The sequence below is a fragment of the Algoriphagus confluentis genome (assembly GCF_036245625.1).
In the GTDB taxonomy this organism is placed as follows: Bacteria; Bacteroidota; Bacteroidia; order Cytophagales; family Cyclobacteriaceae; genus Algoriphagus; species Algoriphagus confluentis.
Genome location: NZ_BTPD01000017.1, coordinates 1 through 57,671, shown reverse-complemented (window position 1 = coordinate 57,671; position 57,671 = coordinate 1). Strand labels below are relative to the sequence as shown.

Annotated in this window: 52 protein-coding genes (1 of these 52 running past the window's edge); 18 read left to right on the top strand and 34 right to left on the bottom strand. The window is 45.6% G+C overall.

Going from position 1 to position 57,671, the window contains the following annotated elements:
- On the bottom strand, window positions 1–875 hold the 5' portion of the coding sequence (locus AAA943_RS19765; RefSeq protein ID WP_338226098.1) for an ATP-binding protein. 472 nt of this gene lie to the left of the window's left edge; only the first 875 of its 1,347 coding nucleotides appear in the window; the start codon lies at window positions 873–875; its stop codon lies off the left edge, out of view.
- 498 nt (window positions 876–1,373) lie between these two features.
- On the opposite strand from AAA943_RS19765, the gene AAA943_RS19760 reads away from it, so the two are divergent.
- Window positions 1,374–2,507, top strand: coding sequence for an ATP-binding protein (locus AAA943_RS19760; RefSeq protein WP_338226097.1), 1,134 nt, complete (start codon window positions 1,374–1,376; stop codon window positions 2,505–2,507).
- A 46-nt stretch (window positions 2,508–2,553) separates the two neighbouring features.
- Here AAA943_RS19760 and AAA943_RS19755 read toward each other — a convergent pair whose 3' ends face one another.
- The 6 genes from AAA943_RS19755 to lipB all read right to left on the bottom strand — a co-directional run bounded on the left by AAA943_RS19755 (window position 2,554) and on the right by lipB (window position 8,419).
- A complete protein-coding gene (locus AAA943_RS19755; protein ID WP_338226096.1) occupies window positions 2,554–3,183 on the bottom strand; it encodes a rhomboid family intramembrane serine protease in 630 nt (209 codons plus the stop codon).
- Window positions 3,184–3,186: 3 nt separating this feature from the next.
- Window positions 3,187–4,173 (bottom strand): polyprenyl synthetase family protein, encoded by a 987-nt coding sequence (locus AAA943_RS19750; protein WP_338226095.1) that lies wholly within the window; start codon window positions 4,171–4,173, stop codon window positions 3,187–3,189.
- Complete coding sequence (rnr, locus tag AAA943_RS19745; protein ID WP_338226094.1) at window positions 4,136–6,343, bottom strand: ribonuclease R; 2,208 nt, start codon at window positions 6,341–6,343, stop codon at window positions 4,136–4,138. Before rnr ends, AAA943_RS19750 begins: the two co-directional genes overlap by 38 nt.
- A gap of 48 nt (window positions 6,344–6,391) precedes the next feature.
- Window positions 6,392–7,141, bottom strand: coding sequence for a 3'-5' exonuclease (locus AAA943_RS19740; RefSeq protein ID WP_338226093.1), 750 nt, complete (start codon window positions 7,139–7,141; stop codon window positions 6,392–6,394).
- A 12-nt stretch (window positions 7,142–7,153) separates the two neighbouring features.
- Complete coding sequence (locus AAA943_RS19735) at window positions 7,154–7,555, bottom strand: hypothetical protein (RefSeq protein WP_338226092.1); 402 nt, start codon at window positions 7,553–7,555, stop codon at window positions 7,154–7,156.
- 138 nt (window positions 7,556–7,693) lie between these two features.
- On the bottom strand, window positions 7,694–8,419 hold the full coding sequence (lipB, locus tag AAA943_RS19730; protein WP_338226091.1) for a lipoyl(octanoyl) transferase LipB: 726 nt from the start codon (window positions 8,417–8,419) through the stop codon (window positions 7,694–7,696).
- Between the two features lie 84 nt (window positions 8,420–8,503).
- Here lipB and AAA943_RS19725 point away from each other — a divergent pair, with 84 nt between their 5' ends.
- Window positions 8,504–8,860: a YraN family protein gene (locus AAA943_RS19725; RefSeq protein WP_338226090.1), complete on the top strand. Its 357-nt coding sequence runs from the start codon at window positions 8,504–8,506 to the stop codon at window positions 8,858–8,860.
- Window positions 8,861–8,877: 17 nt separating this feature from the next.
- Window positions 8,878–9,405: a YSC84-related protein gene (locus tag AAA943_RS19720; protein WP_338226089.1), complete on the top strand. Its 528-nt coding sequence runs from the start codon at window positions 8,878–8,880 to the stop codon at window positions 9,403–9,405.
- Here AAA943_RS19720 and AAA943_RS19715 read toward each other — a convergent pair.
- The gene (locus tag AAA943_RS19715; RefSeq protein ID WP_338226088.1) at window positions 9,402–10,262 is read right to left on the bottom strand and encodes a toxin-antitoxin system YwqK family antitoxin; all 861 of its coding nucleotides are present in this window, start codon (window positions 10,260–10,262) and stop codon (window positions 9,402–9,404) included. The genes AAA943_RS19720 and AAA943_RS19715 overlap by 4 nt on opposite strands.
- 132 nt (window positions 10,263–10,394) lie before the next feature.
- Here AAA943_RS19715 and AAA943_RS19710 point away from each other — a divergent pair, with 132 nt between their 5' ends.
- Together AAA943_RS19710 and AAA943_RS19705 are read left to right on the top strand one after the other, a co-directional pair.
- Complete coding sequence (locus AAA943_RS19710) at window positions 10,395–11,597, top strand: pyridoxal phosphate-dependent aminotransferase (protein ID WP_338226087.1); 1,203 nt, start codon at window positions 10,395–10,397, stop codon at window positions 11,595–11,597.
- Between the two features lie 87 nt (window positions 11,598–11,684).
- On the top strand, window positions 11,685–12,395 hold the full coding sequence (locus tag AAA943_RS19705) for a glycosyltransferase family 2 protein (RefSeq protein WP_338226086.1): 711 nt from the start codon (window positions 11,685–11,687) through the stop codon (window positions 12,393–12,395).
- Here the strand turns inward: AAA943_RS19705 and AAA943_RS19700 are convergent, their stop codons facing one another.
- On the bottom strand, window positions 12,396–13,178 hold the full coding sequence (locus AAA943_RS19700; RefSeq protein ID WP_338226085.1) for a glycosyltransferase family A protein: 783 nt from the start codon (window positions 13,176–13,178) through the stop codon (window positions 12,396–12,398).
- Between the two features lie 271 nt (window positions 13,179–13,449).
- On the opposite strand from AAA943_RS19700, the gene AAA943_RS19695 reads away from it, so the two are divergent.
- Window positions 13,450–14,448, top strand: coding sequence for a DUF4421 domain-containing protein (locus AAA943_RS19695; protein WP_338226084.1), 999 nt, complete (start codon window positions 13,450–13,452; stop codon window positions 14,446–14,448).
- Between the two features lie 51 nt (window positions 14,449–14,499).
- Window positions 14,500–16,044, top strand: coding sequence for an L-piperidine-6-carboxylate dehydrogenase (amaB, locus tag AAA943_RS19690; protein WP_338226083.1), 1,545 nt, complete (start codon window positions 14,500–14,502; stop codon window positions 16,042–16,044).
- 215 nt (window positions 16,045–16,259) lie between these two features.
- Here the strand turns inward: amaB and AAA943_RS19685 are convergent, their stop codons facing one another.
- Window positions 16,260–17,201, bottom strand: a complete 942-nt coding sequence (locus tag AAA943_RS19685; RefSeq protein ID WP_338226082.1) for a polyphosphate kinase 2 family protein — start codon at window positions 17,199–17,201, stop codon at window positions 16,260–16,262.
- A gap of 190 nt (window positions 17,202–17,391) precedes the next feature.
- On the opposite strand from AAA943_RS19685, the gene AAA943_RS19680 reads away from it, so the two are divergent.
- Together AAA943_RS19680 and AAA943_RS19675 are read left to right on the top strand one after the other, a co-directional pair.
- Window positions 17,392–18,483, top strand: a complete 1,092-nt coding sequence (locus AAA943_RS19680) for a 6-phosphofructokinase (RefSeq protein WP_338226081.1) — start codon at window positions 17,392–17,394, stop codon at window positions 18,481–18,483.
- A gap of 190 nt (window positions 18,484–18,673) precedes the next feature.
- Window positions 18,674–19,993 carry an acetylxylan esterase gene (locus tag AAA943_RS19675; protein ID WP_338226080.1) on the top strand — a complete coding sequence of 440 codons (1,320 nt, stop codon included), beginning with the start codon at window positions 18,674–18,676 and terminating at the stop codon, window positions 19,991–19,993.
- Window positions 19,994–20,014: 21 nt separating this feature from the next.
- Here the strand turns inward: AAA943_RS19675 and AAA943_RS19670 are convergent, their stop codons facing one another.
- The gene (locus AAA943_RS19670) at window positions 20,015–20,422 is read right to left on the bottom strand and encodes a hypothetical protein (RefSeq protein ID WP_338226079.1); all 408 of its coding nucleotides are present in this window, start codon (window positions 20,420–20,422) and stop codon (window positions 20,015–20,017) included.
- Window positions 20,419–20,847, bottom strand: coding sequence for a hypothetical protein (locus AAA943_RS19665; RefSeq protein WP_338226078.1), 429 nt, complete (start codon window positions 20,845–20,847; stop codon window positions 20,419–20,421). Before AAA943_RS19665 ends, AAA943_RS19670 begins: the two co-directional genes overlap by 4 nt.
- A gap of 222 nt (window positions 20,848–21,069) precedes the next feature.
- Here AAA943_RS19665 and AAA943_RS19660 point away from each other — a divergent pair, with 222 nt between their 5' ends.
- Window positions 21,070–21,465, top strand: a complete 396-nt coding sequence (locus tag AAA943_RS19660; protein ID WP_338226077.1) for a PAS domain-containing protein — start codon at window positions 21,070–21,072, stop codon at window positions 21,463–21,465.
- A complete protein-coding gene (locus AAA943_RS19655; RefSeq protein WP_338226076.1) occupies window positions 21,462–22,295 on the top strand; it encodes an MBL fold metallo-hydrolase in 834 nt (277 codons plus the stop codon). The genes AAA943_RS19660 and AAA943_RS19655 overlap by 4 nt, the downstream gene beginning before the upstream one ends.
- Before the next feature lie 29 nt (window positions 22,296–22,324).
- Here the strand turns inward: AAA943_RS19655 and AAA943_RS19650 are convergent, their stop codons facing one another.
- From AAA943_RS19650 to AAA943_RS19620, 7 genes are all read right to left on the bottom strand, one after another.
- Window positions 22,325–25,180 carry a CHAT domain-containing protein gene (locus tag AAA943_RS19650; protein ID WP_338226075.1) on the bottom strand — a complete coding sequence of 952 codons (2,856 nt, stop codon included), beginning with the start codon at window positions 25,178–25,180 and terminating at the stop codon, window positions 22,325–22,327.
- An 11-nt stretch (window positions 25,181–25,191) separates the two neighbouring features.
- Window positions 25,192–26,667: a hypothetical protein gene (locus tag AAA943_RS19645; protein WP_338226074.1), complete on the bottom strand. Its 1,476-nt coding sequence runs from the start codon at window positions 26,665–26,667 to the stop codon at window positions 25,192–25,194.
- A 4-nt stretch (window positions 26,668–26,671) separates the two neighbouring features.
- Window positions 26,672–27,403: an MORN repeat-containing protein gene (locus tag AAA943_RS19640; RefSeq protein ID WP_338226073.1), complete on the bottom strand. Its 732-nt coding sequence runs from the start codon at window positions 27,401–27,403 to the stop codon at window positions 26,672–26,674.
- 140 nt (window positions 27,404–27,543) lie between these two features.
- Complete coding sequence (locus tag AAA943_RS19635) at window positions 27,544–29,760, bottom strand: carbohydrate binding family 9 domain-containing protein (protein ID WP_338226072.1); 2,217 nt, start codon at window positions 29,758–29,760, stop codon at window positions 27,544–27,546.
- Window positions 29,757–31,061 carry a hypothetical protein gene (locus AAA943_RS19630; RefSeq protein WP_338226071.1) on the bottom strand — a complete coding sequence of 435 codons (1,305 nt, stop codon included), beginning with the start codon at window positions 31,059–31,061 and terminating at the stop codon, window positions 29,757–29,759. Before AAA943_RS19630 ends, AAA943_RS19635 begins: the two co-directional genes overlap by 4 nt.
- Window positions 31,058–32,461, bottom strand: a complete 1,404-nt coding sequence (locus AAA943_RS19625; protein ID WP_338226070.1) for a DUF3526 domain-containing protein — start codon at window positions 32,459–32,461, stop codon at window positions 31,058–31,060. Before AAA943_RS19625 ends, AAA943_RS19630 begins: the two co-directional genes overlap by 4 nt.
- A 289-nt stretch (window positions 32,462–32,750) precedes the next feature.
- Window positions 32,751–33,449: an ABC transporter ATP-binding protein gene (locus AAA943_RS19620; RefSeq protein ID WP_338226069.1), complete on the bottom strand. Its 699-nt coding sequence runs from the start codon at window positions 33,447–33,449 to the stop codon at window positions 32,751–32,753.
- A gap of 104 nt (window positions 33,450–33,553) precedes the next feature.
- Here AAA943_RS19620 and AAA943_RS19615 point away from each other — a divergent pair, with 104 nt between their 5' ends.
- Both AAA943_RS19615 and AAA943_RS19610 read left to right on the top strand, forming a co-directional pair.
- A complete protein-coding gene (locus AAA943_RS19615) occupies window positions 33,554–34,003 on the top strand; it encodes a hypothetical protein (protein ID WP_338226068.1) in 450 nt (149 codons plus the stop codon).
- 6 nt (window positions 34,004–34,009) lie between these two features.
- Window positions 34,010–35,200, top strand: coding sequence for a GTP-binding protein (locus tag AAA943_RS19610; RefSeq protein ID WP_338226067.1), 1,191 nt, complete (start codon window positions 34,010–34,012; stop codon window positions 35,198–35,200).
- A 93-nt stretch (window positions 35,201–35,293) separates the two neighbouring features.
- Here AAA943_RS19610 and AAA943_RS19605 read toward each other — a convergent pair whose 3' ends face one another.
- Window positions 35,294–36,082 (bottom strand): DUF3050 domain-containing protein, encoded by a 789-nt coding sequence (locus AAA943_RS19605; protein WP_338226066.1) that lies wholly within the window; start codon window positions 36,080–36,082, stop codon window positions 35,294–35,296.
- A 239-nt stretch (window positions 36,083–36,321) separates the two neighbouring features.
- On the opposite strand from AAA943_RS19605, the gene AAA943_RS19600 reads away from it, so the two are divergent.
- The gene (locus tag AAA943_RS19600) at window positions 36,322–36,729 is read left to right on the top strand and encodes a DUF2784 domain-containing protein (RefSeq protein ID WP_338226065.1); all 408 of its coding nucleotides are present in this window, start codon (window positions 36,322–36,324) and stop codon (window positions 36,727–36,729) included.
- A gap of 107 nt (window positions 36,730–36,836) precedes the next feature.
- On the opposite strand, the gene AAA943_RS19595 is transcribed toward AAA943_RS19600, so the two are convergent.
- From AAA943_RS19595 to AAA943_RS19555, 9 genes are all read right to left on the bottom strand, one after another.
- Complete coding sequence (locus AAA943_RS19595) at window positions 36,837–37,580, bottom strand: MBL fold metallo-hydrolase (protein ID WP_338226064.1); 744 nt, start codon at window positions 37,578–37,580, stop codon at window positions 36,837–36,839.
- 49 nt (window positions 37,581–37,629) lie between these two features.
- Window positions 37,630–38,952, bottom strand: a complete 1,323-nt coding sequence (locus tag AAA943_RS19590; protein WP_338226062.1) for a Zn-dependent hydrolase — start codon at window positions 38,950–38,952, stop codon at window positions 37,630–37,632.
- 534 nt (window positions 38,953–39,486) lie between these two features.
- The gene (locus tag AAA943_RS19585; RefSeq protein ID WP_338221654.1) at window positions 39,487–40,356 is read right to left on the bottom strand and encodes a restriction endonuclease; all 870 of its coding nucleotides are present in this window, start codon (window positions 40,354–40,356) and stop codon (window positions 39,487–39,489) included.
- Between the two features lie 312 nt (window positions 40,357–40,668).
- Window positions 40,669–40,968, bottom strand: coding sequence for a GIY-YIG nuclease family protein (locus tag AAA943_RS19580; protein WP_338226061.1), 300 nt, complete (start codon window positions 40,966–40,968; stop codon window positions 40,669–40,671).
- A 230-nt stretch (window positions 40,969–41,198) separates the two neighbouring features.
- A complete protein-coding gene (tnpA, locus tag AAA943_RS19575; RefSeq protein ID WP_338226060.1) occupies window positions 41,199–41,687 on the bottom strand; it encodes an IS200/IS605 family transposase in 489 nt (162 codons plus the stop codon).
- Window positions 41,688–41,746: 59 nt separating this feature from the next.
- Window positions 41,747–43,285 carry a YifB family Mg chelatase-like AAA ATPase gene (locus AAA943_RS19570; RefSeq protein ID WP_338221657.1) on the bottom strand — a complete coding sequence of 513 codons (1,539 nt, stop codon included), beginning with the start codon at window positions 43,283–43,285 and terminating at the stop codon, window positions 41,747–41,749.
- A gap of 68 nt (window positions 43,286–43,353) precedes the next feature.
- On the bottom strand, window positions 43,354–43,722 hold the full coding sequence (locus tag AAA943_RS19565; protein WP_338221658.1) for a hypothetical protein: 369 nt from the start codon (window positions 43,720–43,722) through the stop codon (window positions 43,354–43,356).
- 28 nt (window positions 43,723–43,750) lie between these two features.
- Window positions 43,751–45,583 (bottom strand): ABC transporter ATP-binding protein, encoded by a 1,833-nt coding sequence (locus AAA943_RS19560; RefSeq protein ID WP_338226059.1) that lies wholly within the window; start codon window positions 45,581–45,583, stop codon window positions 43,751–43,753.
- 111 nt (window positions 45,584–45,694) lie between these two features.
- Window positions 45,695–47,398, bottom strand: a complete 1,704-nt coding sequence (locus tag AAA943_RS19555; protein WP_338226057.1) for a hypothetical protein — start codon at window positions 47,396–47,398, stop codon at window positions 45,695–45,697.
- Window positions 47,399–47,537: 139 nt separating this feature from the next.
- On the opposite strand from AAA943_RS19555, the gene pafA reads away from it, so the two are divergent.
- Window positions 47,538–49,184 carry an alkaline phosphatase PafA gene (gene pafA, locus AAA943_RS19550; protein ID WP_338226056.1) on the top strand — a complete coding sequence of 549 codons (1,647 nt, stop codon included), beginning with the start codon at window positions 47,538–47,540 and terminating at the stop codon, window positions 49,182–49,184.
- Window positions 49,185–49,404: 220 nt separating this feature from the next.
- Window positions 49,405–49,815: a transposase gene (locus AAA943_RS19545; RefSeq protein WP_338226055.1), complete on the top strand. Its 411-nt coding sequence runs from the start codon at window positions 49,405–49,407 to the stop codon at window positions 49,813–49,815.
- A gap of 37 nt (window positions 49,816–49,852) precedes the next feature.
- Here the strand turns inward: AAA943_RS19545 and AAA943_RS19540 are convergent, their stop codons facing one another.
- A complete protein-coding gene (locus AAA943_RS19540; RefSeq protein ID WP_338226054.1) occupies window positions 49,853–51,016 on the bottom strand; it encodes a homogentisate 1,2-dioxygenase in 1,164 nt (387 codons plus the stop codon).
- Window positions 51,017–51,084: 68 nt separating this feature from the next.
- On the opposite strand from AAA943_RS19540, the gene AAA943_RS19535 reads away from it, so the two are divergent.
- Window positions 51,085–51,951 (top strand): glycoside hydrolase family 16 protein, encoded by an 867-nt coding sequence (locus AAA943_RS19535; protein WP_338226053.1) that lies wholly within the window; start codon window positions 51,085–51,087, stop codon window positions 51,949–51,951.
- Between the two features lie 96 nt (window positions 51,952–52,047).
- Window positions 52,048–52,698, top strand: a complete 651-nt coding sequence (locus AAA943_RS19530) for an MCP four helix bundle domain-containing protein (RefSeq protein WP_338226052.1) — start codon at window positions 52,048–52,050, stop codon at window positions 52,696–52,698.
- A gap of 194 nt (window positions 52,699–52,892) precedes the next feature.
- Here the strand turns inward: AAA943_RS19530 and AAA943_RS19525 are convergent, their stop codons facing one another.
- From AAA943_RS19525 to AAA943_RS19510, 4 genes are read right to left on the bottom strand one after another with little or no spacing between them, the layout of a single operon-like run.
- Entirely contained in the window at window positions 52,893–53,447 is a 555-nt protein-coding gene (locus AAA943_RS19525; protein ID WP_338221666.1) for a gluconate 2-dehydrogenase subunit 3 family protein, read from the bottom strand.
- A gap of 21 nt (window positions 53,448–53,468) precedes the next feature.
- Window positions 53,469–55,148, bottom strand: a complete 1,680-nt coding sequence (locus AAA943_RS19520; RefSeq protein ID WP_338226051.1) for a GMC oxidoreductase — start codon at window positions 55,146–55,148, stop codon at window positions 53,469–53,471.
- A 28-nt stretch (window positions 55,149–55,176) separates the two neighbouring features.
- Window positions 55,177–56,049 carry a hydroxypyruvate isomerase family protein gene (locus AAA943_RS19515; RefSeq protein ID WP_338226050.1) on the bottom strand — a complete coding sequence of 291 codons (873 nt, stop codon included), beginning with the start codon at window positions 56,047–56,049 and terminating at the stop codon, window positions 55,177–55,179.
- A 2-nt stretch (window positions 56,050–56,051) separates the two neighbouring features.
- A complete protein-coding gene (locus AAA943_RS19510; protein ID WP_338226049.1) occupies window positions 56,052–57,287 on the bottom strand; it encodes a nucleoside permease in 1,236 nt (411 codons plus the stop codon).
- Window positions 57,288–57,671 lie beyond the last annotated feature (384 nt).

Below are 57,671 nucleotides of genomic sequence, written 5' to 3'. Positions count from 1 at the left end.
TGAATGGGGGGTGCAAGATAGGTGGTAGGGTAGATCAATCGTAGGATCTTTGCATCCTCCAATAGTCGGAACGATTCTCCAACCTCTCTCGAGCGGTAATTGGAATTTCCGAATCCTTGGAATTTGACACGCTTATCCAATTCCAATGGAGCAGAATTCATCAGGTGACGGATGATTTTTTGCTCAGTTGGGTTGGTGCTATATTTCTCTATATCGGACTTGTAAGTACTCCATAGACTTTCGTAGATAGGCGATAGTTCTGTGAGACTGTTTTTTTCCAAGTCTGTTTTTATTACCTCAGGCATGCCACCTACTATCGCATAGCGATGAAAGAGTTCTAGCATGATTTTGTGCGCATAGGGTTTGACTGGCACCTGATGGAGTTCCGCTAGTGCTGCTTCCTTCCCTTTGGCTTCTAAATATTCCGAAAAGTTCATGGGATGTAGGTATAAGAACTCGACCCTTCCAACCGGAAAATTAGCTACTGACTTCATGGCAAACTCCAATAAGGACCCAGCAGCGATGACTGGCAATTCGGGCAACTCTTCATAAAAATATCTAAGTAACTGGATTGCTTTTGGAGATTCCTGGATTTCATCCAGAAAAAGCAAAGTCTCAGATAGATAGCTAGTTGATAGGTTTTTGCTCAAAAAAAGTGCTTCGACGATCGTTTTTACGTCATCAAGATCTTCGAAGAAACTCCGATCACTTTTTTTTTCTAGATTAAGGATGATGGATTTGGTAAAAGTCTGAGCAAACTGCCTGACCAAGGTAGTTTTTCCCACCTGCCGGGCCCCTCTGAGGATCAGTGGCTTTCGAGCCGAATTGGATTTCCAAGTGGCTAGCAAAGAAAATAGCTGTCTGTTGAAACTCATTTGATCAGGAATTGCAGAAAGTCAAGGTAAAAATAATCAAATGATGTAATAAAGTAAGGGTAAAATTGGTTGCATTTTGTAATAAAGTAAAGGTAGTGTTGTTTTGAAAAGGCGCAAATGAGGCTATGCCTCGCAATGCTTGACAAAACCCTAGATCGAATCTTAATTCCAAAGCAGAGAAAGACTAGTACTTCCGGCAGCCCAGCTCAACTTCTAAAGGAAGAAAACATCTGCTAGGCATAGCAACTTTGACTAGAAGCAAAGTCAAAATTGAGAGCTACCGTCTTTTTTCAAAATAACCTAAACCCCTTAATCTGCTCCAAAAACATTCCCGCACTAGAGGGAGATAGAATTAAAATAAACGCAATCCTAAAAATTGCTCTGAATAAGTGGGCGCCTAGCTTCCTATCGATTCACCTTAGGTCCAATGACAGTTTAACTCACCAAAAAGTATAACTATTGGTGAATTGATTCACTAAAAAGAATTACTTTTAGTGAATGAGCGATAATAGGATCCAAAGAACACTTGAAGAAAAGCTTTCTGCAAAGCTATTTAAGGGGAAGACGATCGTACTGATCGGAGCAAGACAGGTAGGGAAGACTACCTTGGTCCGGGATATCCTTAAGGACCGAGAGTTTTTATTTTTGGACGGAGATGATCCACTGATTCGGCAGCAACTGACCACTCCCAATACAAAGCAAATCGAAACCCTGCTGGGAAGCTCCAAAATTGTTTTTATCGACGAAGCCCAACGAATCGAAAACATCGGAATCACAGCTAAAATTATTCATGATCAGTTCAAGCAAGTACAGTTGATTCTAAGTGGTTCTTCTGCTTTTGAACTCAGAAATACTACCCATGAACCACTTACCGGCAGGAAGTTTGAGTATTTTCTCTATCCCATTTCCTATGAGGAATATGAGCTTTCGGTCGGCTACTTGGATGGGATTCGCGATTTGGAAAATCGATTGATTTACGGCTTTTATCCAGACGTCATCAATCATCGGGGTGAGGAGCGAGCTATCCTTAACGAAATCACGCAGAGCTACCTCTTTAAGGATATTTTGGCTTTTGCCTCAGTCAAAAAGCCTGAGGTCTTGGAAAAAATCCTTCAAGCGCTCGCTTTCCAACTCGGTTCCGAGGTCAGCTACAATGAGTTAGCACAACTGACCGGAGTGGACAAAAATACGGTTGCGAGCTATATCCGGCTATTGGAGCTCGCCTGCATCATTTATCCACTCCATTCCTTTAGCCGCAATCTTCGAAATGAAATCAAGACCAACCGAAAAATCTATTTTTATGACAATGGCATTCGAAATGCCCTGATTCAAAACTTCAATCCCTTCGAGTTTCGAAATGATATCGGAGCGTTGTGGGAAAATTTTTTGATCACGGAGCGATTAAAGCGAAATCATTACCATCGGGCGTTTGCGAATACGTTTTTTTGGCGCACCAAGCAGCAGCAGGAAATCGATTATTTGGAGGAGGCAGATGGACGGATTTCGGCATTTGAATTTAAATGGAATCCTGCTGCGAAAGTCAAGAAGCCAGCTGTCTTTTTGGAAACCTATCCGGCTGATTTTAAGGTGATTTCCAAAGATAATTTTAGAGATTTTGTGGGGATGTTTTAGAAATCAGGAAGTATCAGAAAAAAGAGAATGGAATAATCTGTATTCTCTAAAACAACCTAAACCCTTTAATCTGCTCCAAAAACATCCCTGCACTAGAGGGAGAAAGAATCAGAATAAATGCAATTCCAAAAATCGCTCCGTATAGGTGCGCATCGTGGTTGATGCCGTCACTGTCCTGCTTGCCCTTGACATAAGAATAGATCAAAAACAAGCCCCCAAGGATAAAACCGGGAAGGCAGATAATTCCAAACAGGCAGATATCTGCTATTGGCATGATCACAATACTGGCAAATACCGTGGCTGCAGTACCTCCGGATGCTCCCAAAGCCCGATAGTAACTGTTGTCCAGATTTTTTAAATAGGTTGGGATATCCGAAATGATAATTCCCAAGAGGTAAAAGGCCACAAAAACGATTCCTCCCAAGCCCTGACCAAACTGGTACCTCAAAAATAGCTCCACCACACCTCCGAAGAAGTAGAAGGTAAACATGTTGAAGAGCAGGTGGATGTAGTCCTTGTGGATAAAACCCGAAAGGATAAACCGATCCCATTGGTTGCGGTGTTTGATCCGATAGGGGATAAACATCCATCGATCGAGCAGTTCAGGCCGGTTGAATCCCAAGATGCTGGTAATCGCCGTGATCCCAATGATCGCGGTGGTCAGAGTCAATTCCATGGCTTATTTCTCCCGGTGAATCAGGTCTTGGGTGATGGCATAAAGTGCCTGATAGTATTCCTCGTTTTGGAAGTGCAGTCCTTCAAATTGCTTAAAACCGGCCTCAAAGTAGGATTGCATCTTGGCTTCGGTCAGGCTGCGGATGCCGAGTTTTTCGTAAATCGATTTTACCGCATTTACCTTTTCGACTTTGTCAAATTCCTTCAAGGATAACCAATGATTCAAAGTCGCCAAATCTTCACCTTGGGCGAGTTCCAAGGCTTTGATCAAGAGGAAGGTCTTCTTGTTTGAAATGATATCTCCGCCTACTTGCTTGCCAAACTTGGCCTGATCTGCATAGACATCAAGCAGGTCGTCTTTCAGCTGAAACCCGACTCCGATATTCACCCCAAACTCATAGAGCTTTTGCACATCTTCTTTTTCCGCCCCCGCCAAAATGGCTCCTAGCTGTAGTGCAAAACCCAACAGCACAGCGGTTTTCAGCCTGATCATATTGATATAATCGGCCTCATGGACGGTATCGTAGGCTTCAAAGTTCATGTCAAACTGCTGTCCTTCGCAGACTTCGGCTGCCGTCTTGTTGAACAGACGGATCACTTCAGTTAGCAACTTTGGATCTGTACCCAAAAGCAAATCATAGGCCCGGACCAGCATCACATCTCCGGAAAGGATGGCAATGTTTGCATTCCACTTTTCATGAACTGTAGCCTTTCCTCTTCGCAGGGGAGCATTGTCCATGATGTCGTCATGCATCAGGGTGAAGTTGTGAAAGACCTCCACCGCAGCGGCCTGAGACAGGATTTCCTCCGGATTTTTCCCATAAATCCCATAGGCCAAGAGTGAAAGCAACGGACGGATCCGCTTGCCTCCCAGGCTTAGGATATAGGTGATCGGTTCGTAAAGTTCGGTGGGGGATTCTCCGAAAGAGTGGGTGCTGATGTGTTGTTCCAGCTTAGTTAAAAGCGCGTGGGCGAGACTTTTTTCTGTCATTTTCTGCAAATTCCAAATCGATGGTTCGACGGTCGATATCGGTATTAACTACCCGGACGACGACTTTGTCACCCAAAGTGATCATTTTTTTACTTCTCGTCCCAATCAGACGCATGTTTCTTTCGTCAAATTCATAGTAATCGTCGTCCATATCCTGTACCCGAATCATGCCTTCACACTTGGTTTCAGTGATTTCGACAAAAACTCCCCACTCGGTCACGCCGCTGACGATACCCTCGTAATCCTTTTGCTCGGCAAGGGACATGTACTCTACCTGCTTGTATTTGACGGAGGCGCGCTCGGCGTCTGCGGCACGCTTTTCCCGCTCGGAGGAATGCACACATTTTTGCTCCCAGGATTCCGCATCCGGGGATTTTCCTCCATCCAGGTAGTGCTCCAGCAGTCGATGCACCATCATATCCGGGTACCTTCGGATAGGAGAGGTGAAGTGGGTATAGTGTGGAAAAGCCAAGCCAAAGTGACCTTTGGGCTCGGTGGTGTATTTGGCTTTGGCCATACTTCGAATGGCAAGTTGCTCAAGGACGTTTTGCTCGGGTTTGCCCTGAATCTCATCCATCAATTTGTTCAGAGAGGCAGAGATTTTCTGCACATTGGTCACGTCCATCTGATGGCCAAACCGCTTCGCAAAACCTGAAAAGGTCTCCAATCGATCCAAATCCGGGCTGTCGTGCGTCCGGTAGACAAAGGTGTCGGCTCCCTGGTTTTTTCGGAAAATGAATTCAGCTACATACTTATTGGCCAAAAGCATAAACTCTTCTATGAGCTTGTGGATGTCCTTCCGCTCTTTGACAAAAAGCCCGAGTGGAGTTCCTTTTTCATCCAGCTTAAACTTCACCTCGACGGTCTCAAAGTTGACCGCGCCTTTTTCAAATCGCTGCTTCCGGATCTTTTTAGCCAACTCATTGAGCAGGGTCAACTCCTGGAAATAATCTCCCGATTGGGTATCGATGCATTCCTGTGCTTCCTCGTAGGCATAGCGTCGGTTGGAGTGGATGATCGTGCGACCAATCCAATGATTGACCACTTTCGCATTCAGGTCCATTTCAAACACACAGGCAAAAGTCAATTTGTCCTCGTTGGGACGCAGGGAGCAAAGTCCGTTGCTGAGCCTTTCCGGAAGCATGGGAATCGTCCGGTCCACGAGGTAGACGGACGTGGCCCGGTTGTAGGCTTCTTTTTCCAAAGCCGTCTTAGGCTTCACGTAGTGGGTCACATCGGCGATATGCACTCCGATTTCTAGGTTGCCGTTTTCCAATTCTCGGTAGGAAATCGCATCGTCAAAGTCTTTGGCATCGACCGGGTCAATGGTGAAGGTGAGTACATCGCGGAAGTCTTTTCGGGCTTTGATTTCCTTGCTAGAGATCTTTTCAGGAATCGCATTAGCTTCTTCGTCTGCTTCCTTGGGATATTCGAAAGGCAATCCGAATTCGGCCATGATGGAGTGGATTTCCACTTCGTGCAAACCGGCTTTGCCGAGGACACGAATGACTTTTCCCGTAGGATTTTTGTCATCTTCTCTCCATTCGCTGAGCTTGACGATGACTTTTTCATTGTGCTCGGCCCCCATCAAGTCACCGCGGTGAACAAAGATGTCCTTGTGCATTTTTTTGAAATCGGGGACGACGAAGGCGAAACGAGGGGAGATTTCCACTCTTCCCACAAATTCATCCCGGTCCCGCTCCATGATTTCCAGGACCCGACCTTCGGTTCGTCCGGTTTTTCCTTTCAGAGGAAAGACCATCACCCGCACCTTGTCTCCGTCGAGAGCCTGCTTGAGGTCGGCCTCTTTGACCAAAATGTCCCCTGTACTAGCAGCAGGATCATCCGGAATCACAAAGGCGAATCGGGGATTGACATAGTCCACCGTGCCGGTAATGAAGTCGGGGTCTTGGTTGGAAGAGAAGTAATTTCTCGGAGTTTTGGAGATTTTTCCTGCTTCTACCAGCCGATAGAGTGCAGGTTCCACGCCTCCTTTTTGGATAGCGTCGCGGATTTCCAGTCTTTTGATGATTTGCTTGGCGTTGAATTCTTCGCCATAATGTGCGTCTAAAAATTGGAGGATTCGTTTGGCAAGCATTCCTGAATCATTGCCTTCCCGGAAGCCTCCTTTTTGGGTATTCGATTTTTTTCTGTTTGATTTTCTTCCCATGTGTGGGTTAATTTTTTCTAAGGTAAAAAGATAATGAATCGCCAAGGCTTATTCCCCGGCTTCTTTTTTTGATTCTTCGGTGGAGATGATTTCCAGCTCCATTTCCTCGGGCTGAGGGTGCATCGCCAAAAAGATCCTTGCGGTGACTTCTACGTCTTTGAGACAGTATTTTTCGATTTTGCCTAGATCTTTTTCTTTGTAAAAGGTGGTGTTGACCTCGCTGCCATCGATTCCTTCTTTGGAAGTGGGGATATCAAAAACTGCCGCCAAAAGCTCCAGTCGGGTGTAGTACTTGTAATCTCCAAATCTCCACAGATCCATGGTGTCCAGGTGCCTGACTTCCCAGGGCTTTCTGCCGGCGATCTGCAGCGGCTCAGGTAGGGCGATTCCCTGAATCAGCATCCTTCGGCAGAGGTAGGGAAAATCAAATTCCTTTCCGTTGTGGGCGCAGAGAATCCATTTTTTCTTAGTTAACAAAGCATGAAACTCGGAAAGAAGTTCCTTTTCGTCCGAATTGGAAAAGACTTTGGTTCGGAATTGCAGCTTGTTTTCCTTCCTTTTTACCTGAAAAAAACCAACTCCTACACAGAGGATCTTCCCAAATTCGGCATGGATTCCAGCTCTGTCGAAATAAAGGGATCCCGGTTCCCGGTCGGGGTTTTCAGTCCGGATGAGTTTCTCTTTTTTCAGCCACTCTTCCTGCATCCGGGGATTGAGTTCCTCCAAGGATTCGGTTTGGGAGGCGGTTTCTATATCCAAAAAGAGGATTTCTCCCAGCTGTTCAAAAAAATCTGCCATAGTCGATCATGTTTAGCCGTGCAGGATGCCCACCAGGCCAAGCTCCGGAATAAGCCGGAGATTTACCGGGTCGAAACTGCCGGGAGTAAAGATAAACTTTTTGTCAAAAATCTGATCCAGAATGTAGTAGCTCACCCAGAATTCATTAGTCAATACAAAAAGGGCAGGATCTATGGGTTCGATTTTGGCCACGGACTCCGCACCCAATTCCTTGATGACATGGCGAAGGGTGGAGGTTTGTCTTTTTTCTCCGTCGATTTCCCCATAGCCTTTGGAGGTGATCATGACGGTATTCAGTTCGATCAGGTTGAGGTTGATGATGTAGACGGCCCATTCGGTGCCGGTGGATTTTTCTTTTTTGACGATGGCCAGTTTTACTCCCGTCACGGGAGAAAAGTCGATGTCTTTTTTCATTTTCCTTTTATGAATAATCTGGAATGAGGTTCTGTTTTCTATTGCATTTAAATCCCCCTATCCCCCTTGAGAAGGGGGAATAGCCCAATTTCGGGCCTCAAAACTAAAGTCTAGAATTTGAGACTGTTTCCGACTCAATTATTTTGATTCAATCAGGTTCATTTCAAAAAGGTCAGCCAAGTGCTTTTTGACTTTGTGTTTGGCTTCGGCTTCATCCACGGGTCTGTCTAATTCGAGGTGTAAGGAAGTGACAGCCTTGTCATCGATGCCGCAGGGGATGATGTGTCCAAAGTAGGAGAGGTCGGCGTTCAAATTAAAGGCAAAACCGTGCATAGTCACCCAGCGGCTGGACTTGACGCCCATGGCGCAGATTTTACGCGGATTTTTTTGTTCCACATGATCCAGCCATACGCCGGTCAGTCCGTCGATTCTTCCTGCCTCAATTCCGTAATCAGCCAAAGTCAAAATGATGGCTTCTTCGAGTAGCCGGAGGTATTTGTGGATATCGGTAAAGAAGTTGTCCAGGTCTAGGATCGGATAGCCGACCAATTGCCCCGGGCCGTGATAGGTGATGTCGCCGCCGCGGTTGATTTTATAATAGGAAGCTTGATGCTGAGCTAATCCAGAATCATCCAACAGGAGATTTTCGGGTTTCCCACTTTTACCCAAGGTATAGACATGAGGATGCTCGACAAACAGCAGGTAGTTGGGCGTGATTGCTTGTTGATCTGCTGGAAGGTTTCTGTTTTTGATCTTTTGGGCGACGATTTCGGCGAAAATCTTTTCCTGATAATCCCAGGCTTCTTGGTAGTCCATTCGTCCTAAGTCTCGGAATTCTACCGTTTTATTGATAATTTCATTCATTAGTTTTCCCTTCGGAATTCTTTAATAAACAGGCCTTAGCGCCCGTTCGTTCTTCGATTTTTCAAAATTAACCAATAAAATCCTATGGCAGAGCATAACGACTCCGGAAGACTCGCAGAGCAGCTGGCTGCAGATTGGCTGGTCAGCAAAGGGTATGAGTTGAAAGAGACCAATTATCGGCATGGGTATGCGGAGATCGATCTGATCTTGGAGCATAGAGGGTTATTGGTTTTTGTGGAAGTGAAGTTTCGCTCGGGGACGGGGTTTGGGTATGCCGAGGAATTTGTGGATTCGGTGAAGAAAAAGCTGATCGTGAAGGCTGCAGACCAGTATATTTTTGAGTCTGACTGGAAAAAGGATATCAGATTTGACATCGTGGGCGTTTACAAAGACCGGGAAGGGACGGTCCGTTTCCGGCATTTTGAAGATGCTTTTTATTGACTAAATCAATTTTACCTATGAAAAAAATTACATTGCTTTTGGTGCTATTCAGTTTGTCCAGTGTACTGTTTGCTCAATCCGACAAAAAAAGTCAAAAAATCATTGAGGATTCCGAGGATGCAAAAGCAGCCTTTTTGGACGATGATCCCGATATGGCCAAGCTGTTTTCATCAGCTTATGGCTATATCATCCTACCGAATGTAGGAAAAGGAGGCTTGGGAGTGGGAGGGGCTTCCGGTAATGGGGTGGCTTACCAAGGGGGCAGCAGAATTGGCTTTGCACGGATGACTCAGGTCACTATTGGCTTTCAGGCAGGAGGACAGGCCTACAGTGAAGTAGTGTTCTTCGAAGACAAAGAGGCTTTTGACCGATTCAAGAAAAATAAAATCGAAATGTCCGCTCAGGTATCGGCAGTTGCAGCTGCCTCGGGAGCATCACTCAATGCCAAATATGTCGATGGGGTGATGGTATTTACCCGCACTAAAGGCGGCTTGATGTATGAAGCCTCGGTCGGAGGACAGCAATTCAAGTTTTCGGAAAACTAGTTCAGGTTTTCTTTTCGATACAGGAGATTTCCGTCCTTATCCCATTCAGCGCGGATATAAGGTCGGAAATTTTTCATAAATGGAGCTTCCTGATATTGGATTTCCCTTTTCCGGATGGTTTGTGAGTTTTTTGTGTCCCAGTACTCAGTCCAAAGGCCGACTTTCTCTCCGTACTTGTATTCTCCGGTGACGGCGATTTGCTGATTTTCGTGGAAGTGAAAATAATTTCCTTCTTCCAACCCGTATTGAATTGGGATGATTTCTTCGATGGAATTAGAGGATCGATTATAGTAGCTGATCCTCGATTCTTTGGGCCAGCCTTCGGAGAAGTGGCTTTTGTCCTGAAGGACGTTTTTGGAGTCAAAAAGCATCCATGTCTTGTGTTTCATCCCGTAATAAAACATCCCGCTTTCTACCACGACCTCGTTGACCAGGCGTTCATAGGGGCCATGAAGAAGGTAGCCTGAATCCTTAGAGTATCCTGTAGTCTTGATGGCTTTTTCTTTTGGATCAAACCAATAGACATCCCGGATGTAAGGATTGGGGTTACGTTCGGCATCCGTGTAATTGAAGTATTCAAAATAGTATTGTCCCCTCAGTTCTCTTCGGATAAATCCCCTTTGGGTCTTTACATCAAACCAGATATTTTTTCTTGCTTTCTTCTTTTTCTCCTTTTTGGCATCCTTCTCTTTTTCTTCGTCGAAAAGCAAAAGCGGAGCTACTGAAGGTAATAATGCGGAAACGACAACCCCTGAAGAATCCGGATCGGATTTCCTGTCATTGTCGGATTTTTGGGCAAGACAGACTTTGCTCCAGCAGATGAAAAGGAGAAGTACGAAAGAAAGTGGTTTGCTCATCCCTTGAAAAACGGATCTTTTTACGGTCTATTTTATCCAAAAATAACATTTCAGAGGCAAATCCTAAGTTTTGTTTATTATTTATAATCTTCTGTCTATTTTTGAGGAATTTGTAAAAAAACAACCTAAATAATGAATTCTATTCTATCGGATCGCATCTTAAGTATGGAGGAATCGGCTACTCTAGCCATGGCAAAAAAAGCCAGAGAGCTGAAATCCCAAGGCATTGATATCATCAGTTTGAGTTTGGGTGAGCCTGATTTCAAAACCCCACAGCATATTCAGAATGCCGCCAAAGATGCCATCGATGAAGGGAAATACTTTTCTTATCCCCCTGTAGCCGGCTATCAGGACCTACGGGAAGCCATCGCCAAGAAGCTGAGAGAAGAAAACAACATCTCTCAGGCCAAGGCCGAAAACATCGTCGTCTCCACCGGTGCCAAGCACTCGATAGCCAATACCTTCATGTGTCTGATCAACGAGGGCGATGAAGTGGTGATTTTTTCTCCGTATTGGGTTAGCTATGCAGAGATCATCAAGCTTTGTGGAGGCGTGCCGGTATTGATCGAAGGCAATCTGGAAAACAACTTCAAGGCTACTGCAGCCCAGTTGGAGGCAGCAATCACCCCAAAAACCAAGGCTGTGATCTACTCTTCCCCCTGCAATCCTACGGGATCGGTATTTTCCCAAGCAGAACTCGAAGCTATCGCGGCAGTCGTGAAGAAGCATCCATCTATGGTGGTCATTGCCGACGAGATCTACGAGCTGATCAATTTCACAGGTAAAAACTTCAGTATCGCTTCCCTTCCGGGGATGTTTGAAAGAACGGTGACCGTCAATGGTTTCTCCAAGGGCTATGCGATGACCGGATGGAGAGTAGGGTATATCTGCGCTCCTTTGGAGATTGCCAAAGCTGTAGAAAAGATGCAGGGTCAGTTCACCTCCGGAAATACCGGAATCGCTCAGCGTGCGGCCTTGGCGGGAATCGCCGGAGATCAGACTCCTTCCCAGAAAATGGCCGAGCAATACCTGAAAAGAAGGGATTTGGTTTTGGGCTTGTTGAGAGATATTCCGGGAATCAAAACCCATGTGCCTGAGGGAGCTTTTTATTTCTTCCCTGATGTGACCGCTTTCTTTGGCAAGTCAGCTCATGGCCATACTGTCAATAATGCCGATGACCTTTGCCTCTATCTTTTGGCTGTAGCCAATGTTTCTTTGGTGACCGGAGGGGCTTTTGGAGCTCCAAATTGTGTGAGAATTTCTTATGCGGCATCCGAGGAGGAATTGGTAGAAGCCCTGAAGCGAATTAAGAAGGCGTTGGGTGATTTAGCCTGACCGATACTAGCTCTTCAATCAGCCCCATTTTTGGGGCTGTTTTTTTGCCTTATCATAAAGCCTTATTTTTGACATAAATCTTTTCCCATGCCTGAATTACTCGTCATCACTCCCGTCAAAAATTCGGTGGAAACCACCCTGGATACCGCCAAAGCCATCCGAAATTCCAGTGTGAGGGTGACGCACGTGATTTTTAATGACTTCAGCACCGAAGAGACCAAGGCAGTTTTAGAAAAAAACAAGGCTGAAATCGGTTACGAACTGATTCACTTAGAGGATATTACAGGTCATCCATCACCCAATTATAAATTGGTGCTCCAAATTGCCCAAAAGCGAGCCTTGGAAGAAAAGCTTCCTCTGCTGGTCGTGGAGTCGGACGTGGTAATTCATCCGGATACGATCGAGAAGCTTCTCCAAGCTATGAAAAAGGATGGTAAATCCGGTTTGGTTGGCTCGGTGACTGTAGATGATAAAGGGGTGGTGAATTTCCCATACCTGAAATTCAAGGGAGTCAAAGAACCGGAAATTCTGACAAACCGAAGCCTGAGTTTTTGCTGTACTTTGTTTTCTCCTGAGTTTTTAGAAAGCTATTCCTTTACAGGATTGGACGAAGCCAAGGACTGGTACGATACCTTTATTTCGAAAAAGGCGATCGAATTGGGCTTTCAAAACCGGGTCTTGATGAATGCTCCTGTTTGGCATCGTCCACATGCCAGCCGACCTTGGAAGCAACTCAAATATACCAATCCGCTCAAATACTATTTTCTGAAGTTTTGGAAGGGTTGGGATAAAATCTGATTAAAGCTTGCCTAGAAGTTTGAGGAGGGTATTGTAGGGTTTTGACCAAGTTCTTTGGAATCGCAAAGGACCATTCAACTCCCTTTCGAAAAACTCAGGATGTTTGGCATTGAGGTAGGCAATCCGCTCTCTCTTTTTTTGGGTGGTTCCGGTCTTTTTTCTTTTGCTCCCAGAATGAATTCTGTAATGAAACCCCAGGATTGGAAGTTTGACGACTTCTCCACCGTCTTTTAAAATTTTGATCCAGAATTCCCAATCTTCTCTTCCCATGATCATATCCTCTGAAAATCCCCCCACTCTTTCCCAATCCACTCTTCGAACTAAAGAACAGGCAAAGATCATATTGTCTCGGGCTAGGAGCGAAATACTGAAAGGTTTTAGTTTCCAGGGTTTTCTTCCAAACTCACCAAACTTTTCTGCTTCACAATAGACGACCTTTACTTCAGGTCGAGCATCCAGCACAGCAGAGGCTTGGGAGAGGTAATCCTGAGAAATTAAATCATCGGCACCTAAAGGGAAAAAATAATCTCCGGAAGCAAATCTGCCCCCTGTATTTAGGGCAGCGCTTACCCCAGCATTGGCCTGATTGATGACTTGTAGGATGGATGGGTGTTTCTGTCTGAATGATTCTGCTATTTGCTCAGAGGAATCTGTAGAACCATCGTTGACAATGATAATTTCCAAGGGCCTGTGGATGGAGTTGAGGGCCGATTGGATGGTTTCTGCTAAGTATTTTTCCCCGTTGAAAACAGGAATGATTACTGAGACTTTGGAGCTTTCCATAGTAGGGTCTCGTTGAATTTGAAAGGTGCAACTTTCCATTAAAGGTAGGCCAAATTTAGTTTTAACCAGTTTTGTATGGAATTGTCCAAAAAATAATTTGGATAATTCTAGTTTGTTCTTAAATTGGTTTGGTGATTAACAACTTTTCTCGAAAATACTTTTGAAAAAATGTGATTCTACGGAGTCCATTTTTCGAACTCTAACCGTTTGTAGAACCTTGGCGAAAGCCAAGGTTCTTTTATTTAACTTGTCCCTGATTTAACTTTTCTGGATGAAAATAGGGATTTCTCTTCTTTCGATGGTTTTGATCTTTGGGTCTTCTTGGGCTCAAAGGTCGACTTACGATTCCACCTATATTGAGAAGACAGTGGACCAAATGATCCTAAGGACCTACGTGTCCAGAAAATATACCAATCTGGATTATGGAAAATCTGTTGGGCTTTATGAGCCGAATAGCGGATTGAATCTTGGGGTGGGAATCACCTATCAGCGATTTACACTGAATATCGCAGCCCCCTTTGGATTTCTCAATCCTAATCGGATAGAGGATTGGCCTCAATTTTTGGACCTTCAGCTTCATTCTTATCCCCAAAACTGGATTTTCGACCTATTCCTGCAGTTTTATAGAGGGTATACCCTCTCTGATTTCCAGGATTCCGGGGCGGAATACCGTCGTAGGGATCTTCGACTCGTCAAACTTGGCCTGAGTGCCAATTATCTTTTCAATGGAGAGAAGTTTTCTTTTGAAGCAGCATTTCACCAATCCGAAATCCAAAAAAGATCTGCTTTTTCTCCTATGTTGGGTTTTGAGGTTTATCGGGTACGGATTAGCGGAGATTCTTTGCTTATTCCAGAGGAACTGGGTGTTCCGGGCAATTACTCGAGAGGGGACTTTTTTCAGATTGGACCCAGTGCGGGCTTAGCAGGTACCTTGGTTTTTGGAAATGGTTTTTTTATCACCGGTGCTGCCTCTGCCAATCTGGGTCTTGGCACAGGGAAAGCAGATGAAAATAAAGACAGCAGGGCAATAAGTTTGATGCCAGGCTATAATCTCCGGGGCTTTGCTGGATACAATGGACGAAAGTTTTCAATCAATGGTAGCTATGTGTTTAAAAACCTGCTTCTTGCTGAGATTCAAGGTATCTCTCAAGAGGCCAATACCGGGAATTACCGGGTCAATTTGGTGTACAAAATTCACCCCGGACCTAAGTTGGATAAGACGTTTACCAAATTCAATCCCCGTCAAATACTAAAACGGATGTTCAACTGATCGTTGATTTATTTTTAGCTTTGGGAGTCAACAACCAATTTTCCCATCGTTATGAATGATTCATTTGGAATCCTCCAATCCTTGAAAAGAATAGGGGTAGACCCCCAAAATCCGGGAACCTCCACTGGCAGTGTTTGGATGGATTCAGGAGAATCCCATCTCCCTTCTTACTCTCCGGCTGATGGACAGCTCATCGGAAAAGTTCAGCAAACATCCGCTGAAACCTACGAGCAAGTGATTACTCAGGCTCAAATGGCTTTTGAAACCTGGAGAACCATCCCCGCTCCCCAAAGAGGTGAGGTCGTAAGGGAAATAGGAAATGCATTGAGAGAAGTCAAAGCCGATTTGGGTAAGCTGGTATCTTACGAAATGGGTAAATCCTATCAGGAAGGCCTGGGAGAAGTACAGGAAATGATCGATATCTGTGATTTTGCGGTTGGTCTTTCCCGTCAGCTTTATGGATTGACCATGCACTCGGAGCGCCCTGGGCACCGGATGTACGAGCAGTGGCATCCCTTAGGAATAGTCGGAATTATTTCAGCCTTCAATTTCCCTGTGGCTGTTTGGTCATGGAATGCTGCCATCGCATGGGTCTGTGGGGATGTATGCGTTTGGAAGCCTTCCGAAAAAGCTCCCCTCTCCGGAATAGCCTGTCAGAAGATCGTATCAGGGATTTTTGCCAAACACGGAATGCCCGAGGGAATTTCAAACCTGATCGTAGGGGACTACAAAGTTGGAGAGTGGATGACACAGGATACAAGGGTTCCATTGATTTCTGCGACAGGATCAACCCGAATGGGAAAAATCGTCGGAAAAACCGTGGCTGAAAGATTGGGTAGATCACTTTTGGAATTGGGCGGAAACAACGCCATCATCATCACCGAAAATGCGGACTTGGATATGGCGATCCGAGGTGCACTATTTGGTGCAGTGGGTACTGCCGGACAGCGTTGCACGACTACGAGGAGGTTAATCATCCAGGAAAATGTCTACGAAGAAGTCAAATCCCGTCTGGCATCGGCCTATTCCAAGCTAGTGATTGGCAATCCTTTGGACGAAAAAAATCATGTAGGCCCGCTAATCGATCAGGATTCTGTCAAAAATTACCTTAGGGCCATTGAGAAGGTAAAAGCCGAAGGTGGAAAGGCTGTAGTAGAAGGGGGTGTCCTCGAAGGACCTGGATTCGAATCCGGCTGCTACGTGAAGCCTGCGATCTACGAAGCGGAGAATCATTTCGAAATCGTACAACACGAGACTTTTGCCCCCATCCTATACTTGATCAAATACAAAACTCTTCCCGAGGCAATAGCCTTGCACAATGGGGTCCCTCAGGGCCTTTCTTCTGCGATCATGACTACGAATATTCGGGAAGCAGAGGCTTTCCTTTCGGCTGCAGGTTCGGACTGTGGAATCGCCAATGTGAATATCGGTACTTCCGGTGCTGAGATCGGAGGGGCATTTGGAGGAGAAAAAGAAACTGGTGGAGGACGGGAATCCGGCTCTGATTCTTGGAAGGCCTACATGCGCCGTCAGACCAATACGATTAATTACTCGACATCTTTGCCCTTGGCACAGGGGATCAAGTTTGATATTTAAAGTATTGTCTGCTTTGCCTTCCAAACCAAATTATTTCTAATTATTGGGTCGGAAGTCGGATGACCGAGGTCCGATGTGTTCCATATTTTCACATTTGCCTTAGAGCTTGAAAGGTCGTCCTTCCTAAAGATTGGAAGCCGCGATACAGGTTCAAATATCAAAAACTTGCTCTTTCTATTTGGAAGAGCAAGTTTTCTTTAGGCTAAAATGGAGAATCAGCTTTCTCCGGACAGTAATTGACTTTTGATTTGCTGAAGTTCGGCTACTTTTTCTTCACTTACAGCGGGATAGTGAAGATTTAACCCGTCCAATGCGGATATGATCGCCGAAGCGACGGCAATTCTTGCGTAGGATTTATTGTCGGCGGGAATGACGTACCAAGGGGAGTCCTTGGTTGAGGTTTGCCGGATTGCTTTTTCGTAGGCTTTCATGTAGTCTTCCCAATATCCTCTTTCCTTGATATCACTGGTGCTGAATTTCCAGTTTTTGTTTTTATCTTCTATCCGATCCAAAAAACGCAGTTTTTGCTCCTCTGGAGAGACGTGCAGGAAGATTTTGATGATTTTGGTCCCGTTCCGATCCAGGTATTTTTCAAAATTCCGGATATCCTCGAGACGTTGATCCCAGATTTTTTTGGTGATGAGTTTTTGAGGAAGTTTTTGACTTCTCAAAATTGCCTCATGGACGCGTACGACCAGCACTTCCTCGTAGTAGGATCGGTTGAAAATACCGATACGTCCTCTTTCGGGTAGTTCTTTAAGGCATCTCCAAAGGAAATCATGGTCCAATTCTTCTGCACTGGGAGCCTTGAAAGAGGTCACATGACAGCCCTGAGGATTGACTCCTGAAAGCACATGCTTGATGGCTCCGTCTTTACCTGCAGCATCCATGGCTTGGAAAATCACCAATAAAGACCATCTGTCTTGCGCATAGAGGACTTCTTGCAATCGGGTCAATTCCTGAATTCCTTGCTCCAGAGCCTCTTTCACCAAGGGCTTATCCTCGGGGCCCAGTTCCATTTTGGGCTGGGTAGAAAAATCCTTCAGCTTAAAGTCTTTTCCATTTCCAACACAGTATCTTTTTGCCAGCTTCTTGGCTCTACGGATGATTTCCTCATCGCTCATTTTCTTGAGAGCCTCTTTGGTAAGTTTTTCCACTTGTATCATAGTTTGTCTGAAATGAAGGATTCCTATTTGGGCATCGAAATCCCAGGTTTTATCCTTCCATGATTTTTATCTTTTTGGAATAAGGATAAATTACATCAAGTAAAACCGATATCCAATGATTGACTCAGGATTGTAACCTTTCTGTATCGGAATCGGTAGGGTTAGAAAAAAGAATTCAAGTATGAAAAAAATATTGGTGGCCACCGGAGGTGGAGATTGTCCGGGATTGAATGCTGTAATCAGAGGGATTGTAAAACGGGCCTCACAGGAAAAAGACTGGGAGGTCTGGGGAAGTTATGAGGCGCTAAACGGGCTGATGGAGGAACCTACCCGACTGATCAGACTTGACGAAAAGGTGGTCTCTGGAATCCATGTGACAGGAGGCACCATTTTGGGTACCACCAATAAAGGCAATCCGATGAGCTTTCCCGAAAAGCAGCCCGACGGTTCCATCCGGGTAGTCAACCGGATTCCTTGGCTGGTAGATCGGCTGAAAAGCAAAGGCTTCGACGCAGTGATCAATATCGGTGGAGATGGCTCACAGGCAATTTCACAGGCACTTTTCGAGGCAGGGATGCCTGTGGTAGGAGTTCCCAAAACCATAGATAATGACCTGTCCAGTACAGATTTTACCTTTGGTTTTCAGACGGCGGTACAGACAGCCACGGATTCCTTTGACCGACTGGTCACCACGGCCAACAGCCATCACCGGGTGATGATCATGGAGGTGATGGGCAGAAATGCCGGTTGGATCGCTCTTTACACGGCCATTGCCGGTGGGGCGGAAATCTGTTTGATTCCCGAAATCCCCTATGATCTCAATAAAGTCTTGGAAAAAATCCGAAGTCGCTACAACAACGGTCGGGGCTTTGTCAACATCGTGATTGCAGAAGGTGCCACCGCCAAAGACGGAACTGTCACTGCTACTCAAGGGGAATTGGGGAGGCATGCTGTACGCCTCGGTGGGGTTTGCTTTACTTTGAGCGAGCAATTGAAAGAGGCAGGATTGGAAGCCGATGTGCGAGAGACTGTTTTAGGACATACTCAAAGAGGTGGGACGCCGGTAGCTTTCGACCGGGTGATCGCTTCTGTCTTTGGAGTGAAGGCGATGGAGTTGGTTTTGGAAGGGAAATTTGGCCAATTGGTCGTCCTTCAGAATAATGACTTCATCTCAGTTCCCATCAAAGAGGCGATAAGTGATTACAACTTTGTCAATCCGCGTGGCACACTGGTTCAGGCCGCCAAAGGATTGGGTATTTCATTCGGAGATTAAATTCTTAAAACTAAATATCCGAAATAATACCAAAAAACGAATTTCCTCAGCTGATTGGGCTGGATGACCCAAGTCAGCAGATCGATGAAGCTGAATTTTAGGCCTGTTTGAAAGATTTTGTGAACCGAGGCCTTTTTGGCTAAACAGCAGATATTAATGTTTTAAAATAGCAACAACCAATTCAGCCCCTATGACCTACGCTAAATTCCATTCTTCCCAAAGAATCCAAATTGGATTTTTCTTCCTGCTTTTTTTTCTCCTCTATGCTCAGGGATTCTCCCAGATTCCCAGGCAATACTTGGATATCTCAGTTTCCCCAAGCAAGATGGACTGGAATTACCAGCTGGGAGAGAAAGTTGAATTCATCGTTTCGGTGACTCAGTCCGGGAGGCCAATCCCAGTGGAAAATGTGAGGTACTTTGTGAAGGAAGAGAAAATGGAGCCACTAAAGGAAGGAGCTTTGCAATTGAAAAATGGTACCGCAACCATCACTGCACCGGGGATGAAAACCCCGGGCTTTCTTCGCTGCGAGGTTTTTGCTACGATTGATGGGAAGGAATATAGAGGATTGGGCACGGCTGCTTTTGAAGCAGAAAAGATTCAGCCGACCGTATCCATGCCTGCAGATTTTGAGGCTTTTTGGGGTGCAGGAAAAGAGGAATTGGCCAAAGTCCCCATGGACCCTAAAATGATCCACATTCCGGAGCGAAGCACAGAAAAAGTAGATGTCTATCACGTCAATTTCCAAAATGTCAGAAACAGCAGAATCTATGGGGTTTTGACCGTTCCAAAAGGAGAGGGCAAGTTTCCGGCAATCCTTCAAGTTCCGGGTGCCGGAATCAGGCCCTATTCCGGGGATATTGCCAAAGCCGCGCGTGGAGCCATCGTTTTGCAAATCGGAATTCATGGGATACCCATTGATATGGCTCCAGAAGTATATGGCAATCTGGGAAGCGGGGCTTTGAATGGTTATTGGAATTTTAATGTGCAGGACAAGGATATCTACTACTATCGTAGAGTGTATTTAGGAGCTGTTCGGGCTGTTGATTTTCTTGCTTCATTACCCCAGTACGATGGAGAAAATCTTGCCGTACAGGGGGGGAGTCAGGGAGGAGCACTGGCTATTATCACTGCTGCTTTGGATTCCCGGATCAAATACCTAGTGTCCTATTATCCGGCCTTGAGTGATATGACGGGTTACTTGGAGGGCAGGGCAGGGGGATGGCCGCATATTTTGGCACCGGCCAATCAGAAGTACTACAATTTTCCAAAAGCCATAGAAACTTTGGCTTACTATGACGTGGTCAATTTTGCCCGGATTTTAAAAACTCCCGGATTTTACTCCTGGGGATACAATGACGACACCTGTCCGCCCACATCCTACTATTCGGCATACAATCAAATCAAAGCCCCCAAGGAAGTCTTTGTGATTCCCGAGACGGGACACTGGACCTTTCCTGAGCAGGGAGTCAAGGCGGATAACTGGCTTTTTGAAAAGTTGGGAAAGTAAGGTTTTATTTGAAAGGCAGGACTAAATCGGGATTTTCAGCGTAAAGGTGGGAAGATTTCTTGGTGGTCCATTTCCTATCACGGGCTGGTGGACCGCTTGAGATTCCAGGCTAAGTTTGGCCGCCATTCGGGCATTTCTACCTGAAGCCAAAAAAAGAGGGATACTGACACCAATACTCAAAAAACCGGTATAACCTAAGACGGCAATAGCGGTGGTATTGTCCGAGCCATCCGATGAATCAAATCCTTTGGGGAGAGCCAGGGAAGTTAAAGATGCCGCGAGGCCCGTGCCGAGTAGAATCCATGAAGCTTTGTACTGCTTGTCGCTTTTCTTGATTAGTTCTTGCTGATAAGAAAAAGAAGGAGCCGTTTGGGCTTGAATGGTGTGAAACAAAAGCAAAAAAACAAGAGTGATCCAATAAGGCTTCATCGTTTTTGTGAGTTTAAGGGTAGTGAAAATTTAAGTGCAGGATATCCCCTGAAGTGCGCATTCATTCTGTGAAGGGGCTCTATTTGGGCAATATCCAGACTGAGTTTCCCGGCTTTCCGTGCAGAGGAAGCCGAACCAATCAAAATGGGAATACTGACCAAAGTAGCAATACTTCCTGCGGTCATCAGCATCACTCCACTGCCTCCAGCGACATCGGAGCCGTTTCCCCATCCGATTCCAAAGAGTACCGTGCCTAGTAGGGTAGCACCGACTCCGGAAGTCAGAAGAATGATTCCGGTCTTTTTCTGTCGTTCACTTTGCTTGATGTATTCTTGGACGAGCAATTTTCTGGAGTCTTCCTGAGCCAGTGCCGGTTGGAAAAGAAGAGAAAAGAGTAGGGTAAATGAAGCCAGAATAATTTTCATAAAAGGAGGAAGTATTGAACTAGGTGAAAATTTCGGAAAAGCATTGTATCCAGCCTAAGATGATTAATTTCGGTCAAAACAGCTAGAATCAGGTCTCAATGGCAAGAAAATAAATGGAAAGAATGCTTTTTTCTTATTACCCATGAAATTCTTTTTTGAATTAAGAAAAATGAAATTTTATTCTGTAAATTAATCTTGATAAACCCTATAAATTTTTTGCTTATGCCCGCACAACCCTTAGAATTGATATTGGCTCGGCAATTTGCAGATAGCTTGAGTATGCCTGTATTCATTGTCGATACAGAAGGCAATCTTCTCTTTTACAATGAGCCTGCCGAGGAAATTTTCGGATTACGATTCAGCGAGACAGGGGGCATGAGACTGGAAGAATGGGCTACCCTATTCCGGCCCATTGATGAGGAAGGAAATCCGCTTCCACCTGAAGGATTGCCTTTGGTCAAGACCCTTACCAATCAAATCCCTGCAAGCGGATCTTTTTATATCAATAACCTCAAAGGTGAGCGGATTTTGATCTCGGTGACAGCCTTGCCAGTGATCGGCAGGTCCAATCGGTATTCAGGAGCTTTGGCCATCTTTTGGAAAACCAAATTGCAATGAAGGTAAAAGTTTGGGGATGTCGCGGTTCTCTTCCTGCTCCTGGACCTGAAACGGTGGTCTATGGAGGCAATACCTCCTGCGTACAGGTGACTCAGGGGGAGACATTTCTTATTCTGGACGCGGGTTCCGGAATTCAGCGATTGGGAAAATACCTTAATCCCAAAGTCAAGGAAATCCACATTTTACTTACCCACCTGCATATCGATCACATGATGGGCTTGGGATTTTTCCAACCTCTATACAACCCGGACGTCACCGTACATATCTGGGGACCTAGCTCAGGAAAAGAATCCCTGCTCAAAAGGCTGAGAAGATATTTTTCACCTCCCCTGTTCCCGGTAATGTTCAGCGAACTTCCCAATCATCCGGTCATCCATGAGTTGGGGTGTGATGATTTTGTTTTGGGTGAGTTGAAAATTCACAGCGAATATGTCTGTCATCCAGGTCCTACCCTAGGCTATCGGGTTACTGATGGTAAGGCAGTATTTGCCTATATTCCTGACCATGAGCTGAGTTTAGGCTCATCCAACTTTCCTAATGACCCGGAATGGACCAGTGGGTTTGAAGTTGCCAAGTTTGCCGATCTTCTGCTGCATGATGGTTCCTACAATGCCAAGGAATACAGCACCAAGATAGGTTGGGGGCATAGTTCGGTCCGGGATGCAGTTGCCTTCGGCAAAATGTGCAAAGTCAAGAAGCTGGGGATTTTTCATCATGAACCCATGCATTCTGATCATCAGTTGGAGCAGATTCTTTCTACTTCACTGAGGAATCAACATCTGAACTTTGATGTGGCTTTGTGCGGCGAGGGGGATGAATTTGAGATTTAAAGCCAGTCAAATTAGGCCATTTCCCTCCACTAGATCCCATTTAGTAGAAAGGGTGCCCAATATTTAGGATGCCTGAATACATCTCCTCCTTCTCCTGTAGCCAAGGCCCTTTTGATCAGATTCAGGGAGACAAAAGGATCCTCCCCGTCTACAATCACTCGTTTAAACAGGTTTTGCATGGTCAGAGAAGTACTGAAATCATTCACCGGCCAGAGAGACAGGAGCGTTCGGTTGGCTCCGGCAAGCAGAAAAGATGAATTGAGTCCGTTAATTCCTTCCCCACCTACGAGTGCTCCAAGACCGGTATCACAGGCACTGAGAATGGCCAAATCGGCCTGCAGCTGAAGCCGGGCGATCTCTGGGGATAGGAGAAAGGTATCCTCATTGCCGTCTCCTTCGTTGGGTTGACTCATCATCACCCCGCTTAATTCCGGAATAATGTCCACTGTAAAACCATGGGTGGATAACATCACCATTTTATAGTTTTTCAGTTCTCCGCTGTTGCTGAGCTGCTTGAGGTAGCTCTCTTTCATGTTCATGCCCGTTACCACCTTTACGTCCGGGCTGAGTGTTCCTACAAAGGTAACCTCATCCAGGGTTCCCTGTAAATAATCAGCCCCTCCAAAACCCATAGATTGCAGTTCCTTTTTGAAATTGAAGTCACTCCTTGAAATTTTCTCGCTGAGAGACTCCGAGATGGCGTAGAAATCATTGATCCCTCTCGCTGTGCCTTTGACATTGCCGCTGGGCTGATAAATCGCTCCACCCATGACCAAGGCTGGTTTTCTATGGGATGAGTAGGTACGGTTTTTCAGGATTTTCCAGACACTCACCGAGGGGATATACCGGACATTGTGCGTCTCGATAAGATATTGGTTTTGCCGATTGATAAATGCCTCAAAGGGCAGGTAGTTCAGCTCATTGCTGGCTCCAATGATCAGATTCGGGTAGGTGGCAAGCAGCTGGGCCACAGGCTCCAAGGTAAATCGATACCAATGCTTCAAAAAGGCATTGCGTACCGGGTCCAGCTTGGGGTCCTCTTCTTTGAACAGCTCCCGGGTCCACTCTACGATGGTCTTGAAATCATCCTCCCTGAAACTTTGCTCCTTGCTGGCATAGGTGATAAAATTTCCATCTACAATGTCATTGGAATAGTCCTGCATGAAGCTATTGTAGGAAGGAGGAATTCGCTTGGACCGGTCAGTAAAGTTCTTTTTCAGCCCGATCCAGTCATCAATAGGGTAATTGTAAAAAGCCTGAGCTGAATTTTTGGTGATCGCATTGATGATGATTTCTCCCGGACCTGTAAGGGTGTAGTAAAGCAAAAGATCCTGTGGACCCAGCAGAGCTTGTGCTTCCTCAATCGTTACCGGCCGGGCATTGGGACTCAATCTGTCCCGAAGAAATCTTCCCCGATTGTCATCCTGCGCCGCAAAAAGTGCCTTGGAATCCTCCAACTTCTGATAAGCCATGACCAGTCCGATGTAGGCCTCGCTTCGCTGATTCATCAGGGTAAGCCGCTGCTCCGGACTGAGGTTTTTCCTTACGTTTTCGGTCAAGTCCACAGCTTTTTTGAAGTAATTGGCTGCAGAGCGGTAGTCTTGGTCGTAGTAGTAGAAAAAGCCCAGACTGCTCGCTGTGATTTCAGCCATATTGTACTGGCCGGACTTCATGTAGCTTGAGTAGAGCCGATCGGAATTTTCCTTGGCCTCGGCTTTTTTGCCCTGCTGCCATAGGACAATGACATAATTTCCTCTGACGGTATTCTCCAAGTCGGTAAAGCCACCCCTTTCAGACAGTCGCAAAGCAGAAAGAATAAACTCTGCAGCCCGCGCCCTTTCGGAAGGAACGGCACTGTACAAAAAGTATTTCCCTATATTGTTTTGGGCATGGGCCCGGTAGAGATCATTGTCTATTTTATCTGCGAGTGCAAGGAGACTATAGGAACTCTGTAAACTTTCTTCCTCCAGCTTGAGCTGAGTTTCATACATGATCTGATAGTAGAGATAGGTGGCTTCCGAGGAGGTGGGCGCAGACAGATTTCTGATTTCGGCTACTGCACGTCGAATATTCAGTAAGGCGGACTGATAGTCGTAGTTGACAAAAAGGAGATTGCCTTTGTACTGGAAAGCCAAAGATCTGAAAAAGGCCTGTTCTTGTTTATTTGGCTCGGACTTTTGAAGATACCGATCCAAACCTTTCCGAGCTTGGATATAGTTGGCTTGCTGATAGGCATTGACTGATTTGAGGAAGGCGGCCATCAATTCGATATTGGGATTGAATGGCTTTTTCAAATTCAATCGACCCACAGCCTGATCCAATTGGGGACAGGCTTGTCCCTGCATCATGGGACCAATACAGCCAGAAAAAGCCTGGGCTGTTTGGATATCCAATGGAGTCTCGGCAGCTACCTGATTTACCAAAGAAATATAATTGGAAAGCTCAGTTCGGGAAGCCATTTCCATAGCGACTTTTGCGTCATGGATGACTTCCTGCTTGTATTCAGGAAATGTGGCCAACTGAAAGCCCCATGCCAGATGTTTTTTGGCTTCTGCCGTATTTCCTGCCAAAAAATAATAGAGCGACAGGAGGCTATTGGAGGCAGCGTCGGTAGGATTGAGCTGGTACATGACGTCCAGTTGTTTCTTTGCCTCCAGGTTTTGACCTCTGCAGAGCAAGAAGTAGCCGTTGAGTGCATAGCCAGCATAATCGTCATTGAAATACTTGATCAGCTGCTCTGAATTGGTCTTCATGGTCAGCGCATTTCTGGCTTCCATTCCGGATTTGAAGTTTTGGATCAGGGAGAAATAATCGGGCCCTCCCTGTGCCTTGGTCTGACCTAGTCCAAAGGCCGAAAAAAGAAGTAGAAATAACAGTTTTTTCATCTTTTCAGGATTTACTGGCAATTGCCGCTAAACCATTCCTTTTTCTCTCGGGCATTGGGATACTTGACTGTCACATCTGCCGTCCAGCTATCGCCCTGACTTTGGATCGTGAAAAAGGAAAGGACAGGGAAATTGCCATTGTACTTTTGGGTTTCGGCGATCTTTTGTAGGCTTAGCTCATTTCCCGATGAGTCGTAGGTGAAAACAAAAAAAGCCTGTCTGTCCATGCCGTTGGACTGATAGCGGGATACACGAAGGACAGCCTTGTTGCCATTGGAGCAGTTGCAGATTCGTCCGATGGCCATTTCCTGAGGATTACCGATTCTGAACTGTTCCGTACGTACAAAGTCCAGATTGGTCACGTCCACACCGGTGATGGTCTCGTAGTTGAGCTGATAGGTGGGGGGAAGGTTGACAAACTTGGAGATGTATTCTCCATACCAAGAGGGTTTCAGAGCTTTTTCCTGCTCTTTTCTTGCCTTTTCTTCCTCGAGATAATTATTGCGTTTTTCATCCTTTTTAGCCAGATAGGTGGACTTGGATTCGGAGAAGGCAATGGTTCCTGTTTTTTCGCAGGAAGTCCTTGTCTTTTTTGCTAAATAATGCTGGAATACAGGCTTTGCCCGATCTGCGTCTTTTTCAGCAAAATATAAAATCCACACGTGGTCCTTCGTAGCTCCATACGTGGAGAATGGGAAGTTTCCGCAAAAGCTTTCTTCCGGGAAATAAGACTGGGCTGCGTTGCCTTTCAGACGTTTGCCTTCTCCTTTTCCCGGCTCGATGAAGTATCTCCATTCGACTTGTTTTCCTTCAGGGGCCTTGCTATCCCATGCATAAAGGGTTACCATTCCCGGGGGAAGGTGTTCATCTTTCCAGAAGGCATTTCCCGGAAGCTCGGTATCTACGGCCGGTTTAGGGATCATTTCACCGATATCCAGATACCTGAAGGTCTGATCCCGGGTGAAATAGATATAGCGGTGGTCGTTGCTGATGGAAGCTTTGTTGATAAACTCCTTGGACAAAAACTGAATATTGGAGACGTTTCCCTCCTGCTTCACCCGAAAGAATCCCTGGTACTGTCCCTCCGAAAAAAAGACCATCCAACCCCGGGTATCGTATCCGAGGATTTGCTTGACTTGGTGGTTTTGGAAGTCGGGAAAGAGCTCTTTGTCTCCAATTTCCATCACAAATCTTCGATAGGAGTTTTTCACCTGAAACACAAACTCACTCAGGTCCGGAGCAGCATCGATAAATTTGAAGTCGCTGAATGCAATCGGCTGTCCGTCAAAAGTCAAGGGGAAACTTTGCACTACCTGTTCGGTGGAGGTATCCCAAAGTGTCACCCGGTCATGGCCCACGATGAGAACTTGGGTTTGATCGGAGTTGAACTCTATCCCCAGATTATTTCTTTCATACCACTGATGAAGATCCTGAGCCTGAAGAGAACATACGATCAGACCCAGTTCGAAAAATAGAATCGCTCTCATGGGCTTACATATTTCGGATTACCTCGTCCTTCTTGAAGTAGCCCTTTTTGCGGATGGATCCATCCTTATTGAACCAAAAGCCCAAGCCCTCCCGCATGTTCTTTTTCCACATACCGATATAGACAGAACCATCGTTGGCGTAGCTGTACTTGCCAAAACCTTCCCGGTCCCATCCGTCCATGGATCCCAAATACATGCTGCCGCTGGGGAAAGTATGAATGATCGGTGTGCTTGGGCTTTCCTTTTTGAAAAATCCCATAGCCAGCTGCTTTCCGGAGGTCTGATAGATTCCAAAAGCGTCGATGCAGTTTCCGACGCAGTTGGGTCGATTGGAAAGTTTACCAAGGTATTCGGTATCTGCATTTTTCCGGGGTTCACCGTCTTTGTACACTCTTGCCCAGTCGAGATTTTTCCCTATCATCTGAAAAGCGTTTCCGTTCAGATTGCCATTGACCATTTCTGCAAGAAAAAGCTGTCCGGAATGCGGTACTTCCATGATTTGAACTAGCTCAGCTTTTCCTTCGAGGTTGAAATAAGTGTAGAATTTAGTTCCGTCAGGATGGACATGGTAATTGGGGCCGATCATTTTATCCCCGAGGGTAAATCCATAAATAGTCCCACCTTTTCCGTCATCCATTTGGAGAAATTCCACTCCCGAAAGTTCTTTTTCGGAGACTTGGGCTTGGAGAGAAAAGAAGGAGAAAAGACAGATCAGAATCAGAACGAGGCGTTTCATGGTGATGGTTTTTATTGAGACTTAAAAATCCATCACGGGTAAAAAAAATGCCATACGACAAATGCCCTATTCCTTAGAGTAAATGGAAGTCATTCCGGCTATGAGAAAATATCCCTATTAAATAATCAGCTCGAAATACGCTAAAACTGCTTCAAATAAGTGATTTTTGAAATCAAAGACTGATTGTTCACCGGGCTTTCTTGGAAGCTACTTTCATTAAAGACTAAGAAAAGAAAGCTAAGCGGTGCGAATTCCCAGCTTCCACGGACGTTGATCCGGGCACTTTTGGTCAAGGAGTTGTATTGATAAAAACCCGAAAGCTGCAATCGGGGATTGGCAGCCACGCGAATTCCGGCGGTCCACAAGTCTGCTGTGAAATCCGTCCTGTTTTCCCCGAAATCCTCAAATGCATTATGCTCTATACTAAAGTCCAAAGCGAAATAAGGACTTGGAGCCACTCTTCCTCCGACTGTCAAGGAATTGAGACTGCCATCGTAGTAGCTTCCGGTGGTAAACTCAGAGTTAAGAGATAGTTTTTTGGATTGGTCTGTTCGATAAACAAATTCATGCCGGATAAACTCATATTGTCCCGCCGGAATAGTTTGCCCGAGGATGTCAAAAGAGAAATCAAAGTTCTGCCAAGTAGGAGTGATGGTGTAAGTTATCAACCCATTTGTTTTGGTAATGATGTAGATCGGGAAAACATCCACACTGACTTCCTGAGTCGCCAAGGTGGAAGCCGTCTGATACCAGTTCACAAAAAAGCCAGGATCAGCCCTTCGCACCCATTTGGAAAGCCAACCTCTGGCCGGTCTCCAGATGTAATAGCCTCCGGGATTGTGATAGATGACATTTTGGGCAAAGACAAAGCCCATTCCAGGATGGTATTTTTGATCTACATACCGGGTAAGCCATCCGGCGTAAAAATTATTGGGCGTATATCCTGCAAAAAAAGAGGCGGCTACACCCATGCTGTCGGAGTTGTTTTGACGGGAACCTGAGACCAAATAGCTGATTGTCAATTCATCTTTGGGACGGATAAATCCATCTACGGTGACGGTGGTGTTGGACTGTTGGATTCGTCCATTTTCCGGATCAGCTTCGTCAATTCTCTGTGTAAGCATAACGCCGATGTTGTTTTGCTCACCGTAGTTTTTGAGATAGCGGGCCACCCCAAAATTGACCGCAGACTGAAAGGGGGTACCTCGTTGATGAACATAAAGTCCAGCGAGGCTTCGCTCCTGATTTCTGTCTGTAAATCGCACCCCTGCATCAATGGGCACTGGATCAGCATTGAATTGGGAGTTAGATAATCCAATAGTCCGGCTGAAAAAGGGTCGGATATCTTCATTATCCGCTCCGGCATAGACTCCGTTATTTTCCAGGAAAAACTGTCTCCTTTCCGGGAAAAAGACATTGAATCGGGTGAGGTTGTTGACTGCCCGGTCCACATCTGCCTGCGCAAAGTCTGTATTGAAGGTCAAATCGAGAACCGAACTCGGGGACACGGCCCATTTGACTTCACCACCGGCTTTCCATTCAGTAGATTGGGTAGATACTCCCTGATTATCTACTTGCCTATTGACCTGAGCCAAACCATAGGGTTGGATTCGGATATTGACAGAAGGGGGAGGGAGTTCCAAACCTTTCAAATCGGCCGCATAGGTCATTCGATATGGAGTAAATGCCTGCGGAATGGCAGGAGTAACAGAAAACTCATATTTCCTTCGCGCCAATCTTGCCACAGTAATTCCCCAGGTAGGATCATCTGACTCTGTGTACCGAAGGCTTTTGAACGGAATCGCCATTTCGACAAAGTAGCCTGAGTCCATTAAAGAGGTTCGGACTCTCCACAAAGCATCCCAGTCGTTGTCAATGAGACTATCGTCAAAAATTTGTGCATCCCGCTGATTTCCCAAGGGAGTAGACTGAAAGCTGACCGCAAATCGCTTCAGTTGCTGAGGATCGAGCTGTACCAAAAAAATGTCATTCTCTCCAAACCGGAAATCTCTACGAAGATCCTGAACCCGAATCCCTTTTTTTCCCAAGGAATCGGCACAGAATGCCCCGATATATAGATTGTTCTCGTCAAAAAGAATCCGGACCTGGGTGGGAAATTCAACCTGCCCTCCCTGTCGGGGTTCGAGCATAAAAAAGTCCCCATAGTAAGATGTCTGCTTCCAATCCTCTTCATCCAATTTGCCATCCAGAGTGATTTTTCCTTTTGCCTTGGTAGCTTGCATGATAGGCGCTATTTCAGGTGGAGGAAAGTTTTCAGCATTTTGAGCTAGGATATTGGAAAAAGGAGATGCCAACCCTATGAGAATTGCTGCCAGATGTTTACTCAATTTTTTCATTCCAGAGCTTTTCTGGTCTCAAGAAATATCCCCTCATCCACTACGACTCCCTCCCACTCCTGAGTGAAAATCTGATAGTGAAGCTGCTCGGCTTTTTGGGTAATTTTTTCCTTGAATTGCTGGTAAGCGTCATAATCCGTACGGGCCAGATGACTCATTCGATGATGGAAAAAAGACACGGGATTTATCGGAAACCAAGCTCTTGCTCGGGATACTTTTTCAGCTTGGACGGAATCCAATTTCTGAGTTACCTCTGTGAGATATTCCCTATAAGCTGTCATATAGATCCCTTCCAGAGCTCTTTCCGTCCTCAAGCTATCCGAAAGGTCTCGGTTCAGGGCTGAATACTTTTCTAAGACTTTTGCTTTGGTGGGTTCAAATTCCTGCTCATAGATTTCTGTTCTTCCGCTTCGCTTGGCGTCGATCATTTCCAGTGAAAGAGTATTGGGAAACTGCAGGGCTAGGGCCTGCTGTATCGCTCCGGGGATAAGGAGGGCAAAAAGAATCCAAGCCAAGAAGGAAATCAAAGCCTGCCCGGTCTGATGAAGTCGGAACTCGGAAAGGAAAAACAATAAAACCAGCCAAAAGAAAAGGTAAAGGCCAGCCCAAAAGCCCATGGTGCCGATTTCTGCAACCGAAGCTTTCCTATCTCCCATGACCCAGCCAATCAGAAGAAGCAGACCCAGCAGGATCAAAAAGAAGAGAGCCAAGGCAATAAATCGTTGGATTTTCCATTTTTTCCCATTCCCCAGGGTCTCGATCAGCTTGTGGAGCTGTACTTCACGCTCAAAACTTCCAATTTGCATGGTACAGGCAATCAGAACCAAGGGTAAAAGATAAATCCACATCAGTCCAAAGTCCAGACTGCCTAAAGAAATCCGTTCTGGGTTGCTGATCTCAGCTGCCAAATCATGGTCGTAGGGAGAGCTGAACACAGAGACCCGCTTGAAAAAAGGAAAGGATTCAGCCTGACCCACCGAGAATACCATCAAGGGACTAGGACTCAAGCCCACCAAAGGCTGCAAATAGACTAAATAAGCATAAAAAGGAGTCCGAATATTTACCCAAGGACGATTCTCAGGGCCTACTTTCCCTTCTTGATAAAGCTGGAGTGCCTCACTAATCTGATTTTCGGATTCCGATTGAAGTTGGGTCAACATCTCATTTTGATGCAGGTAAACTTGCCGTCCCTTGTACATGCCATAGACAGAGGCCAATAGAAATACGACAAGGATGCTTTTCAGAAATGGGGAGGAAAGAATACTCCTCCATTCCCAATGAATCGCTTGATTCAACTTCATAGGGCAGAGATTTTAGGTTGAACCCGGACGATTCCTACTGTCAATAAGCCGATCCAGGCAAAAAGCAATAACAAAGAAGGAATCTGTTGACGGATCAGGTCAAAGAAGGAGGGTTCCGTATACTGAAAGTCCGCGATGGAATTGAAAAACGCCTGATCTTCTTTGTACCCCCAGTCTCCCGTTCGCGACCCTCCGTAAGCATGCCGCTCATTGAGTGTGCGGATGAAAACCCGGCGGTAATCCTCAGCTTCCTGCAGAAAATCGACCTGATGGAAATTGTCGGTGCCGGCAGCCCCCATGCTCAGACTCTGAAGGTTTCCAAAGGGATTGGGAAGAGATGCCCATTGTACCCAACTTTTTTGCTTTTGCATCTGCTCATGGAGTTCTCCGAAATGCTTATCCCAGACCTGATTGCCAAATTCCTCATCAGCCTGCATCAGCAATCCGTCAAAATTGATCGGAAGCTCGTCCTTGGAGGTAACTCCGTAGGCCTGAAGTACACTGTCTTCGAGGGATTTGAGGGCTTCCTCTTCAGGATTGTGCCCGTCAAGCAGTGCACTGCGATCGGCTTTCATGCTTTCTGCAAATCCAACACGATCCGGCAAAGGATATAGAATTCCTGCCACGGAATAGGTGACTTTGGGATAGAAAATGACCCATACAATCCAGATTCCGAGAAGCCAAGAAAGTGCGGTGTAGGATTTGGTCGTTTTCGAACTCAGCCAAAGTGCCAGGCCAATCACTATCCAATAAAAAAGTCCATAACCCAGAATCAAAAGAAAAGCCCTTGCCAGAATGGGTGTGGAGAAACCCAGTAACCCCATCTGAATTCCCAATGTGAGCAAAACAAAGCCCATCCCAGGAATCCAAAGACTCCAAAGTTTGCCATAGAGAATCTGAGAATAGGGCACTCCCTGTACCAGCAACAGCCGTAATCGGTCTGCATCCCGCTCGCCCCGCACGGATTGGAAGGCAAAAAGCAAGAGTAAAAGAGGGAGGATGATTTGAAGGATCAAAGCAGGCCGTAGCTTCCCAAAACGGGAAAGAAGGTCTCCCTGAGCTGCATCGCTTTGCACCAGTTCGTTTTGCCGGTGGCCTTCCAGGTAGAGGGTTCTTCCCACATAGCCATTTACTCCTTCGTCAAAAGCCGTGAGCGCATGATTTTTCTTAAACACATAGGTTCCGTAGTGTGCAGCAGAGTGAGGATTGCTCGGACCCATGGATTCCCATTGTTGACGGAGATGGGTCTTAGCTTCTGCCTCCATCCGGGCTACTACCCGATACTCCTCCAGACCAGCCCAAGCAGTGAATCCAAGGGCTGCTGCCAGTACGAGTAAGACAAAAACCATCCCCGGCGTTCGGAGGAGGTTTTTCCATTCGGTAGATAGGATTGATTTCATCTGTTTATAATTTGTTTTTCATTTGCCACATGGAATGCCCTGGATAATCATTCCCCTGTGTGAGAAGCATTTTCTTATGGGCATTTCATCTGTTTATTATTTGTTTTTCATTGGTCAGATAGCTTGTCCCGAACTCGATTCGGGAGAATCTCGCATGGATTATAATCCTCCCTCTGTGTGACGCTTTCGTCAGGCTTTCTGCCTCAGACAGGCTCGATTTCATCTGATTATGATTTTTCTTAAAGGCAACATGGAATCTCTACCTGTTGCTGACAGGCTCGATTTCTGGCTATTCGACGATTCCTTGATAGATAAGCTCCAGGTCATTGGCAGTGACCTCGCTGGCATTGACAATTTTTTTCAGTTCTCCATTCTTGAAAATCCCCACCCGGTCGGCCGTCTCTTTGACCCGAAAAAGATCATGGGACACCATCAAAACAGTGGCGCCTTGAGAGGCCACTTTTCGGACTAATTGGGATAATTCCGCACTGGAAAGCGGGTCCAATCCACTAGCCGGTTCATCCAAAAGCAGGAGTTTTGCCTTCTTGGAATAGGCGATAGCCACCCCGACCTTTTGGCGCATGCCTTTGGAGTAAGTTGATATGGGCGAGTCATGGGCTTTCTCCTGAAGGCCCGCTTCGAGCAAAAGACTCTGGAGTTGATCTTGAGAGTAATTGATCCCTGCCAACTGAGAGAAATAAGCCAGGTTTTCTTTCCCGGAGAGATGAGGATAGAGTTGAACATTTTCGGGAATGAAAGCCAGCCTTTTCCGAACTTCTTTTAAGTTTTCAGTGACGGTGTATCCATCCACAGAAATGCTTCCTTCGTCCGGTTTTTCGAATCCCAATATCATATTTAAAGTAGTGGTTTTGCCAGCACCATTAGGGCCTAATAGGGCGAAAACCTCGCCCTCTGACACATTGAGGGAAAGCTGATGGACAGCCGTATGCTGTTTGAATTTTTTGGTTACTCCCTGAATTTCAAGCATGAATGACTAGTTGTGAAGTGAAAACGCAATAAAGTTGCAAAAAAATCTGAAGCGGAATAAGATTTGATCGTATTTTTCGCAACTTTGTTGCAAAATTTATACAAATGCATCTTTTCAAACGCTTTGTCTTGCTTTTCCTTATGCTGTCTGTGGGAGCTGCCGAAAGCCAAACCTTGCCCAAGAAAGATTTATGGGCACTGTTTCAGCAGGTGCCTTTCAAAGAAAAGCTTAACCGGGATTTCGGGCTTTATTTTTTCTACCCGGAGTTTACCGAAGAGCTGAAAGTACTAAAAGGAAAAGAGGTCGTATTAAAGGGATTTTACATTCCTCTGGACCTTCAGTCCAGTCAAACGATTATCCTATCCAAATACCCCATGGCCGAATGCTTCTTTTGCGGAGCTGCAGGACCTGAATCTGTCGCCGTGGTCTATCTCGAAGCCAAACCTCCCCGAATGAAAGTCGATCAAATCGTGGAGGTCAGAGGAATTCTTGATCTAAATGCCACAGATGTGGAAGAAATGACCTTCATCATCCGAAATGCCACTATTATCTGAGCGATTATGAAAAAACTACCTGTAACTGTATTGAGCGGCTTTTTGGGAGCCGGAAAAACCACCCTGCTCAACCATGTCCTACACAATAAGGAAGGAATGAAAGTAGCCGTCATCGTCAATGACATGGGCGAAATCAATGTGGATGCACAAATCATTCAGCAGGGGAATACGCTGTCTAGGACGGTGGAAAAACTCGTGGAGATGAGCAATGGCTGCATCTGCTGTACGCTTCGGGAGGACTTGATGGAAGAGGTAGGCAAGCTGGCCAGAGAAGGAAGGTTTGACTACCTACTGATCGAAAGCTCCGGGATATCAGAACCCTTGCCAGTGGCCCAAACTTTCACTTTCGTGGACGAGCACGGCAAGGCCATTCTGGGGGATGTGAGTCAGCTGGATACCTTGGTGACCGTGGTGGATGCGTTTAACTTTCCGAAAGACTTTGGGAGTGGAGATACCGTTTGGACCCGACAGATGAACGATGACCCGGAAGACCAACGGTCCATTGTGAATCTGCTCACTGATCAGATCGAATTTGCCAATGTGATTTTGCTGAATAAGTGTGACTTGGTACCTCAAGAGCAAGCCGAAGAGCTTGAAGCGATTATCCGAAAACTTAACCCCCGTGCTCAGGTCATCCGAACTGAAAAGGGTCAGGTTGGACTGGATCAAATCCTCAATACCGGCTTGTATGATGAGGCCCTAGAGGCATCTTCCGCAGCCTGGATGGAGGAATTGGAAAAGGAACATACTCCCGAAACAGAGGAATACGGGATCAGCAGCTTTGTTTTTCGGGACAAAAGACCATTTCATCCTCAGCGTTTTTGGAACTACATCCAGTCAGATTGGCCGGCATCGATTATCCGAAGCAAAGGCTTGTTTTATATCGGGTCCCGGATGAATGAAGCCATTTCTTGGTCTCAGGCTGGAGGCAGTCTCAAGGCCGAACCTGCGGGCGTATGGTGGGCTTCGATGCCTTTTCAGCAGCGGATTCGCTATGCTTCCTATTTGGATAATCAGCAATGGATTGAATCCCGATGGGACAAGCGCTTTGGGGATCGGATGAATGAGCTGGTTCTCATCGGGCAATATCCCGAAGTGGGTAAAATCACATTTGAATTGACAGCCTGTCTGATGACTGACCGGGAGTTGGATTTGCTGGAAAAAGGGGCGAAAATCCAGGATCCTTGGCCGTTTTGATAAAATGTATCGTAGGAAAAAAAGTTGGATTACTTTTCGTTTTCGGAAAAGTAATCCAACCTTTCCTTGAATTGAGGTGCGCCGGAGCTGATTTTAAAAGTCAGCCATTTGGGTATTTTTCTCCAAAATCAATTCATGAATGGCATCCCAGAGGCCAATTCTTTTCTCCAAAGACTCTTTGGCAACGTCAAGGACTTCTTTCCACTTTTCCTGGTCATTTCCGCATAGTGTTGCGATCAACTGCAGGGAAAGCGGTCCATGCTCATCTCCATCCAGCTCGATGTGTCGCTGCAGATAGTAGTTTAGCTTGGTGTAGCGGGTATTTTCCGCATCTGAATTTTTGAGGATCTCCAAAAACATATCCGGAATCAAGTCCTCTCTTCCAAAAGTAAAGGCGGAGGCTATTTTATGAGTTTGGCCAGTTTCGATGACGGAAAAGGTGTAATTGACAAAGTCTTTGACTTTGGAGCCAATCTCCAACTCATCCAGAGCAACTGCTACAGAATGACCTGACTGAACTTGTTTTATCAGATGTCGGATATTTTCAGTATTCGCTTCGAGCTGGTCCATAGCCTCGAGGTACATTTCAAAGTGGCTTTTTGCTTCCCCCAATTCATTGAGGTCACTTTCTTCTCCGTGAACGATTTCGTTGATGAATCGAGCCAAACTGGCATTTGGAGCGGGCACCCATGGGGTTTGCACGGTTGTGATTTTTAGCTGAAGTGCCTTAAGGAGGGACATGAAATCCCAAACCGCATAGACGTGATTTTCCATGAAAGTCCGTACATCTGCAATTTGACGGAGCTGCTCGTACATGGGGTGGTTTCTGAGTTGATTTCTTAAGTCTAGAATTTCATTTTCTATGAACTCAATCTGATTCATGGGTTATTATGCTTTTTTACGGGTGATTTACGATAAAGAATCGAATTTGGATTGGCTTTAAGAGCCGATATGGGTTGTTTTAGTGCCAACTTTACGTGCAATGAGTTTGTTTTTCCATTGCGATTTCATCCTGAATCCGGACAGTATTTTTCCCTCGGTATTATTTTTTGAGGATTTTTGGAGCTCATTTCAGTTCAAGACTTAATCAGACTTTTCTATCTTGACACAAAACCTACCTCATGGTGCTTTCCATCGTCTTCGCAGATTTTCAGCTCTACCTGGCCGATTGGTTCTTCCTGTTTTTTCACTCCGGGTTGATTCTTTTCAATCTAATTGGATGGATTTGGAGAAAAACACGAAAAGCACATTTGATCACCATAAGTCTGACTTTACTCTCGTGGGGGTTTTTGGGGATTTGGTATGGTTGGGGCTACTGCCCTTTGACGGATTGGCACTGGCAAGTCTTGGAGAAACTCGGCACTCCCAACCTGCCCAACTCCTATATCAGCTACCTGCTCGACCGGATCTTTGGCTGGAAGCCTGATCAAAAATGGGTAGATGGCGGGACACTGGGCTTAACACTTTTGGCCTTTGGGATGTCGATTTGGGTGAATTGGAAAAAAGCTAGAAGTGACGACCGACAGTAGGGATGAGTAATAAATCTCACCGATTTATCAGTCTTTTCAATCTTCGGCATCAATCCCAAGCGCTGAAGGGGTCCATTCTTAGCTTGGAAGCCTAAAATTCAAAGAAATTAATTTCCTGGATACCAGTTTCTCAGACGTACCTCTACACCGGGGGCTGAGGCATTGACCAGAGATTTGAATTTTTCGACGTCGCTCAATCCTTCGGTTCCCCGATAATGATACGGATATACCATCTTTGGCTGGAATTCTGCCACCGCACTGGCAGCTTGCTCCACATCCATGGTGTACGGAAGGTTCATGCAGACAAAAGCTGCATCAATTCCCGTTAAGCCACGCATTTCCGGAATGTCCTCAGTATCACCGGAGAAGTATAATTTCTTTCCTCCCAACTCAACTACATACCCGTTTCCTCTGCCTTTGGGATGACGGCTGTCGGCAGTTTCAGGAAGGTTGTACATGGGAATGGCAGTAATTTTTGCGCTGGAAAAATCTGTGGAAGAATCATTACCCAAAACGACTACGGACTTGTATTTTCCTGCAGGAAGCTTCTCAGATACGGCCTGAGGGGCAATGATGGTGGCTTGGGAAAGGTCCAGACCATCCAAGGTTTCCTGATTGTGGTGATCGCCGTGAATGTCAGTGATCAGTACCAAATCAGCAGGTTTTTGCCCTTCAAAACCCTTGGCTCCTCCATAAGGATCCACATAAATGGTCAGGTCCTGATAGGAAACCACCAAAGTGCCGTGGAGGATGGGTTGGATGCTAATATTGCCGTTTTGGGCAGGAATTTGATCTTGGGCAAATGATTTTCCAAGGCAGAAAATCAAAAGAAGAGTCAGTAGCTTTTTCATGGGTGTTTTTTTAAATAACCTGAATACTGCGAAGAGGTTTTTTTGTGGATCAAGATTGATCCACTGCTAGAATGGTGTGGAGGAGCACATTTGCCCCATTTTCCATGTCTTCTGCTTTGGTAAATTCATTGTAAGAATGACTGATGCCTCCCACGCTGGGCACGAAGATCATCCCCACCGGAGCGATCAAAGCCATCTGCTGGGAATCGTGACCTGCTCCACTTTGCATCTGTTTGGTAGAAAGTCCCAACGCAATCGCTGCCGCATTGATTTTTTGCTGCAAAGAAGAGTCTGTCAGAGCTGGAAGATTGAAGCTGGGTTCCCGACGAAAGGAGATGCTGGTTTGGGTTTCTGCGGCGATTTCTTTGGCTTTCTTTTCGATAGCTGCCAGGATCTCCTCGATTTTGTCAAAGGAAAGATCCCGGATTTCCAATCCAAGAATGACTTTTCCCGGTACCACATTATAGGCTCCCGGATGGGCTTCTACTTTTCCGACCGTTCCCACTTGATTGCCAGGCATGGCTGTGACGATTTCATTGACTGCGACAGTGAGCTTGGAGGCGGCGAGCATGGCGTCTTTTCTCAGTTTCATGGGAGTGGTTCCGGCATGGTTGGCAAAACCTTCCACTAGCACTTCCACATCCAAAATCCCCACAATTCCTTCCACAACTCCGATTTGCAGACCTTCGGCATCCAAGATTCCTCCCTGCTCGATATGCAATTCCAGCCAAGCATGGACCTCGCCTTTTTTCCGCTCGGCGCTTTTAATGTCCTCGGGATTTCCACCTATGGTGCGGATTCCTTCAGCCATCTCGAGGCCGCTTTGGCTGATTTGCTTTAGACCTTCGGGAGTGAGTTTTCCGACCATGGCTTTGCTTCCGATCAGGCCTCCTTCCTCATTGGCAAAGATGATTACCTCCAGAGGGTGCTCGGTTGTGATCTTATTTTCATTCAGGATTTCAATCACTTCCAGAGCCGCCAAACTTCCCAAAGTCCCGTCATAATTACCCCCATCCGGGACCATATCGATATGCGAACCGAAGCCAATGGGTTTCAAGCTGGGATTTTTCCCTTCCCGTCTTCCGATGATATTTCCTCCGGCATCGATTCGGGGATTCAAGCCAGCCTTTTCCATCAAGTCCATAAACCATTTTCTCCCCTCCACATCTCCAGTAGTGTAAGCCACCCGGAATCCATGCCCTCGCTCATCCTGCCCAAATTTGGCCAGTTCGGCGATGCGGTCCACGATGCGTTGCCGATTGACTTTGGGGAGATTGGCGAAAAAGGGATTTGCTTCGAGGACCGGCAAGCCAAGGGCAGAAAAGCCCAAACTTGCCAAGGCAGTTTTCTTTAAAAAAGATCTACGACTCATGGGGTAAGAATTGGTGGTGCAAGAAGTTAAGATTTTTTTGAGGAGAATTATGATTTGTGTAAAAAAATGGATTTACTCTGTAGGGGAGTCCGCTGGTAAATTTGGCTCCTCGTAGAACTTTTAAGTTGATAAGGTAAGGCAATATTTAATTCCCGGAAATAAAAGGGCGTAGAGGAAAGCTATGCTTAGGAGGGATAATTTTCCTTTCAGATAATCCAAAACCACAGGAGCTAAAGTCGAATTGCTTATTCCCTTTTTTTGGCAAAAGCTGCTCAATAGCCAAACCTCTAATTCTTTAGCTCCCTTGCTAGCATTGCAGGAGCGGCAACACAAAGCAATATTCTCTGGGCCATTAATCCGAATATCATTGATAATATGCTCCCAAGAGGGTTTTGATCTGGTAGAACCATCGGAATCGTGAAAAGATACTCCGCAATAAACGCAGGCTAAATCCCTTGCCTTCACTAATTCTTCTACCTCTTTTGGAATTCCCCAACGGTTAGGCATTTGATAGACCCTTATTTTTTCAACATTCTATTCCTTGAATTTTTCGAAATAATTCAGATCAATCTCATATACAGTTTTGGGTTTTAAACCCAATTGTACCTTTTCAAACATTTGAACGAGTTTATTTCCGTCAACAAGTTCAATAGGTGGTGCCCCTTCCCTGTTTGCCTCTTTTTCAGCTTCTTTTGTGAAAGTACCAGTGGTCAGAATTATCCCTTTTTCGGCTCTTCCTAACATTGAATTTCTAAAATCTCCCACTTGTGACCTAGAAACTGAGCCCTCGTAACGTTTACATTGGAAGATGACTTTAAAACTTACAAATGGATTGATTTCCAAAACCCCGTAGCCATCGATTCCTCCATCATGTGACTTACCAGTTACCTCCACTTTTTCAAAATTGTGTTCTCTCAATAGCTCTTTACAAATATTTTCAAATCCCTTAGGGGATAAAGATTTTAATACTGAAAGCAGGTTGGCCTCGGCAGGAATTTCAATAGTTTCTGGTGAATCCTCTTCTTGGTCCTCAATTATTTCTTCCTTGGTTTTCGTTTTTCTGGCCTTTTGATTGATTTCAACCCATTTCAAAAATAGTTTATGGGCAGCAGCATAATCCAAATTGGTATTTCTTCCTCTTTCAGTCAGTTTCCAAGTTCCCCTAACACTTGAGTCAAGGAGTCCTTCCCAAATCAAATATTGTCTTGCCCAAGCGACTTGATTTTCAAATCTATTTGTCCCTGATTTTAAAGTCTGATCCAAAAAATCCTCTGTCAAGTTCTCTTTTTCAGCTATCTTTTCACATACCTCTTTTGGCTTTCCAGTATTCCCTAGTTCACGAAGGGCGTCCAAGACAGGACCAAACCATTTTACAAACTCAGCTTGACTTTTTCTTTTTCTCATTATTCAATTTTAAATTTTTAATCCCTAATTATTCTTCCCGTCCATCCTTCTCGATTGAATTTCCAACTAGAAAAGAATTTCAAATTACATTCAGCCCCACTACTTAGGTTTTCATTAGTCCCTTTAGGGACAGAATATTGGTAGTATGTAAGATACCGCCTCCCTTCTTCCGTCCCATTCGGGACGGGATATTTTGGCTTGAATCTTTTCTACCCACCTCCAGTGCCTAGCGGCACTTGCTATTTGAATTATCACTCATTCGCCCATTTGGATCCCCATCTATTAGGAAAATTTTTATCGGTTTACCGAATTTCATTTTTGATCAGTTTTAAATCTTGGCCATTGGTTATATCCGATTTCTGGGTTATTTGACTGGTATTTTCGAATGAATTCAATCTCTTTTTCTGCCAATTCTCTTTCTGTCGCGGTTTCAGATTCCCACAATATTTCTTTACGTACGGTATAATCCATTTGAACTTCTTTTGGTAGGTTTTCGAAATCTTTATTGATTAAATACAAATCAGGACTGCCAAAATATCTATGGCTTCCCACACTGTCTTTTCCGATATAGATTTTATTGGTAGGGTAGGTTATCTTGTAGATTTGTTTCATCCCTTAATTTTAAGTTTTATTCCTGATTAATCACCCCGTCCATGCTTCTTGATAGAATTTCAAGGCAGAAAAAATTTCAAATTACATTCAGCCCCACTGCTTAGGTTTTCATTAGTCCCTTTAGGGACAGAATATTGGTAGAATATGAGCGGACCTCTTCTTCCGTCCCATCCGGGACGGGATATTTTTGGTTTGAGCCTATACTACCCACATCCTGTGCCTAACGGCACTTACTGCTGTTGGAATATATCGTTGCCATAATCCACTCCCCGAAAAATATAACGCTGGTCAAATTCTACTTCGAATTTCTCTAACAGGGTCCTATATTCTTCCAAAAAGCTCCATTTTTTGTGATGCTCCTCCTGATTTTTGATATAATCAATAACTTGATTTATATGAGATTTGCTGTAGCTGAAGGCCCCAAATCCTTCCTGCCAAGAAAACTTCCCTTTTGTAAACTTCTTTTGGTTGATCCATTTTGAGCTGTCTCCTTTTACATCTTGCATCAATTCCGAAAGCGATTGAGTTGGCCTCATCCCGATAAGAATGTGGACATGATCAGGCATTCCATTTATCGCAAGGACTTTATGGTTGTGGTTATTTATAATCCCTGAGATATATTTATAAAGCTCATTTTTCCAAGTTTCTTGAATGATGCAATCGCGATTTTGAACAGTAAAAACCACTTGAATGTGAATTTGAGTATATGTGTTTGCCATAATTCAAAAAGTTGTTTTTCCACTTTCACTTTTTTTCATAATCATTCATTCCATACTCCTCACCCCGCCCATCCTTCTCGATCCAAACTTCTATACTGAATTGCTTCGGCGAGGTGCTCTACTTTGATGGCCTCACTTCCGGCAATATCGGCGATGGTGCGGGCGACTTTGAGGATGCGGTCATAGGCTCGGGCGGAGAGGCCAAGTCGTTCCATGGCGGTTTTGAGCAGGGCTTTTCCTGCTTCGTTGATTTGGCAGACTTCCTTGACCATGTGGGAAGGCATCATGGCATTGCAGTAGACTTCGGGATTGTTTTGGAAGCGATCTTTTTGCTTTTCTCTTCCCTGAATCACCCGCTCCCGGATAGCTTTGCTGGATTCTGCCTTGCGGGTGGAGGTCATTTCGTCAAACTTCACCGGAGTCACTTCCACATGCAGGTCAATCCGGTCGAGTAGGGGACCACTCACCTTGTTGAGGTAGCGCTGCACGATTCCAGGTCCACAGACACATTCCTTTTCCGGGTGATTGTAGTAGCCACAGGGGCAGGGATTCATGCTGGCGATCAGCATAAAGTTGGCCGGATAGTCCACGGAGACTTTGGCTCGGGAGATGGTGACCTTTCGCTCTTCGAGGGGTTGACGCATGACTTCGAGGACTGTGCGCTTGAATTCCGGGAGTTCGTCCAGAAACAATACCCCATTGTGGGCCAAAGAGATTTCCCCGGGTTGGGGATTTCCTCCTCCGCCTACCAAGGCTACGTCAGAGATGGTATGGTGAGGACTTCGGAAAGGTCTTTGGGCTAGGAGAGAGGCATTTCGTCCCAGTTTACCCGCTACGGAATGGATCTTTGTCGTCTCCAAAGCTTCCTGTAGGGAAAGCGGAGGCAAGATGGAAGGCAGGCGCTTGGCGAGCATAGTTTTCCCCGCTCCGGGAGGGCCGATCATGATCACGTTATGTCCTCCGGCTGCGGCGATTTCCATGGCCCGCTTGATATTTTCCTGACCTTGCACATCGGCAAAGTCAAATTCGTTTTCGTCCAGAGAATGATAAAAGATCTCCCGGGTATCGGTGACCAAGGGCTCGATGTCCAAATTGCCCTGGAGGAAATCCACAGCCTGATCCAAAGTCTCCACACCGATGATGTCGATGTTATTCACGATAGAGGCTTCTTTGGCATTTTCCAAGGGAAGAATAAAGCCTTTGAACCCTCTCTTTCTCGCCTCGATGGCAATGGGAAGGACCCCTTTGATCGGGCGGAGATTACCGTCCAGTGAAAGCTCGCCCATAATCACATAGCGCTCCAGTTCTGGGAAACTCACCTGTTCTGAAGCCTGCAAGATCCCCATGGCGATGGGTAGATCGTAGGCTGACCCCTCTTTTCGAATATCTGCAGGAGCGAGATTGATCACCACCTTTTGCCGGGGCATGCGGTAGTTGAAATACTTCAGGGCAGATTCTACCCGCTGCTGGGATTCCTTTACGGCTGAGTCGGGAAGACCTACCATAAAGAAGCTGGTGCCCTGTCCTACATTGACTTCGATGGTGATCAGATTTGCGTCTACTCCTGAGACGGCACTTCCAAAAGTTTTTGCAACCATAGCTTTTTCAAATAAAAAAGGAAACCGATTTGGCTTCCTTAATATAGAACTTTGCGAAAATTAAATCTTTATTGATCCGTAAAATTTTGGCGGGGCTTGATGGTCCCGCTAGGGTCTTCCTGGTTTTTTTGAGGAATGGTTTTCTTGGGTTCCTCAGACTTGGGATGCTCAAAATCGTAGATTTTTGCCTTCAATCCATTCATTTCATTCTGCATCTTTTTGATCGTGGAGTCTTGACTGCTGGTATGCATGGCAGTAGCTCCCCAAACAGCCAAGAATACAATCAAGCCGGTCAAAAACACCTTGACCATAGATTCGGGAGTGATCGGGTCCATATTGAAGGTAGCTCCCAGCGTATCAAAGAAGATGAAGAAGAGCAAGAAAACCAGAAAGAATACCAGCAGAGCCAGTTGGAGATATAATGAAAGCTTTTTCATAGGTCAAAATTAATTTTTTCTAATTTACTCAAACGGATTGAATACTGGAAAGCTTTTGGTAAAGCCCTTCTCTCTGCATCAATTCGGTATGGGTGCCTTTCTGGACGATTTTGCCTTTTTCGATGACCAAAATCTCATCCGCATGCTGGATCGTACTCAGACGGTGAGCGATGACCAAGGTGGTACGGTTGGTCATCAGTTTGGTCAAAGCCTCTTGTACCAACTGCTCTGATTCGGAATCCAATGCCGAAGTAGCTTCGTCCAGGATCAGAATGGGTGGGTTTTTCAACACGGCCCGGGCAATGCTCAAACGTTGCCTTTGTCCTCCGGATAGCTTGGAACCCCGGTCTCCGATATTGGTTTGGTAGCCGTTTTCGAGCTGGGAAATGAAGGAATGCGCATTGGCAATTTGGGCGGCTGCGATCACCTGCTCCTCAGTGGCCTCTTCGATTCCAAAGGCTATGTTGTTGTAAACCGTATCATTAAACAGGATGGATTCCTGAGTGACGATGCCCATCAGGTTTCTCAGTTCGGAAGTGGAATACTCCCGGATGTCAGTTCCGTCCAAGGTAATCTGCCCGGAAGTAGGATCATAAAATCGGGGTACAAGATCGGCCAAAGTGGACTTGCCCCCACCTGAAGGCCCCACCAAGGCAATAGTTTTTCCTTTTTCCAAGCGAAAACTGATCTTTTCCAAAACCAACTGATCCTGATAGGCAAAGCTGACCTCGTGGAATTCAATTTCTTTTTCAAAGGCCTTTAGCTTTTTGGGGTTGGCCGGGGAGTTGATCAGCTCAGGAGTGTCCACCACTTCAAAGATTCGCTCGGCTGAGGCTATCCCTCTTTGAATGCTGCTCACGGCACGGGAGATTTCCTTGGCCGGATTGAGGACTTGGGTGAAAATGATGATGTAAGTGATAAAGTCCGAGGCGCTCAAGCTGGATTCCCCACTCAGGACTAAACTGCCTCCATAGACCAGAATGCCTGCTACCACACTTACTCCCAAGAATTGGGAAATGGGAGAAGCCAGCTCGTTTTTTCGGGCCATGCTCACATTGACCCGGGAGTAATAGTCATTTTCTCCGTCAAATTTATCCTCTGTAAACCGCTCGGCATTGAAGGCCTTGATGACCCGCATGCCCCCTAGGGTTTCATCCAGAATATTCACAATTCTCCCAAGAGATTGCTGGCTTTGAATGGCCCGTTTTTTCAGGCGTTTGGTGATTCCACCGATAATGGCTCCGGAAATAGGGATAATCAGAATGGTGAAAACGGTCAGCTTGACCGACATGAAAAACAGCACTGCAAAATACAGAATGATGGTGGCAGGTTCCCGGAAAACCACTCTCAGAGACTGGACGATGGTGTTTTCCACTTCCTGCACATCGTTGGTCATTTTGGACATCAGGTCACCTTTGCGCTCATTGGAAAAGTAGCCCAAGTGGAGACGGTTGACTTTTTGGAAGATGTCCATACGCATGCCGCGAATCACTGTGGCTCTTACTTTGGCCAAAACCACCCCGGATAAGTAGGTGAAGAGATTGGAGAGGAAGACGGAAATGACGATGATAATGCAGACAAAGACCAAGGTTCCGAATTTGCCGTAGGCATCCTGCACCAATAGAAACCGATGGTAAAACAAGGAGGTGAAGTAGTCTACCGAAAGGCTGAAAGGGCCCAGACTGCGGTATTTTTCCAAAGATGCCGGCTCTACTTGCTCAAAGATGACATCAAAGAGAGGCTTGAGCAGGGTGAAATTGAGCAGGCCAAAGACAATCGCCAAAAAGGCGTAGAAAATGTAGATCGGAACAAACCTGCCAAAGGGCCGGGCATAGGAAAGAATCCGAAAGTAGGTGTTCATCTAAAAGGACGAAATTATTTAGGCCGCAAGTTACGGAAAATTAGCGGAGGGAAGACTTCCCAGACTCTTCCAGCCCCAAGATGACCCTAAATGCAGATCTTGGATCGACCATCAATAATTGAAATCCGGTCTGGTGAAATTCCACCGGAAGGCAAACTGCAGGAAATTGCTGGCCTGAGGTGCGATGAGGTCTTGGGCCGTCCTTCTTCTATAGGTGTGGGAAAAGTCCACAAAGAAATTGTGTTTCAACATATAGGAAGCGTTAAAATTGGTCTGGACAACCTGATTTTCCACTCCCTGACCGATAAAATTACCAAAGAGGCCGGTTGGGCTGCCTTCCAGTCTGTTTTTCAGCACATCCCCACCCCAATTGGTTTCTGGGTTTTCATCCGCTCCGAAAAGCTGATACATGCCCGTGAGATTCAAATCCAGCCGGGGAAGAGGCTGATAGCGAAGAATACCTACAAACTCGCGGAAATTGGCACCTCTGGGATGGGTGAGGGGAGTGCGCCAGTTGGAATAGGATTGATGTTCCACCTTCTCCTGAAAAGTGTAGGGCCTGGCCTGATTCCATTCCAGCTGAAAATCCAGATTGCTGATGTTCAGTGCATTGATGTATTTCAATCCGGCCTGGGCTCCATATTTGTTTCGCTTGGAACCGTCTCCGTCAATCTCGAAAAACTCTGTGAAGACAAATTCATCCAAAGCAAACTGTCCATACAGCTGCAATCCGGGAGTGACCATCCACTTTCCGTCTATCCCCAGCATGACTTTGTCCGGTGTACCCAGCTGCTGCTCCACCCATCTCACCATGACTAGGGGATTGAAGTAGTTGAAATTGATCTTGTCCGACATCACCGAAGCAAACCAGCCGAGGTTGATTTTTTTGCCTACGTTGAAGCCCATGCGGTTGTAGGAAAAATACTTTTGGGGATATCTGCCATCCGTGGGTCGGCCTCTGTCGTAAAATACATCTGCGGTCATTTGGGACCAGATATTGGTCAGCTGAAACTTCCAGACTTTTGTATTGAACTTGACAAACATATAGGGGTTGGAGAAATCCGAAATCTGGAAAGAGCGATATCCCTCCCCGGCAAAATTCCGATCGTGTCCCACCTGTACTTCAATATGCTTGGTGATCTGAAAGGACACATGACCCAAAGCGGAAAAATAGCTGTAGCCATTGTCCTGATATCTTTTCCAAAACCCTTCTCCCGGAACAGCTCCGTTGTATTGAGTGTAGTCATTTACCCAAGAGGGGAAAAAGACCTCTGAAGTGGTGAAATAGGTAAAAAAGCCCACCTTTTGGTCTACCGAACCCCTCAAAACCACCCCTCTGGCTAGTCGGGCAGGATTTTGATTGTTGTCTGTTTCGGTACCACCACTTAGATAGATGACCGGGCTGAGGTGGATATCAAACTCTTCTGAATTGTAATGGGCAAAATCCCCTGGCCGTCGGTATAATTTCTTCAGAAATGGCTTTTTCGATTCAGGAATTTCCCGCTCAGAAAACTCCCAATTATCCTGACTCAGGTAATCCAGATTGAATTGGTCTGCCTTGGACCGAATCACTTCCGGATTGGTAGCCAAGCTGTCCAAAAAACCGGCAAGGATATCTCTTCGGTAGGGTTTGAATCCGGTATTGAAAAAAGGGTTGTTTTGCCCCTGAAGGATTTCGTATCGTTCGATTTTGTGGTAATAATCTCTGTCGTAAGGCACATAGGAGCCCTGAGAAAAAGCCTGAAAGGAAACCAGGAAAATGCCCAGAGACAAAATAGACAGGGTCAGAAAGCGAAGAGTTTCTTTTTTTTGCATGGCCTTAAAGCTAAAAAAGAATCCGAAGATTTTTCATCAGGCCTTGGCTTTGTCCTTTTCCTTCTACTAAAATGACCTTAACAAAGTTTTAACCTGCCTAAAAGGAGATATCTTTATCTTTGGCAAAAAACAACGAGAAATGGTAAGAAAGATCTTGGCGGTATTTTTTGCAGTAAGCCTATTTGTACTTTCTGCTTCAGCCCAACAAACTAAGGATCAGCCCAAATTAGTGGTAGGAATCATCGTGGACCAAATGAGACAAGAGTACCTGTATCGCTTTGGAGACAGATTTGGTGAGGGAGGCTTTAAGCGATTTACCGAGCAGGGATTTATGATGACCAACGGGCATTACAACTACATCCCTACCTACACCGGACCGGGACATGCCTCTGTCTACACCGGTACCACCCCTGCTACCCATGGGATTATCGCCAATAACTGGTATGTGCGGCAGCTGAACAGGGCCATATATTGTGCAGAGGACAGTACGGTCACCCATGTAGGCGGTACTCCGGGAAATGGGCAAATCAGCCCCAGAAACCTACTTTCTACTACCATTTCAGACGAACTTCGTTTTTCTACTGCCAAAAGATCCAAAGTCGTAGGAATAGCCATCAAAGACCGTGGAGCAAGCTTGCCTGCAGGACATACCGGAGATGCCTATTGGTACGACAGCGACAATGGGGAGTGGATGACCTCAACTTATTACCATCAGTCTTTACCACAATGGGCGGCTGATTTCAATGCGAAGAAAAGACCCGATTACTACTTAGGACAGACTTGGAATACCTTGTATCCGATTGAGTCCTACGTCAATTCTCTTCCTGACAACAATGATTTTGAGGCTCCTTTTATTGGAAAAAATACTCCCACATTCCCTTACGCTCTGGATTCTTTGAGAAAGAATAATGGGGACTACGGCCTCATCGCCTCCACTCCTTATGGAAATAGTCTGACTTTGGATTTTGCCTATGCGGCGATAGAAGGAGAAAAGCTGGGGCAAAGAGGAGTGACTGATTTACTGGCAGTGAGCTTTTCCAGTCCGGATTACATCGGTCATCGATTTGGTCCTTCTTCTGTAGAAGTGGAAGACAATTACCTCAGACTGGACAAGGATTTGGCAGCATTTTTTGACTACTTGGATCAGAAAATCGGCAAAGGGCAATATCTGGTCTTTATCTCCGCAGATCATGCTGTGGCCGAAGTGCCGAGCTACATGGTCAGCGAAAAAGTTCCTGCTGGCAACTTCAATACCGGACTGATTTTGGGACAGCTCCGCGGCTTTGCTCAGGCCAAATATGGAGATGGTAACTGGATCCTGAATTTTTCCAACGAACAGGTTTTCCTTAATAAGGACTTGGCAAGAGAGAAAAATATGGATTTTGAACTTATGCAGCGGGAAATCGCCGACTATTCTCTGAGATTCAAGGGAGTGAAGGAAGCATACACTGCTGCTGATCTCAAGACAATGGAGTATAATTTCGGAAGCAAGCACTTGCTTCAGATGGGATTCAACCACAAAGCCTCTGGGGATGTTCTTTTAGTCTTGGAGCCTGCTTGGCTAGCCGGTGGTCAAAGAGGAACCACTCATGGTTCGGGATATACCTACGATACCCACGTACCCATTGCCTTCTATGGCTGGGGAATCAAGCCTGGCACCAGTTCCACCTATACCACCGTCACGGATATAGCACCTACCTTGTCGGTATTGTTGAGAATCAAATTCCCGAATGGGTCCACAGGGCAGCCAATCAAAGAGATTGTAGATTCAAATCTGCAGCGATAAACTTCAGAAATCCCGGGTACATCAGCCGGGATTTTTTATTTTTTTGAAAAAAATGTAGGGTGTTCTTTATTTTTTCTCCACTTCAGATGTTTCTTTTCCCCCTTTCATTTGTCGTCTCGAAGTTACTTCTGATGCCATTTTAGGTTTTCTTAAAATCAAGAAGGATTGGTCTTGGATTTTTTTCAATAAGTTGATTAATTTGAGTTATTCATTTTTATATATGAGCCATTCATACTCGAAAATCTGGATTCACCTTGTATTTGAAACCATTCAAAAAAGGCCTTTGATAGAAGGAAAGTTAAAAACTGTGGTCAAGGAGGCGCTGGAGGATTTTTTGTCTGAAAACTGCGAACAACCTTGCGTCTTCAGCATTTTGCCAGACCATATTCATGTATTAATCAATCTAGACAGCTCTTCATCGGTCAGAGAAATTCTGCTTCAGATTCAGGCAAAAATTTTGAGTTATCAAGAAAATCAGGGAATAGTCCCGATTTTGGAATGGGAAAGCGGATTTCATGCTCATTCGGTGAGTACAAATCGGCTTTCTTCCGAAAAAAGCGGAATCATGCGCCAAGAACTCATCCATCAGGAGCTCCCTTTGGAAGAGGAGCTAAAGTTTCTGGGGATGTAAAAAAGCCTCAGGAAGAGATCCTGAGGCTTTTTGGCTCCTATTCTGTCCAGCTCATCGGGTAATTTTCATCCACGAAGCTCAACGCATCTTTAGTCAGCATCAGGGGCTTGAACGTGTCAAGCATGACTGCATATTCTTTGGTTTCCTTGGCACCGATCGATTTTTCTACAGTTCCCGGATGGGGCCCATGGGGAAGTCCGCCCATGTGTAGGGTAAATGATCCCCGGTCTATGCCTTTTCGGCTCATAAATTCACCTTCTGCATAATAGAGCACCTCATCCGAGTCAATATTGCTGTGGTTGTAAGGGGCAGGTATAGCCAAAGGATGATAATCAAACAAGCGAGGAACAAAGGAGCAAATTACAAATCCCCAAGCCTGAAAAGTCTGGTGCACCGGAGGCGGCTGATGAATTCGTCCGGTGATCGGCTCGAAATCATGAATGGAAAGCGCATAAGGGTAGAGGTACCCATCCCAGCCCACGATATCCAAGGGGCTGTGCCCATAGTGATATTGGTGAAGCATGCCCTGTTTTTTGATTTGGACTAAGTAATCGCCCTTTTGATCTTCGATATGGAGCTCATGAGGAGGTCTTATATCTCTTTCGCAATAAGGTGAGTGCTCCAATAATTGTCCCACCTCGTTTCGGTAACGCTTTACCGTTTCGATCGGGCCATGGGATTCGATGACCAAAAGGCGGAGAGGTCCTTCTTCTGCAAATTCAAACCGATAAATCGTAGTTCTTGGAATGACCACATAGTCCCCTTTTTTCACTTCCAGCTTTCCAAATTGAGAGTACAATACTCCCTCTCCGTCGTGGATGTAAATCAACTCGTCCCCATCGGCATTTTTGAAGTAGTAATCCATTTTCCGCTGCTTGGGAGAGCAGATTCCCATCATGACGTCATTGTTCATCATCAGCATCCTTCGGGCACTCAGGTAGTCCTCTCCGGTGATCTCTACACCTGAAGTCTTGAGATGGGTCTGATTGAGTCCGTAGGCATCCGCAGGTTCCCATTTATAGGGTTTGGGAGTGCCAATGGATTTGACTTCGTTGGGATTGTAGATATGATACAGGTTGGAATAGATGCCTGAAAAGCCTTTTGAACTCACCAATTCTTCTTTGTAAAGACTGCCGTCAGGTTGCCTGAATTGGGTGTGTCGCTTGGGGGAGATTTTTCCTAATCTGAAGTAGTATGCCATGATTTTGGGTTTATATTAGCTTTTGCATGCTAATTTAGCACTTATCTCAAAGACCTATTCATCTTCTCATGTACTCTTTTGATCAACTGGGCTCCGGTTTAGAAAGTTTTGCCGGACTTTTCCCTGCCATCCAAAAAACTTGGGTTCTGATCCTCATTCCATTATTCTCAGTAATCTTTTTTCCGACAATAGCTCAGACAGGAGCTACTCTGCTTTGGTCAGATGAATTTGATCAAAATGGACTTCCAGATCCTGAAAAGTGGGCATATAATGTAGGTGACCATGGATGGGGAAATAATGAGTTGCAATTTTACACCGAAGCCAACCCTGCCAACGCCCGAGTGGAAAACGGGGTTTTGATTATCGAGGCCAAGCAGGATTCTTCCTTTGCTAAAGGATACAGCTCGGCCCGCTTAGTCACCAAAGGCAAGGCCGCCTGGCAATATGGGTACATTGAAGTCAGGGCCAAGCTTCCTGAAGGAGTGGGTACCTGGCCGGCTATCTGGATGTTGGCCGAAGAGAACCGTCACGGGGGCTGGCCAAAAAACGGAGAAATTGACATCATGGAGCATGTGGGCTACGATCCGGGTACAGTTCATGGCACGGTTCATACTGCAGCATTTAATCATACCAGAAACACCCACAAAGGAGCTCAGGTGAATGTACCTGATTTTAATTCGGAGTTTCATCTGTATGCCATCGATTGGACTGCCGAAAAAATTGATTTCTACAAAGATGGACAGCGATATTTCACGTTTGAGAATACAGGTGGAGACTATCAGGAGTGGCCCTTTGATCAGCCTTTTCATCTGATTCTGAATATTGCAGTGGGAGGAAACTGGGGTGGACAGAAAGGTGTGGATCCTGATATTTGGCCTCAGCGAATGGAAATCGATTATGTGCGAGTCTATAATCAGATGCCGAAAGGGCAATAAACTTGGCGCACTTGGAGGTATTTGTCCGAAATTTTTTGGAATGTTTCCTTTTGTCCGTTAATTAGACCAAGTTCCATTGTTAGCATTACTTACCTCATGCAAGATTCCTATACCAAAAGAAGGAAGATCAGAGCCTTCATTATCATCAGTGTTCTGCTTTTGATGCTCTATGCTAAAAATCTTCTGGAAAGACAATCATTCAAAAATATAAGCACAACCTTTACAGAAGTTTACAATGACCGCTTAGTTGTAGAAAGTTACATTTTTGATATTTCTGAAAAACTTTTCCAAATCCAGAAACTGATCGATCACTGCGATGTGGAATATGACTATTCCAAAGTCATCAATGAGATTTCAACCTATGAGGTTCAGATTCTGGAAGTGGTTACCGAATTTGAGCAAACCAAATTGACCCCTGAAGAGGCAACGTATTTGAATGATTTCAAAAAAATCATCACTCAAGACCTGAATATCAAAAGCTATGAACTGCTCTATTCCGATTCCTCAGGGGTAAACAGAGCTCAGGTCAGAATCTATGACAAAAAAATCAGCGATGCTCGGAAGGATTTGGACAACCTCAGCAATATTCAGCTTCAAGAAGGGGAAAGGATCATTACCAAAGCCAAGACTTTGATCAACCGATCTCAGATATGGGCCCAATTTGAGGTGGCCATTTTGATTATTTTGGTGGTGGTGATGTTTTTGTTCCTTTTCCGCCCGGTCAGGAGAAATGAAGGAATGATCTAACCTTAATACAGTCAAAAGGTTATTCTTGCTTTTTCCTAAAAAATTGAGTTACCATAAAAAGAGGTTGCCTCAAAAACCGTTTCGTTGTCAGTCTGAGCGGAGTCGAAGGCCATTACCAGCTTTCTGGACGACATTTCGACTTCGCTCAATGTGACAAACTTTATTTTTGAGACATCCTCGTTTTGTTTTTGGGATCAGATTGCCCAGGCTTTGTCACCTTTTTGGTAATCAATGCAGCCGTCATACCGGCCGGGAACTTCCACATATCGCAGAGCTTGGGATGCCCCGATTTCTGAGGTGAAATATCCCAGGACAGTCAGGTCGCGAAGCATATTGATAATGATCGGCTTGCGCTCTTCTCCGCTGTTTTTGAACTGTTCCTGAAGACCATTTAAGTAAGCCAGGCGATCTTCTGCACTGGCCTGAATAAAGTCACTGCCTTTTTCAGCTTTGAATTCCTTACGTATGGTGTTCAGTCCATCGATGAAGGCCTGCTGCTGCTCGGCATCATAGGTATCCTTAACCATCATCTGCATGAATTCACCGATTTTGGTAGCCTTGGCACCGGGGGTATCTGTAGTAGGAATAATGGTTTCTCCGATTTCATCCAGAAAGGCTAAATCTTCAGGGCTGAAGTTCAGATCTTTGATTTGATTTTCGGGAGCGCATCCTGTCAGGATTGCGGTGGCACCGATCATCGTACCCCCCATCATCAGTGCGACGCTTTTTAGTGCATCTCTTCTGTTCATTACTGTCATAGCTTTTATCGATTAGAGGTTTTGTCTTTTCAATTCTTCCACAGCAAAATTCGCAGCTCTTGCAGTCAGTGCCATGTAGGTAAGGGAGGGGTTTTGGGCTGCGGCAGAAGTCATGCAAGCGCCATCTGTGACGAATACGTTTTTGGCTTCCCAAACCTGATTGTTCCCATTGAGTACAGAGGTTTTTGGATCTTTTCCCATCCGGGCTGTACCCATTTCGTGGATACCCTGACCGAAGGTGTACCCAGCATCGAAAGTAGTTACGTTTTTGAATCCGGCGATTTCCAGCATTTCTGCCATATCATTCATCATGTCTTTTCGCATTTTCAGCTCATTGTCCTTGATTTCGGCACTCATGACCAGGGCTTCCATTCCCCACTTGTCTTTCACTGTGTCACTTAGTCGGATTTGATTTTCATGATAAGGGAGAATTTCACCGAAGGCTGTAAACCCGGCACTCCAAGGTCCCGGTTCGGTCAAGGCCTCTTTCATGGGAGCCCCAAAGCCCAACTCCGCCACATCTCTGGACCAGCCGCTACGGCTGGCGCCTCCCTGATAGCCAAATCCTCTCAGATAGTCTCTCTTGTCTCCGTTGATATTTCTGAATCGGGGGATATAAAGTCCGGTAGGTCTTCTTCCAAAGTAATATTTGTCTTCATAACCTTCCATTTGTCCGTTGGCACCGCAGCGGAAGTGGTGGTCCATGACGTTATGCCCCAATTCTCCGGAACTCGATCCCAATCCTCCCGGCCAAATATCAGTAGCTGAGCGCATCAAGATTGCCGTGGAGTTGAAGGCAGAAGCGCAGAGGAAGATGATTTTGGCATCAAACTCATAAGTCTGGTTGGTTTCCGCATCGAGGACCTCTACTCCTGTGGCTTTTTGGGTGTCTTTGTCATAAATCAATCTTCTTACAATAGACCATGGTCTCAAAGTAAGGTTTCCTGTAGCATCGGCAGCTGGAAGGGTGGAAGACTGGGTGCTGAAATATCCCCCAAAAGGACAGCCTAAGGAACACTTGTTTCGATATTGACAGCCCGATCTGCCAGGCAAGGGATCGGTATTGTTGGCTGGACGACCTATGGTCCAGGTTCTGGCATTTCCATAGTGTGCCTTGATTTTTTCTGCGGCATCTTTTTCCACACAGTTCATAGGAACAGGGGTTTGAAACTCTCCATCGGGAAGAATCTCCAATCCGTCTTTGGATCCGGATACGCCTATGAATTTCTCCACGTAGCTATACCAAGGGGCGAGATCCTTATATCGGATAGGCCAGTCCACAGCTATTCCTTCCTTAGCATTGGCTTCGAAGTCCACATCCGCCCAGCGGTAGGACTGACGTCCCCATAGGAGGGATCTTCCTCCCACTTGATAGCCTCTAAACCAAGTAAACGGCTTTTCTTCTACGTAAGGAGAATCACTTTCATGTGCCCACCAGTCCAGATTCAGTTCATTTAGCACATAATCTCTCCTCAGGTTGGGATGATTTTCCAGCATCTCCTGAGTTCTTCGTCCTCTATGTGGGATTTCCCAAGGTGGAAGTGTGGCAGTTTTGTAATCCTTCACATGCTCAACCACCGGGCCTCTCTCCAGGAGCAACACTTTCAGCCCCTTCTCCGTCAGCTCTTTTGCAGCCCAACCGCCGCTAATCCCTGACCCAACTACGATTGCGTCATATTTCTCATTTGCCATAAGTATGGTATTTGGTTAATTAATTTTCTTAAACGTCACAAACCTGCACGGCATGACCCAATGCAGCTATTTTATCTTCTCCTTTGGGTATGAATTCGTGAGAAACGTACCCTTTAAACCCAGAATCTACAATGGCTTGCATGATGGGCGGATAATATATTTCCTGAGATTCGTCCAGATCATTTCTTCCGGGATTACCTGCAGTGTGGTAGTGGCCAAAATACTGATGGTTGTTTCGGATGGAGCGAATGATGTCTCCTTCGTCGATCTGCATGTGATAGATGTCAAAAAGTAATTTGAAATGATCACTGGATATTCGCTTGCATAGTTCTACGCCCCAGGCTGATTTATCACACATATAGTCTTTGTGGTCCACTCGGCTGTTGAGTAGCTCCATTTGTAGGATGACCCCGTGTTTTTCGGCATCGGCCAGTATTCGCTTTATTCCTGCTTCGCAATTTTTCAAACCGGTTTCGTCATCCATTCCTCTCCGGTTTCCGGAAAAGGCAATCAGGTTTTTGTAGCCGTTTTTGGCTACCAAGGGGATGACTTCCTTGTAGTTTTTTTCCAACTGATCGTGGAATTTCGGATCATTGAATCCATCTGGTATACCAAGCTCCGCACCATTGCACATGGAGCAGTGAATGCCATACTTCTGAAGTGTTGCCCAATTGTTGGGACCGATCAGATCGATGGCTTGTACGCCGACACTCTTGATTCCCACACAAAGTTCCTCAAGAGAGAGCGGTCTCATGGACCATGCACATACGCCATGATTGATATTTCCTTTGAGTGGTGGGAATTTTTCCTCTTTCCAGTCCATGGAGGAAAGAGTTCCAAGGGTGGCACCGCTTAAAGCCAGTTTTTTCAAAATTGTACGTCTTCCGGAGTCGAAATCCATGGTTAGTTTGGGTTAGTATCAGGTTTGATTCTTTCGTCTTTGAAAAATGAAATGAAAAATAGTAAAACCAAAACGGAAATACCAGCAGGAATCAACCAAATAGAAGTCCAATCATGATTTCCGGATGGATTGAGAAAGTAATCCGATATCTGACCAGCTGCCCAAAATCCGATCAACATCCCTACTCCATAGGTAGCTAAAGTGATTAAACCCTGTGCGGAAGACTTAAATCGCTGTCCGGCGTGAGCATCCGTATAAATCTGACCGCTGACAAAAAAGAAGTCATAGCATACTCCATGCAGGGCAATTCCAACCAAAAGCATCCAAACCCCTGAATCTGCATCTCCATACGCAAAAAACAGGTAGCGGACAGCCCAAGCCAGCATGGCTACCAGGAGTGTTTTCTTGATGCCAAACCGTGAGAAAAACACCGGTAAGGCCAGCATAAAAAGCACCTCCGAAACTTGCCCGATGGTCATTTTTCCGGTGGAATTCTCCACCCCGATTTCAGTTAGGAAAGGACTGGCGTTTTGGTAATAAAAGGCAAGCGGGATGCAAATCAGAATGGAAGACAAAAAGAAAATGGCAAAATTCTTATGCTTTAACAAAGAAAGGGCATCCAATCCCAAAGCCTCTGAAAGTTTAAATCCTCCCTTTGCCTGAGCTCTCGGAGGAGTGGCTGGCAGTGTAAAACTGTAGATTCCCAAAGCCAAGGACACTAAGCTTGCCATCAGCCAGGTGTTTTTGAGCATTCCATCCGCCAACCCTCCGATACTATCCCATCCCAAGGTAGAAATCAAAAGACCGGAAGCGATCCAGCCGATCGTCCCCCAAACACGGACTACGGAAAACTCCTTGGCAGGATCTTTCATCTGATTGAAAGAAATGGAGTTTACCAAGGCCAGCGTGGGCATAAAGAGGATCATGTAAGCCAAAAGAATCGGAAAGAAACCCGAAAAATCCCCGGATTGATATAGCAAATACATCAAACCGGCACCCACCAAATGAATTGCTCCCAGAATTCTCTGGGCATGAAAATACCGGTCAGCGATCAGACCGACGATAAATGGGGCGATGATCGCTCCAAAAGATTGAGTGGAAAACGCCAAGGAAATCTCCTGATCGGCTGATTTTAAGTTGTTTCCCAAGAACGTACCCATGGTCACATACCAAGACCCCCACACGAAAAACTCCAAAAACATCATGAGTGACAGGCGAAATTTGGTCATTAGATTCATAGGGGATTGGGCTGTTTTTTTTTATAGAAAAAGTGGTTTTCTGCTTTCAGATTTAAATTTTGGGCTTTTTGCTGTATTTTAAGCATCTGTTTCCAGATTGAGAAGAAAAGGCCCGGAAAGTTTTGCGGAGCCACTCATAAACCCATGAAGCTATTGATCAGAAATTAGTCAAAATGGGTCTAGAATACCCGAAATTCCAGTTTTAATTTAATCAACCCCAGATTCAAGTAATAAGTGCAACACTAAAGGTTTAAGGAAGGAAGCCTAGGCTTCCTTCCTTAGGCTGAAGAATTAAATTAGTGTTGTCATGCAGAAATTCAATCATCTCAGCCCAGAGCAAAGGTACCAAATCGAAATTTTAATCAAACAAGGGGTGACTCAGAC

Bases quoted from the DNA above. Each gene is read 5' to 3' on its own strand.
- AAA943_RS19760 (WP_338226097.1), top strand. From the start codon at position 1,374: ATGAGCGATAATAGGATCCAAAGAACACTTGAAGAAAAGCTTTCTGCA.
- AAA943_RS19755 (WP_338226096.1), bottom strand. From the start codon at position 3,183: ATGGAATTGACTCTGACCACCGCGATCATTGGGATCACGGCGATTACC.
- AAA943_RS19750 (WP_338226095.1), bottom strand. From the start codon at position 4,173: ATGACAGAAAAAAGTCTCGCCCACGCGCTTTTAACTAAGCTGGAACAA.
- rnr (WP_338226094.1), bottom strand. From the start codon at position 6,343: ATGGGAAGAAAATCAAACAGAAAAAAATCGAATACCCAAAAAGGAGGC.
- AAA943_RS19740 (WP_338226093.1), bottom strand. From the start codon at position 7,141: ATGGCAGATTTTTTTGAACAGCTGGGAGAAATCCTCTTTTTGGATATA.
- AAA943_RS19735 (WP_338226092.1), bottom strand. From the start codon at position 7,555: ATGAAAAAAGACATCGACTTTTCTCCCGTGACGGGAGTAAAACTGGCC.
- lipB (WP_338226091.1), bottom strand. From the start codon at position 8,419: ATGAATGAAATTATCAATAAAACGGTAGAATTCCGAGACTTAGGACGA.
- AAA943_RS19725 (WP_338226090.1), top strand. From the start codon at position 8,504: ATGGCAGAGCATAACGACTCCGGAAGACTCGCAGAGCAGCTGGCTGCA.
- AAA943_RS19720 (WP_338226089.1), top strand. From the start codon at position 8,878: ATGAAAAAAATTACATTGCTTTTGGTGCTATTCAGTTTGTCCAGTGTA.
- AAA943_RS19715 (WP_338226088.1), bottom strand. From the start codon at position 10,262: ATGAGCAAACCACTTTCTTTCGTACTTCTCCTTTTCATCTGCTGGAGC.
- AAA943_RS19710 (WP_338226087.1), top strand. From the start codon at position 10,395: ATGAATTCTATTCTATCGGATCGCATCTTAAGTATGGAGGAATCGGCT.
- AAA943_RS19705 (WP_338226086.1), top strand. From the start codon at position 11,685: ATGCCTGAATTACTCGTCATCACTCCCGTCAAAAATTCGGTGGAAACC.
- AAA943_RS19700 (WP_338226085.1), bottom strand. From the start codon at position 13,178: ATGGAAAGCTCCAAAGTCTCAGTAATCATTCCTGTTTTCAACGGGGAA.
- AAA943_RS19695 (WP_338226084.1), top strand. From the start codon at position 13,450: ATGAAAATAGGGATTTCTCTTCTTTCGATGGTTTTGATCTTTGGGTCT.
- amaB (WP_338226083.1), top strand. From the start codon at position 14,500: ATGAATGATTCATTTGGAATCCTCCAATCCTTGAAAAGAATAGGGGTA.
- AAA943_RS19680 (WP_338226081.1), top strand. From the start codon at position 17,392: ATGAAAAAAATATTGGTGGCCACCGGAGGTGGAGATTGTCCGGGATTG.
- AAA943_RS19675 (WP_338226080.1), top strand. From the start codon at position 18,674: ATGACCTACGCTAAATTCCATTCTTCCCAAAGAATCCAAATTGGATTT.
- AAA943_RS19670 (WP_338226079.1), bottom strand. From the start codon at position 20,422: ATGAAGCCTTATTGGATCACTCTTGTTTTTTTGCTTTTGTTTCACACC.
- AAA943_RS19665 (WP_338226078.1), bottom strand. From the start codon at position 20,847: ATGAAAATTATTCTGGCTTCATTTACCCTACTCTTTTCTCTTCTTTTC.
- AAA943_RS19660 (WP_338226077.1), top strand. From the start codon at position 21,070: ATGCCCGCACAACCCTTAGAATTGATATTGGCTCGGCAATTTGCAGAT.
- AAA943_RS19655 (WP_338226076.1), top strand. From the start codon at position 21,462: ATGAAGGTAAAAGTTTGGGGATGTCGCGGTTCTCTTCCTGCTCCTGGA.
- AAA943_RS19650 (WP_338226075.1), bottom strand. From the start codon at position 25,180: ATGAAAAAACTGTTATTTCTACTTCTTTTTTCGGCCTTTGGACTAGGT.
- AAA943_RS19645 (WP_338226074.1), bottom strand. From the start codon at position 26,667: ATGAGAGCGATTCTATTTTTCGAACTGGGTCTGATCGTATGTTCTCTT.
- AAA943_RS19640 (WP_338226073.1), bottom strand. From the start codon at position 27,403: ATGAAACGCCTCGTTCTGATTCTGATCTGTCTTTTCTCCTTCTTTTCT.
- AAA943_RS19635 (WP_338226072.1), bottom strand. From the start codon at position 29,760: ATGAAAAAATTGAGTAAACATCTGGCAGCAATTCTCATAGGGTTGGCA.
- AAA943_RS19630 (WP_338226071.1), bottom strand. From the start codon at position 31,061: ATGAAGTTGAATCAAGCGATTCATTGGGAATGGAGGAGTATTCTTTCC.
- AAA943_RS19625 (WP_338226070.1), bottom strand. From the start codon at position 32,461: ATGAAATCAATCCTATCTACCGAATGGAAAAACCTCCTCCGAACGCCG.
- AAA943_RS19620 (WP_338226069.1), bottom strand. From the start codon at position 33,449: ATGCTTGAAATTCAGGGAGTAACCAAAAAATTCAAACAGCATACGGCT.
- AAA943_RS19615 (WP_338226068.1), top strand. From the start codon at position 33,554: ATGCATCTTTTCAAACGCTTTGTCTTGCTTTTCCTTATGCTGTCTGTG.
- AAA943_RS19610 (WP_338226067.1), top strand. From the start codon at position 34,010: ATGAAAAAACTACCTGTAACTGTATTGAGCGGCTTTTTGGGAGCCGGA.
- AAA943_RS19605 (WP_338226066.1), bottom strand. From the start codon at position 36,082: ATGAATCAGATTGAGTTCATAGAAAATGAAATTCTAGACTTAAGAAAT.
- AAA943_RS19600 (WP_338226065.1), top strand. From the start codon at position 36,322: ATGGTGCTTTCCATCGTCTTCGCAGATTTTCAGCTCTACCTGGCCGAT.
- AAA943_RS19595 (WP_338226064.1), bottom strand. From the start codon at position 37,580: ATGAAAAAGCTACTGACTCTTCTTTTGATTTTCTGCCTTGGAAAATCA.
- AAA943_RS19590 (WP_338226062.1), bottom strand. From the start codon at position 38,952: ATGAGTCGTAGATCTTTTTTAAAGAAAACTGCCTTGGCAAGTTTGGGC.
- AAA943_RS19585 (WP_338221654.1), bottom strand. From the start codon at position 40,356: ATGAGAAAAAGAAAAAGTCAAGCTGAGTTTGTAAAATGGTTTGGTCCT.
- AAA943_RS19580 (WP_338226061.1), bottom strand. From the start codon at position 40,968: ATGAAACAAATCTACAAGATAACCTACCCTACCAATAAAATCTATATC.
- tnpA (WP_338226060.1), bottom strand. From the start codon at position 41,687: ATGGCAAACACATATACTCAAATTCACATTCAAGTGGTTTTTACTGTT.
- AAA943_RS19570 (WP_338221657.1), bottom strand. From the start codon at position 43,285: ATGGTTGCAAAAACTTTTGGAAGTGCCGTCTCAGGAGTAGACGCAAAT.
- AAA943_RS19565 (WP_338221658.1), bottom strand. From the start codon at position 43,722: ATGAAAAAGCTTTCATTATATCTCCAACTGGCTCTGCTGGTATTCTTT.
- AAA943_RS19560 (WP_338226059.1), bottom strand. From the start codon at position 45,583: ATGAACACCTACTTTCGGATTCTTTCCTATGCCCGGCCCTTTGGCAGG.
- AAA943_RS19555 (WP_338226057.1), bottom strand. From the start codon at position 47,398: ATGCAAAAAAAAGAAACTCTTCGCTTTCTGACCCTGTCTATTTTGTCT.
- pafA (WP_338226056.1), top strand. From the start codon at position 47,538: ATGGTAAGAAAGATCTTGGCGGTATTTTTTGCAGTAAGCCTATTTGTA.
- AAA943_RS19545 (WP_338226055.1), top strand. From the start codon at position 49,405: ATGAGCCATTCATACTCGAAAATCTGGATTCACCTTGTATTTGAAACC.
- AAA943_RS19540 (WP_338226054.1), bottom strand. From the start codon at position 51,016: ATGGCATACTACTTCAGATTAGGAAAAATCTCCCCCAAGCGACACACC.
- AAA943_RS19535 (WP_338226053.1), top strand. From the start codon at position 51,085: ATGTACTCTTTTGATCAACTGGGCTCCGGTTTAGAAAGTTTTGCCGGA.
- AAA943_RS19530 (WP_338226052.1), top strand. From the start codon at position 52,048: ATGCAAGATTCCTATACCAAAAGAAGGAAGATCAGAGCCTTCATTATC.
- AAA943_RS19525 (WP_338221666.1), bottom strand. From the start codon at position 53,447: ATGAACAGAAGAGATGCACTAAAAAGCGTCGCACTGATGATGGGGGGT.
- AAA943_RS19520 (WP_338226051.1), bottom strand. From the start codon at position 55,148: ATGGCAAATGAGAAATATGACGCAATCGTAGTTGGGTCAGGGATTAGC.
- AAA943_RS19515 (WP_338226050.1), bottom strand. From the start codon at position 56,049: ATGGATTTCGACTCCGGAAGACGTACAATTTTGAAAAAACTGGCTTTA.
- AAA943_RS19510 (WP_338226049.1), bottom strand. From the start codon at position 57,287: ATGAATCTAATGACCAAATTTCGCCTGTCACTCATGATGTTTTTGGAG.